The sequence below is a fragment of the Streptomyces sp. NPDC059455 genome (genome assembly GCF_042750115.1).
GTDB lineage: Bacteria > Actinomycetota > Actinomycetes > Streptomycetales > Streptomycetaceae > Streptomyces > Streptomyces endocoffeicus.
Genome location: NZ_JBHYVB010000058.1, coordinates 1 through 43,776 on the forward strand (window position 1 = coordinate 1; position 43,776 = coordinate 43,776).

Genomic DNA, 43,776 nt, shown 5'->3' on the forward strand with positions numbered 1-43,776 from the left:
CGCCCCAACCCCGGCCCCCCACCCCGCAACACACCACTCAACGACCAGTCGACGAACGCCGACAGCGCCACCTCACACTCCGCCAACCGACCTGCGAACACCGGCGACGAATCCAACAACTCCACCGCCATACCCACCCACTGCGACCCCTGCCCCGGAAACACGAACACCGGACGGGCCTCCGGCACCGCCGCGCCCTCGCCGCGCACCACGCCTGTGGACACCCCACCGGAGGCCAACGCCTCCAGGTGGCCGAGGAGTTGGGTGCGGTCCGCGCCCACCGCCGCGGCGCGGTATTCGAAGGCGGACCGTCCGGTGGCGAGCGAGTGGCCGACATCGGTCGGGGACGCCTCGGGGCGCTCGTGCAGATGCGCCAGCAGCCGCTCCGCCTGCGCCCGCAGGGCCGCTTCACTCCTGCCGGAGAGCACCCAGGGCACGGCGACGCCGCCGAGCGCGGTCCCGTCGAGGGCGGCGGCGCCTTCTTCGTCGTCCTCCCCCTCGGCCGGGGCCTGTTCGAGGATGACATGGGCGTTGGTGCCGCTCACGCCGAACGCGGACACCCCGGCGCGGCGCGGACGGCCGCGCTCGGGCCACTCCCGGGCCTCGGTCAGCAGCTCGACCGCGCCGGAGGACCAGTTGACGGCCGCGGACGCCTGCTCGACGTGGAGTGTCCTCGGCAGCGTCCCGTTGCGCAGCGCCATCACCGTCTTGATGACCCCGCCGACCCCGGCCGCCGCCTGGGTGTGGCCGATGTTGGACTTGAGCGAGCCGAGCCACAGCGGATGGCCGGTGGTGCGGCCCTTGCCGTACGTGGCGAGCAGCGCGCCCGCCTCGATGGGATCGCCGAGCGCGGTGCCCGTGCCGTGGGCCTCGACGGCGTCGACGTCGTCCACCGTGAGCCCGGCGGCGGTCAGTGCCGCCTCGATGACCCGGCGCTGGGCGGGGCCGTTGGGCGCGGCGAGGCCGTTGCTGGCGCCGTCCTGGTTCATGGCGCTGGAGCGCAGCACGGCGAGGACGGGGTGGCCGTTGCGGCGGGCGTCGGACAGCCGTTCCAGCAGCACCATTCCCGCGCCCTCGCCCCAGCCGGTGCCGTCGGCGCCCGCGGCGAAGGACTTGCAGCGGCCGTTGGCGGCCAGTCCGCGCTGATGGCTGAACTCGACGAAGACACCGGGAGTGGCCATGACCGCCACCCCTCCGGCCAGCGCCAGCGAGCATTCGCCGCGGCGCAGCGCCTGGGCCGCCAGATGCATGGTCACCAGTGAGGACGAGCAGGCGGTGTCCAGGGTGATGGCCGGTCCCTCGAGGCCGAGGGTGTAGGAGATCCGGCCGGAGGCCACGCTGGAGACGTTGCCGATGAGCAGATGGCCCTCGACGCTCTGCGGGGCGTGCTGCGGGTCCCCGCCGTACTGGAACGAGGCGAGCCCCACATAGACCCCGGCCCGGGTGCCCTTCAGCGAGAGCGGGTCGATGCCCGCGCGTTCGATCGCCTCCCAGGACACCTCCAGCAGCAGCCGCTGCTGCGGGTCCATGGCCAGCGCCTCGCGCGGGGAGATGCCGAAGAAGGCCGGGTCGAACTGGTCGGCGTCGTGGACGAAGCCGCCTTCGCGGGTGTTGCAGGTGCCGGACCGGCCCGGGTCGGGGTCGTAGAGTCCCTCGACGTCCCAGCCCCGGTTGGCGGGGAACTCCGAGATCGCGTCGCGGCCCTCGGCCACCAGCCGCCACAGGTCCTCCGGCGAGCGGACGCCGCCGGGGAAGCGGCAGCCCATCGAGACGATGGCGATCGGCTCCCGCTCATCGGCCTCGATCCGCTCCAGCCGGTCACGGGCCTGCTTGAGGTCGGAGGAGACCCGCTTGAGGTAGGTGAGGAGTTTCTCTTCGTTCTCGTTCGCCATCAGGAAGCCCCGAATTCGTTGTCGATGAAGTCGAAGACCTCGTCGGCGGTAGCGGAGAGGAGGCCGGTGTCGGGGGACGGCCCGCTGGTGTGGTCCCCGGGCGTGCCGCCCAACTTCGCCATGAGGTCGTTCAGTCGCCCCGTCAGCCGCTCCCGCACCTGGTCGTCTGCCATCAGCTCCGGCAGTGCGGACTCCCACCGGTCCAGGTCGTCGAGGAGGGTGAGCGCGTTCACGGGGCGGGCCGACGGCAGCTCGCCGCGGAGGTACTCGGCCAGTGGCGCGGGCGCCGGATAGTCGAAGACGAGGGTGGCGGGCAGGTCGAGTCCGGTGACCGCGGCCAGCCGGTTGCGCAGTTCGACGGCGGTGAGCGAGTCGAAGCCCAGCTCCTTGAACGGGCGGCCGCCGGCGACCGCGTCGGACGAGGAGTGGCCGAGCACGGCCGCCGCCTGGGCGTGCACCAGGTCCCGCAGCGCCCGGTCCAGGTCTTCGCCCGTCAGGTCCGCGAGGCTCGCCAGGAAGGTGCCCGCCACGTCGTCCGGCCCGGTGGTGTCGGGGGCCGAGGTGGTGGCGAGGGCGTCGCGCACCTCCGGCAGCTCGCCGATCAGCGGCCGGGGGCGCGCGGCGGTGAAGCCTGGGACGAAGCGGTCCCAGCGCACATCGGCGAGGACGAGGGAGGTCTCGCCGGTGTGCAGCGCCTCGCTCAGCGCGGCCACCGCCAACTCCGGTGCCATCGCGGGCAGTCCACGGCGGCTGAGGTGCTCCGCCACCTCGCCGTATTCGATCATGCCGTGGTCGGCCCAGGGGCCCCAGGCCACCGAGGTGGCGGGGAGACCGCGTGCCTCGCGGTGCTCGGCAAGGGCGTCCAGGTAGGCGTTGGCGGCCGCGTAGGCGCTCTGCCCGCCGCTCCCCCAGGTGGCGGCGACGGACGAGAAGAGCACGAACGCCTCGAGGTGGTCCGGGTCCAGCGACGCGTCCAGATGGGCGGCGCCCAGCACCTTGCCGTCGGCCATCTCCGCGAAGTCGGCCACCGTACTGTCGGCGAGCTGGGAGAACTCCACGACGCCCGCGGCGTGGAAGACGGCGTGCACCGGGTCGCCCCCGGTGGTGATCCGGCGCAGCAGCGCCGCCACCTCGTCGCGGTCGCGGACGTCGCACGCCGCCACCGTCACCCGGACACCGCCCTCGCCCAGCGCGACCAGCTCGTCGCGCAGTTCGGCGGCGCCGGGCGCGGCGATGCCACGGCGGCTGGTCAGCACGAGGTGTTCGGCGCCGGAGCGGGCCAGCCAGCGGGCCACCTGGGCGCCGAGCCCGCCGGTGCCCCCGGTGATCAGCACGGTGCCGTGCGGCTTCCAGCTCTCCCGGCCCCGTGTGCGCAGCGGCGCCCGGACGAGCCGTCGGACGAACACCCCGGCGTCGCGGAGGGCGAGTTGGTCCTCCGGGCCGCTGTCGCCGGGGATACCGGGGATGCCGGAGATGCCGGAGATGCCGGAGAGCGCGGCGCACAGCCGGTCCGCCGTCCGTTCGTCGAGGTCCCCGGGGAGGTCGACCAGACCGCCCCACCGCTGGGGGTGCTCCAGGGCAACGACCCGGCCCAGGCCCCAGGTGGCGGCCTGTGCGGGGCTGTCGAGCGGATCCGATCCGCTCACCGAGACAGCGCCGGTGGTGGCGAGCCACAGCGGGGCGGCGATACCGGCGTCGCCCAGTGCCTGGATCAGCCCGACGTTGAGGGCCAGACCGGTGGTGAGCGCGGTGTGTTCGGGGTGCGGATCGTCGTCAAGGGCGAGCAGCGAGAGCACACCGGCCGGTGTGCCACCGGTGTCCGCCTCGTGGCGCAGCCGCGCGGCGAGCGCGTCACGGCTCGCCGTGGCCACGGTGAGGGGCACGACGCGCGCCCCGCGCCGGTCGAGGGCGGCCCCCACGGCGGCGACCTGCGCGCCGTCCGCCCGGCCCTCGGGCACGGCCACCCACCAGGTGCCGGACAGCGGCGCCGTACGCTCCTCGACGGCCACCGGGGACCAGGTGATCCGGTAGCGCCAGGAGTCCACGGTGGCACGGTCGCTCTGGCCCCGGCGCCAGGAGGAGAGCGCGGGCAGCAGTTCACCGAGCCGCGCCTGCTGGTCGATCTCCAGAGTGGTGGTCAGCGCCTCCAGGTCCTCGCGCTCGACGGCCTCCCAGAAGCGGGCCTCCACTGAGGCCGCGTCCGTGGTGGCGGCGACGGTCGGCGTTCCCGGCGTGGCGGGGTCGAACCAGTAGCGCTGCCGCTGGAAGGCGTACGTGGGCAGCTCCACCCGACGCGCACCGCGCCCGGCGAACACCGCTTCCCAGTCGACGTCTCCGCCATGCACGTGTACGTGGGCGACGCCGGAGAGCAGTGCCTCGGTCTCGTCGCGGTCCTTGCGCAGAAGGGGGACGAACGCCGCCGGGCCGGAGACGCATTCCTGGCCCATGGCGGAGAGCACACCGGCCGGGCCGAGCTCCACAAAGCGGGTGACGCCCTGGGCCTCGAGGAACCGTATGCCGTCCCCGAAACGCACCGCCTGACGCACATGGCGCACCCAGTACTCCGGCGAGCACACGTCCTCGCCCGCCAACTCGCCCGTGACGTTCGAGACGATCGCGATGCGCGGCATGGCGTAGGTGATCCGGCCCGCCACCTCGGCGAACTCGTCCAGCATCCCCTCCATCAGCGGCGAGTGGAACGCATGCGAGACGCTCAGCCGCTTGCTCTTGCCCCCCACCGCCTCCGCGACCGCGAGCACCGCCGACTCCTCACCGGAGATCACCGTGGCCGACGGGCCATTGACCGCGGCCACGCTCACCCGGTCCTCATAACCGGCCAGCCGCGGCAGCACCTCGGCCTCCGGGGCCTTCAGCGACACCATCACACCGCTTACGGGCAGCGCCTGCATCAGCCGACCACGCGCCGCGACGAGAGCGGCGGCGTCCCTCAGGGAGAACACCCCCGCCACATGGGCGGCGGCAAGCTCGCCCACCGAGTGCCCCACCAGGAAGTCCGGCGTCAGACCCCAGGACTCGACCAGCCGGAACAGCGCCACTTCCAGGGCGAACAGCCCGGTCTGGGTGAACACCGTCCGGTCCAGCGCCTCGGCGTCCGCACCGAAGACCACCTCCCGAACCGAACCATCGAGGTGACGGTCCAGCTCGGCGCAGACCTCGTCGAACGCCCCCGCGAACACCGGGAACGCGGCGTACAGCTGACGGCCCATGCCGAGCCGTTGAGCGCCCTGCCCGGTGAAGAGGAACGCCGTCCTGCCGTCGTCGTCGGCCACCGTGTCCGGGGTGACGCCCGTGGCGAGTTGTTGCAGGCCGTTCAGCAACTCCTCACGGTCGCGGCCGATGACCGCCGCCCGGTGGCCGAAGGCGGACCGGGTCAGCGCCAGCGAATAGCCCACATCCACCGGATCCAGCCCCGGCCGCGCCGCCACATACGACCGCAGCCGCTCCGCCTGGGCGCGCAACGCGCCCTCGGTACGTCCGGACACCACCCACGGCACCACATCGGCACGCACCGACGGCTCCGGCTCCGCTTCGGTGGCCGGGGCGGCGGGCGGCTCCTCCAGGATGAGGTGGGCGTTGGTGCCGCTGATGCCGAAGGCGGATACCCCGGCGCGCCGCACCCGCTCGCCCGCGGGCCACTCCCTGGCCTCGGTCAGCAGCTCGACCCTCCCGGCCGTCCAGTCCACATGCGGGGTGGGCTCCTTGACGTGGAGCGTCCTGGGCAGCAGGCCGTGGCGCATCGCCATGACCATCTTGATGACACCGGCGCCGCCGGCCGCGCCCTGGGTGTGGCCGATGTTGGACTTCAACGCGCCCAGCCTCAGCGGCTGTTCGGCCTCCCGGCCCTGGCCGTAGGTGGCGAGGATGGCCTGGGCCTCGATCGGGTCGCCGAGCGTGGTGCCGGTGCCATGGGCCTCGACGGCGTCCACCTCGGCGGCCGACAGCCCGGCGTTCGCCAGCGCCTGCCGGATCACCCGCTGCTGGGAGGGGCCGTTGGGGGCGGTGAGGCCGTTGCTGGCACCGTCCTGGTTGACGGCCGAACCGCGCACCAGCGCCAGCACCTCATGGCCGTTGGCCCTGGCGTCGGACAGCCGCTCCAGGAGCACCATGCTGACGCCCTCGCCCCAGCTGGTGCCGTCGGTGTCGGAGGAGAACGCCTTCGACCTGCCGTCGGGGGCGAGCCCGCGCTGCCTGCTGAACTCGATGAACAGGCTCGGCGTCGACATCATCGTCGTGCCACCCGCCAGCGCCATCGAGCATTCGCCCTGGCGCAGCGCCTGCGCCGCCTGGTGGATGGCGACCAGGGAGGAGGAGCACGCGGTGTCGATGGTGAGCGCCGGGCCCTCCCAGCCGAGGGAGTAGGCGATGCGGCCGGAGACCACACTGGCGGCCTTGCCGGTCAGCAGGTAACCCTCCATGTCCTCGGGGATCTCGCCGAGCCGCGAGGCGTAGTCCTGGCCGGTGGAGCCGATGAACACGCCCGCCGTGCTGCCCTTCGTGGAGTGCGGGTCGATCCCGGCGCGCTCCAGCGCCTCCCAGGAGGTCTCCAGCAGCAGCCGCTGCTGGGGGTCCATGGCGAGCGCCTCACGCGGGGAGATCCCGAAGAACTCGGGATCGAAGTCGTAGGCGTCGTAGAGGAAGCCGCCTTCCTTGGCGTAACTCCTCCCCGGCGTATCGGGGTTGGGGTCGTAGAGCTCCTCGACGTTCCAGCCGCGGTCGGTCGGGAAGGTCGAGATCACATCGCGGCCGTCCGCCACCAGCTCCCACAGATCCTCGGGGCCGCGGACCCCGCCGGGCAGTCGGCAGCTCATGGCCACGATGGCGATCGGATCGTCGTCGGCGGGGCGGACGGCGGCCACCACGGCCGCCACTTCCGCCTGCTCGCCCAGTGCCTCGCGCCGCAAGTGGTCCACCAGCACGGCGGGGGTCGGGTAGTCGAAGAGGAGGGTGGTCGGCAGCCGCAGCCCGGTGGCGGCGCCCAGCCGGTTGCGCAACTCCACGGCGGTCAGGGAGTCGAAGCCGACCTCCCGGAAGGCGCGGGTGGCCTCGATGTCCTCCGGGGCGGCGAGCCCCAGCACGCCCGCCGCGTGTTCCCGCACCAAGTCCAGCAGGAACGGGTCCCGGTCGGCCGCCGGCAGGGCGGCCAGCCGCCGCCCGAACGAGCTCTCGTCGCTCTCCGCGGCCCCGCCTCCGCCACCGGCCCGTACGACGCGCCGGACCGGCGTCCGGACCAGGCCGCGCAGATAGGCCGGAACGGCGTCCTGGCCGGGAGTGGCGGCGGCGCTCGCGGCGCGCTTGCGCAGTTCGGCGAGGTCGAGCCGGACGGGTACGAGCGTGGCATCGCCCGCCGCCCGCGCGGCGTCGAAGAGTTCCATGCCCTCCGCGCTGGGCAGCGGACGGATGCCGGAGCGCGCCATGCGCCGCACATCGGCGTCGTCCAGATGCCCGCTCATGCCGCTGCGCTGCTCCCACAGGCCCCAGGCGAGGGACTGGGCGGTCAGGCCGCGGGCCGTGCGGTGCTGGGCGAGGGAGTCCAGGAAGGCGTTGGCGGCGGCGTAGTTGGCCTGTCCGGCGTTGCCGATGGTGGCGACGACGGAGGAGTAGAGCACGAACGCGGCCAGGTCGTGGTCCGCGGTCAGCTCATGCAGATTCCACGCGGCGTCCACCTTGGGCCGCAGCACCCGGTCGAGCCGCTCGGGGTTCAGCGCGTCCACGACGCCGTCGTCGAGCACACCCGCCGCGTGGATCACGGCCGTCAGTGGATGTGCGGCGGGTATCGCACCGAGAAGCCCGGCGAGCGCTTCCCGGTCGGCGGCATCGCAGGCGGCGACGGTGACGGTGGCCCCCAACCCGGCGAGCTCGGAGCGGAGTTCGCCCATACCGTCGGCCGCGGGCCCACGCCGACTGACCAGCAGCAGATGCCGTACGCCGTGCTCGCCCACCAGATGGCGGGCGACGAGCCCACCGAGGGTCCCGGTGGCGCCGGTGATGAGAACGGTGCCTTCGGGGTCCAGCGGTCGGCGGCCATCGGCGGGTCCGGTGGCCCGGGTGGCGACGGCCTCGGCGGCCTTGTTTGCGGCGGCCCTGGTGGCCTCGGTGGCGGCCGCAGTGCCAGTGGCGCCGATCCCCTTGGTGGCGGCAGCCCCGGCGGCCCGGGTGGCGGCGACCTCGGCAGCGCCGGGGCCAGTGGCCCCGGCAGCTCCGGTGGCGGCAACCTCAGCAACCCCAGTGGCGGCGACCCGGGTAAGCCCGCTGGCGTGGGCCCCGGTAAGCCTGGTGGCTGTGCTCTCGGTAGCCGTGGCAAACCTGGTGGCGGCCCCGGCAGCTCCGGTGGCGGGGGCCTCGGCGGTCGCCGTCCCCCTCGCCACCCGCCCCAGCCGGGGCACCCTCACCCGGCCCTCGCGGATCGCGCACTGGGGTTCGCCGGAGGCCATCGCGGCCGGGAGAGCGGTCGCCGACTCCGGTTCGGCGTCGAGGTCGACGAGGACGAAGCGGCCGGGGTGTTCCGACTGGGCCGAGCGCACCAATCCCCATACGGCGCCGTGGGCCACGTCCGGGACCTCTTCGCCGGGGGCGGCCGCGACCGCGCCGCGGGTGACGAACACCAGCCGGGAGGAGGCGAGGCGTTCATCGGAGATCCAGCGCTGGATCAGCGCCAGCGTTCGGTGGGTGGCCGCGTGGGCCGCCTCCGCCACGTCGCCGTCGCCCTCGGCGACGCACGGCACCAGCACCGCGTCCGGCGCATCCGCCGTCTCGTCGTAGGGCACCGCCTCCACGGCCGCGGAGAGCCCGAGCGGGTCGTCGCCGAGCGCCGCCCAGCTCGTCGGAGTCCCGGTCGCGGTGGTGTCCGCGGCGGACACCGCGGGCCACTCCAGGCAGAACAGCGACGGGTGGAGGGCGGAGTGACCGCCGATCGGTTCGGGTGTGGCCACCGCGCGCAGCACGAGCCGCTCCACCGAGGCCACCGGGGCGCCGCTCGGGTCGGCCGCGACGACCGCGTACGTATCGGGACCAGTCGGCGTCAGCCGTACCCGCAGCGCCGTGGCGCCCGTGGCGTGCAGGGCGACACCGCTCCATGCGGCGGCCAGCCGCACCCCGCCGCCGTCACCGCCGTCACCGCCATCGCCACCGTCACCGCCGTCACCGCCGTCACCGCCATCGCCATCGTCGCCGCCGCCCGGGGTTTCCACCGCGTCCAGCGCCGACTCCAGCAGCACCGGGTGCAGTCCGTAGCGTCCGGCGTCGGCCTCCTCGGCCTCGGTCAGCCCGACCTCGACGTAGCGGTCCTCACCGAGTCGCCAGGCGGCTACGGCGCCTCCCGCCACTTCCACCGGGACGGCGTCGGCCGGGGGCCACGCGGCGAGGCCGATGTCGGCTGCCGGGGCACCCGTGCCCAGGACCGCCGTGGCGTACCGCGTCCACGGCTCATCGGAGTCGGCACCCTCGGCGCGCGCGTGGACGCTGAGGGCGCGCGAGCCCCCGCCGTCCGGGGCGCCGACGCGCACCTGGATCACCGCGGCGCCCTTCTCGGGCAGCACCAGCGGCGCGTCCAGGGACAGTTCCTCGATCCGGTCGCAGCCGACCTGGTCGCCCGCGCGGATCGCCAGTTCGGCGAGGGCGCTGCCGGGGAGCACGGCGGCGTCGGGGCCGGTGCGCTCGGTCAGCCAGGGGTGGTCCTGGGCGGAGATCCGGCCGGTGAACAGGTGGTCGTCCGCACCCGCCAGCGGTACCGCCGCGCCGAGCAGCGGATGCCCGGCGGCGTCGAGCCCGGCCGCCGCCACATCGCTCGCCGCGACCGGCTTGTCCAGCCAGTACCGCTGCCGCTGGAACGGATACGTCGGCAGCTCCAGGGCACGCTCACCGCGCCCCGGCGCGCCCCCGAACACCACGTCCCACGACGGTTCGACACCCTGCACGTACGCCTCGGCGAACGAGCCCGCGAAGCGCTCCGGGTCGCCCTCGTCCCGGCGCAGCGTGCCGACGACGACGGCGGTGTTCCCGCCCGCGTCCTCGATGGTCTGCTGGAGCGACATGGCGAGCATGGGGTGCGGGGCGCATTCGACGAACGCCGTGTGGCCGTCGGCCAGCAGCGCCCGGGTGGCCCGCTCGAAGTCCACCGGCTCGCGCATGTTCCGGTACCAGTAGTCGGTGTCCAGCTCGGTGGTGTCCAGCGGCCCGCCGGTCACCGTGGAGTAGTACGCGATCCGCGAGGCGCGCGGCCGCACCCCCGCCACCTCGCGCAGCAGCCGCTCGCGCAACCCGTCGACCTGCGGGGAGTGTCCGGCGGTGTCCACGCCCGGCACCCGGCGGGACTTCACCCCGTCGGCGGCGAGCTCGGCCATGAAGGCGTCCAGGGCCTCCGGGTCGCCGGAGACGGTCACGGTGGCGGGACTGTTGACGGCGGCGATGCCGAGCCGTTCGCTCCACGGCCGCAGCCGCTCCGCGACCGTCCCGGCCGACGCGAGCACCGAGAGCATGCCGCCCTTGCCGCTCAGCTCGGCCCATGCCTGACTGCGCCGGGCCACCACCTTGGCGGCGTCCTGGAGCGAGAGCCCTCCGGCCACGTACGCGGCGGCGATCTCGCCCTGCGAATGCCCCACCACCGCGGCCGGTTCGACGCCGTGACTGCGCCACAGCGCCGCCAGCGACACCATCACCGCGAACAGCGCGGGCTGCACCACGTCGATGCGGGACAGCGACGGCGCGCCCGGCTCACCGCGCAGCACCTCGCGCAACGACCAGTCCAGGAACGGCTCCAGGGCGTCGGCGCACTCCTCCAGCCGCTCCGCGAAGACCGGCGAGGCGTCCCACAGCGGAAGCGCCATCCCGATCCACTGCGAGCCCTGTCCGGGGAAGACGAACACGGTCTTCCGCCGGCCGTCCGCCGTGCCCTGGACCAGATGGGGCGCCGGGGTGCCCTGCGCGAGCGCGCCGAGGCCGTCCAGGAGCCGCTCCCGGTCCCGGCCGAGGATCACCGCCCGGTGACCGAAGGCCGTGCGGGTGGTGGCGAGGGCGTGGCCGAGTGCCGCGAGGTCGGTGCCGGGGTGGTCGGCCAGGTGGTTCCGCAGCTGCTCGGCCCGGGTGCGCAGGGCCTGTTCGGTGCGCCCGGACAGCACCCAGGGCAGCACGGGCAGCCCCGGGGCCGCCGGGCGCGGCTCGTCGTGGCCGGCGGCCGGCTCGGCCGGGGCCTGCTCCAGGATGGCGTGTGCGTTGGTGCCGCTGATGCCGAAGGACGACACGCCCGCGCGCCGCGGCCGCTCGGCCTCCGGCTCCGGCCACGGCCGGGCCTCGGTCAGCAGCTCCACGGCCCCGGACGACCAGTCCACATGCGCCGAGGGCTCGTGTACGTGCAGGGTCTGGGGCAGCACGCCGTGGCGCAGCGCCATCACCATCTTGATGACCCCGGCCACGCCCGCCGCCGCCTGGGGGTGGCCGACGTTGGACTTCAGCGAGCCCAGCCACAGCGGCCGGTCCGCGGCGCGGTCCTGGCCGTACGTGGCCAGCAGCGCGCCCGCCTCGATGGGATCGCCGAGCGCGGTGCCGGTGCCGTGTGCCTCGACCGCGTCCACATCGGCCGTGCTCAGCCCCGCGTCGGCCAGCGCCTGCCGGATGACCCGCTGCTGGGCCGGGCCGCTCGGCGCGGTGAGGCCGTTGCTCGCGCCGTCCTGGTTGGTGGCGGAGCCACGGACCAGCGCCAGCACCTGGTGGCCGTTGCGCCGCGCGTCCGACAGCCGTTCCAGCAGCACCATGCCCACGCCCTCGCCCCAGCCGGTGCCGTTGGCGTCGGACGAGAACGCCTTGCAGCGGCCGTCGGGCGACAGCGCCTTCTGGCGGCTCAGCTCCACGAAGATCCCGGGGCTGGACATCACGGTGGCACCGCCGGCCAGCGCCAGCGAGCACTCGCCCTGGCGCAGCGACCGTACGGCCATGTGCAGGGCCACCAGCGAGGACGAGCAGGCCGTGTCGACGGTGACCGCCGGGCCCTCGAGACCCCAGGTGTAGGCGATCCGGCCGGAGGCGACGCTGGTGGTGCCACCGGTCAGCAGATAGCCCTCGAACCCTTCCGACGCCTCGTCCATCCGCGGCCCGTAGTCCTGCGGCATGGCGCCGACGAACACACCGGCGTCGCTGCCCTTGAGCGTGGTGGGGTCGACCCCGGCGCGCTCGAACGCCTCCCACGCGGTCTCCATCAGCAGCCGCTGCTGGGGGTCCATCGCCTGGGCCTCGCGGGGGCTGATGCCGAAGAAGGCCGGGTCGAACTGGTCGGCCTCGTAGAGGAATCCGCCCTCGCGCACATAGCTGGTGCCGTGGCGGGCCGGGTCCGGGTCGTAGAGCCCCTCCAGATCCCAGCCCCGGTTGGCGGGGAAGCCCGCGATGGCGTCCCGGCCCTCGCTGACCAGCTGCCACAGCTGCTCGGGGGTGCGCACCCCGCCGGGGAGGCGGCAGCTCATCGCCACGATGGCGATCGGGTCGTCGTCGCCCGTGGTGGTCCGGGTGGCGGCCGGGCGCGGGGCCGCGGCCGCCGGGGAGCCCGCCACCACGTCCCGGAGGTGGTGGGAGAGGGCCAGGGGGGTGGGGTGGTCGAAGAGGACGGCCCCGGCGAGCCGCGTTCCGGTGGCGGTGCTGAGGAGGTTGCACAGCTCGACGGACATCAGCGAGTCGAAGCCGAGGTCCTTGAAGATCTTCTCGGGGTCGACGGCGTCGGGTCCCGGGGAGCCCAGGACCCAGGCGGTGTGCGTACGGACCAGCTCCAGCGCCACGCGCTCGCGCTCGGCGGCGTCGGTCAGGGCCGCGAACTCCTCACGCCACGAGAGGGGTTCATCGGTGACGGCGTCCTCGGTGCCGGGGAGGTCGGTCTCCAGCCAGTAGCGCTGCCGCTGGAAGGCGTACGTGGGCAGCTCCACCCGACGCGCACCGCGCCCGGCGAACACCCGCTCCCAGTCGACCTCGCCACCGTGAGCGTGCACCTGGGCGACGCCGGACAGCAGCGCCTCGGTCTCGTCGCGGTCCTTGCGCAGCAGCGGTACGAACGCGGCCGGACCGGAGACACACTCGCGGCCCATGGCGGCGAGCACACCGGCCGGGCCGAGCTCCACAAAGCGGGTGACGCCCTGGGCCTCGAGGAACCGTATGCCGTCCCCGAAACGCACCGCCTGACGCACATGGCGCACCCAGTACTCCGGCGAGCACACCTCCTCGCCCGCCAACTCACCCGTGACGTTCGAAACGATCGCCAGACGCGGCACGGAGTAGCCGATCCGGCCCGCCACCTCGGCGAACTCGTCCAGCATCCCCTCCATCAGCGGCGAGTGGAACGCATGCGAGACACTCAGCCGCTTGCTCTTGCCCCCCACCGCCTCCGCCACCGCGAGCACCGCCGACTCCTCACCGGAGATCACCGTGGCCGACGGGCCATTGACCGCGGCCACGCTCACCCGGTCCTCATAACCGGCCAGCCGCGGCAGCACCTCGGCCTCCGGGGCCTGGAGGGAGACCATCGCACCGCCGCCGGGCAGCGCCTGCATCAGCCGGCCCCGGGCCGCCACCAGCACACAGGCGTCCTCCAGCGAGAACACCCCCGCCACATGCGCCGCCGCCAACTCCCCCACCGAATGGCCCACCAGGAAGTCCGGCGCCAGACCCCAGGACTCGACCAGCCGGAACAGCGCCACTTCCAGGGCGAACAGCCCGGTCTGGGTGAACACCGTCCGGTCCAGCGCCTCGGCGTCCGCACCGAAGACCACCTCCCGAACCGAACCATCGAGGTGACGGTCCAGCTCGGCGCAGACCTCGTCGAACGCCCCCGCGAACACCGGGAACGCGGCGTACAACTCCCGCCCCATGCCGAGCCGTTGAGCACCCTGCCCGGTGAACAGGAACGCCGTCCCACCGTCGCCCGCCACCGCCCCCGGGACCACGCCCGTGGCGAGCTGGTCAAGGCCGTTCAGCAACTCCTCACGGTCGCGGCCGACGAGCGCCGCGCGGTGGCCGAAGGCGGACCGGGTCAGCGCCAGCGAGTAGCCCACATCCACCGGATCCAGCCCCGGCCGCGCCGCCACATACGACCGCAGCCGCTCCGCCTGGGCCCGCAGCGCCGCCGCACCGCGGGCCGACAGCACCCACGGCACGGTGTCGAGGGCCGTCGGGCGCTCCGCGGCCGGGTCGTCGGCGGGCGCCTCCTCCAGCACCATGTGCACATTGGTGCCGCCCATGCCGAACGAGCTGACGCCCGCGAGCCGTGGGGCGTCCGCCTCCGCGGCCCAGGCGTCGAGGGCGGTCTGGACCGTGAGGCCCAGGGTGTCCAGGGGGATCGCGGGGTTCGGCGTCTCGTGGTTGAGGCTCGGGAACAGCTCGCGGTGGGCGAGTGAGAGCACCGTCTTGATGAGGCCGGTGATGCCGGCCGCGCCTTCGAGGTGGCCCACGTTCGTCTTGGCGGAGCCGACCCGCAGGGGCGCGCCGTCCGCCCGGCCGGCGCCGAGGACCGCGCCCAGCGCCGCGGCCTCGACCGGGTCGCCGACCTTGGTGCCGGTGCCGTGCAGTTCGACGTACTGGACCCGTGCGGGGTCGACCCCGGCGCGCTCGTAGGCGGCGCGCAGCATGGCCTCCTGCCCGTGGGCCGCGGGGGTGGTGAGGCTGTCGCCGCCGCCGTCGTTGTTGGCGTCGGAACCGCGGATCACACACAGCACGGGGTCGCCGTCGCGCAGCGCGTCCGGGAGCCGCTTGAGCACGACGAGGCCGCCGCCCTCGCCGCGCACATAGCCGTTGGCGCGGGCGTCGAAGGTGAAGGAGCGGCCATCCGGGGAGAGCGCGCCGAACCGGGAGGCGGCGATGAAGCCGTCGGGGGCGAGATTGAGCTGGACGCCGCCCGCGACGGCGGTCTCGGTCTCGCCGCGCCGCAGGCTCTCGCAGGCCAGGTGCACGGCGGCCAGGGAGGAGGACTGCCCGGTGTCCACGGCCACGCTCGGGCCGCGCAGCCCGAGGGCGTAGGAGACCCGGTTGGCGATGATGCCGCGGTTCAGCCCGGTGAGGGTGTGCTGGGTGATGGCGGCCGGTTCGCCGCGGTGGACCAGGGCCGCGTAGTCGTCGGCGATGGCGCCGATGAAGACGCCGGTGCGGCTGCCCTCGAGTTGCGCGGGGACGAGTCCGGCGTTTTCCAGCGCCTCCCAGCACAGTTCCAGCGCGAGCCGCTGCTGGGGGTCCATCGCCCGTGCCTCTCGGGGTGAAATCCCGAAGAACTCCGGATCGAACTCGGCCGCCCTTTCGACGAACCCGCCGAATCGAATACCGGCGTCCCGGAGCTCATCGGCACACCGGTCCGCCGGGATCTCCGTGATGGCGCTCTCTCCATTGCGCAGCAACTGCCGGAACTCATCCGGGGTCGATGCGCCCGGCACGCGACATGCCATACCGACGACCGCGATGTACCCGTCACGCATCAAGGAGTTCTCCGACATCACGACCTCAGACTCTTCTCTCAGTTGAGATTCCGACGCGACTGGACTGACCATGATCCGGAAGTCGACGGTATGGGGCGCGAGTCGACTCAACCACCCCTAACCGCATCCACCCCTAACCCCGGGTGTAGGGGTGGTCACATCTTCTTGAGCGGTCCCCACCAACCGCGGTGTGTCATGTACCACTTGGCGGTTTCCGCGAGGCCGTGTCCGAACGACACCTCGGGTCGGTAGCCGAGTTCCGCGGAGATTTTCGCGATGTCCACCGAGTAACGGCGGTCATGGCCCTTGCGGTCGGGCACCCGCTCGATCAGGGACCGGTCGACGCCGAGCAGTTCGAGCAGCCGTTCCGTGAGTTCCAGATTGGTCAGTTCGGTGCCGCCGCCGATGTTGTAGACCTCTCCCGGGCGGCCGTTCTCGGCGACCAGGGCGATACCGCGGCAGTGGTCGTCCACGTGCAGCCAGTCCCGGACATTCCCGCCGTCGCCGTAGAGCGGCACCGGTTTGCCGTCCATGAGGTTGGTGACGAAGAGCGGAATGACCTTCTCGGGGTGCTGGTACGGGCCGTAGTTGTTGGAGCAGCGGGTCACACAGACGGGCAGTCCATGGGTACGGTGGAAGGCCCGGGCCAGCAGATCGGAGGACGCCTTGGAGGCGGAATACGGCGAGTTGGGTTCGAGTGGTTGCTCCTCGCTCCAGGAGCCGCTTTCGATGGATCCGTAGACCTCGTCCGTGGAGATGTGGACGAACTTTCCGACCTCCGCGTTCGCGGCCGCGTTGAGGAGGGTGTGGGTGCCCAGGACATTGGTGCGCACGAATTCCTCGGCGCCGGATATCGAGCGGTCGACATGCGATTCCGCGGCGAAGTGGACCACCAGATCGGTGTCCCGCAGCAGCTCGCCGACGAGCTCGCCGTCGCAGATGTCGCCGCGCACGAAGCGCAGCCGGGGGCTGTCGGCGACCTCGGCCAGGTTGGCCTCGTTGCCCGCGTAGGTGAGCTTGTCGACCACCACGACCTGGGCGTCCACCCAGGCCGCGTACGCCCCTGTCAAGGTCTGCCGGACGAAGTGGGAGCCGATGAAGCCCGCGCCGCCGGTCACAACTATGCGCACTGGAGACAACCCTTCAGCGGTTATTGGCCGCGATATCCATCAGATATTGTCCGTAGTCCGTCTTGCTGAGCTCCGCACCGAGCTCATAACAGGCGGCGGCGTCGATGAACCCCATGCGGAAGGCTATCTCCTCGAGACAGGCGATCCGCACGCCCTGGCGCTGTTCCAGAAGCTGCACATACTGGCCCGCCTGGAGCAGGGAGTCATGGGTTCCGGTGTCCAGCCAGGCGAATCCGCGGCCGAGCCCCACCAGTCTGGCCTTTCCGCGCTCCAGATAGACGCCGTTGACGTCGGTGATCTCCAGTTCGCCGCGCGCGGAGGGCCGTACGTTCTTGGCGATGTCCACGACGTCGTTGTCGTAGAGATACAGACCGGTGATGGCCAGATTGGATTTGGGGGCGGCCGGCTTCTCCTCGAGGGAGATCAGCCGACCCTGCTCATCCATTTCCCCGACACCGTAGCGCTCGGGGTCCTTGACTCCATAGCCGAAGAGCACACAGCCGTCGACATGGCTTGCCTCATGGTGCAGCATCTTCGAAAACCCGGGCCCGTGGAAGATATTGTCGCCGAGGACCAGCGCCACCTGGTCATCGCCGATGAACTCGGCTCCGATGATGAATGCCTCGGCGATTCCATTGGCCTCGGGCTGCTCGGCGTACTCGATCGAAAGACCCAGCCGGCCGCCGTCGCCGAGAAGCGCGCGGAACAGCTCCACATGGAGCGGGGTCGAGATGATCTGGATTTCCCTGACGCCGCCGAGCATGAGCACCGACAGCGGGTAATAGATCATCGGTTTGTTGTAGACGGGAAGGATCTGCTTCGACACCGCATGTGTCAAAGGATGCAGTCGGGTACCGCTTCCTCCGGCGAGGACTATGCCCTTCATGCGGCCAGAAGCTATCAACGCGGTCAGCCCGCGCTCCAGGTCTGCCGCCGCGATAGGGGGGTAATCAGGGGTGGGCATGGAACAGGGGTGGCCGCGTGTGGCCACCCCTTCCGCGGGACATCGCCCCCGTCATCACTCAGGCGATTTCGTCCACCTGGGCCCGGAGCGCGGTCGGCAGCTGCTGCCGGCTCCTGATATTCAGCTTGCGGTACACCCGTGTCAAATGCTGTTCCACCGTGCTGATGGTGATGAACAGGCTGGCGGCTATTTCCCGGTTCGTATAACCGTCCACCGCCAGGGCGGCGACCCGGGCCTCGGATTCGCTGAGCTTGGTGCCCAGGGACGGCGGCACCGCCCGTTTCGGGCCGAGCGGTCCGGACACCGGCCGCACCACCGGCCGTGGATCGCGGGCCTCCAGACCGGAGTCGAGGCGGATCCGGGCGCACAGCTCCTCGGCGCCGCACTCCTTGGCCATCCGCCAGGCCCGGCCCATGATGGCGTCGGCCCGCCCCAGTTCCCCGGATCCGCGCAGCGTACGTCCCAGATCGTCCAGGGCCCGAGCCAGTTCCAGGCGGTCGCCGGAGCACTGCAGCTCCTCGACGGCCTGGCCGAGCAGCCGGGACCGGTTCTCGAGGTCGCCCGCCGCGGCCAGTAACCGCAGGGAGACGCCGCGGACCCGGGAGTCCCCGGCGCCGTTCCTGGTCAGTTGCTCGGAGACCAGGTTGGCGGCCTTCTCCCGGTCACCGAGCTCCAGCCATGCCTCGGCGGCGTCCGACCGCCAGGGCAGCAGCGCCGGCTGGTCGAGCTCCCACAGCTGGGCGAGCCGGCCGGCCATGAGGAATTCGCCGAGCGCCGCGTTGATGCGGTTGGTGGCCAGGTAGTAGCGGCCTCGGGCGCGGGTGTAGCCCAGTCCGTAGATGCTCTTGAACAGCGCCTCGGGGACCGGGCGGCTCAGATGCCGCGCCGCCGCGTCGTGCTTGCCCATCTCCGTGTACGCCAGGATCTGGCTGGCCAGAGGGCCGCCGATGAAGACGCTTCCGTCGCGGCCGGGCACGATCTCCAGTGCGGTGGTCGCATAGGCCGCCGACTCCACGAGATTGCCCTGCCGCAGGGCGATCTCGGCGCGGATCGAGGCGAAGATGGCCCGCCAGCCCGGCGCCCGGCGCCGCTCGGCCTCCTCCATCAGCGCGTCGCACCACGGCGCCGCCTTGTCCGGGCGGCCCGCGTACACCAGCGCGTTCACCGAGTTGACGATGGGCTCGAAGGTGGCGTCGGTGAGCGGCGAGACCTCGAGCACCTTCTCCGCCGCGGCCACCGGCGACTCCTCGCTCCCCCCGCGGCCGAAGAAGCCGCTGAACGCCGCGGTGATCGTCGACAGCGCGGAGGGTCTGCGGGATCTGAGCTGCGTACGGGAGGCGCCGCCGTCCTCGCCCTGGCGCGCCGCGGCTCCGGGGGCCCGGTCCTGCGCACCGGACTCCTGGGCCCAGCGGGCGGTCAGCCGGAACTGGGACATCGAGGTCGGTCCCGCGTTGCTCATGACGGCGTTGAGCCGGCCGATGGCGCCGCGCGCCTCCTCGATCCGGCCGTGGGCGAGCAACAGCTCGATCAGCCGCCCGATATGGGAGGCGGGCAGCCGGTCCGCGCACAGCGCGGCCAGCGGCTCCTCCAGCATCCGCTCGGACGCCGAGGGGTTGAGCCGCCACATGATCCCGGCGGTGCCGATCCTGATGCCGGCCCGCAGCTCCTCGTCCGCGCAGGCCGCGTACGCCAGCTCCAGGCAGGCCACCGCCAGCTTGGCGTCGTCCTCGGCGAGCGCCTGCTGCGCGGCGTCCCGCAGCAGCGGCACCGCCCAGGGCTCGTCGGCGGCCTGGGCGGCGAGCAGATGGCGGGCCACGGCGAGGGTCGCCCCGCCGCCCTGGTGGAGCAGGACGGCGGCGCGCCGGTTCATGTCCAGCCGGACCTCGGGGTCCATGTCCTCCAGCACCGCGGCCTCGACATAGGGGTGGCGGAAGGCGAGACCGTCGACGAGGCCCGCCGCGTCCAGCGCGGCGACTCCGCGGTGGGTTCCGGCGGGGCCGATGCGCAGCAGCCGGCCGAGGAGTTCGAGGGAGGCGGACGCCCCGAGCACCGCGATGCCCTCGGCCAGCCGGGAGACGGTGCGGCCGCTGCGGTAGACGCAGGTGAGTACGGCTTGCACAAACATGTCGCCCACTACGGGCTCCACTGCGCGACTGCTCCGTGGGGGCGCCCCCGCGGTGCGGTAATCGTCTATCACCGCGCGTAGCAACAACGGATTACCGCCGCTCACCTCATACCAGGTGTAGGCCGCATCGGTGGAATCCGGAAGCCCCAGACGAGTGGTGAGCAGATGTTCCGTCTCATCCCAGGACAACCGTTCCAGCCGCAGCCGCTGGAAATTGGGCTGGCGCAGCAGTTCGGTATTGAAGACGGCGTCTTTCTGTTCGCTGTCCGTCGCCTGCGCGAACACCATGAGGAGTTTGGCGGAGCGCGAACGGGTCGCCAGGTACAGCAGATACTGAAGTGACTCCGTGTCGACGAGCTGGAGTTCGTCGACGCAGATCACCACCGGTTCGCGGGAGGCGAGTTCATGGAGGGCGGCGCGGAACTCCCGGGCTCCCTGGACATGGGTCGAGTTCGCGCTCACGGGGTCGCCACCTGGGGTTTCCCGGGGCGGTGCGGCGTCGAGAGCGCCGTGGTCGAGTGCCCGGCGCAGCTGGTCGGCGGTCGCCTTGGGCAGCCGGGGCGAGTCCAGGAGCTGGCGCAGTGTGCCGAGCGGAGCCCGGTCGGCCGAGGTTCCGTATGCCTTGAGGACGAGGGCTCCGGCCTTCGCCGCATGGGCCGTGACGGCTTCGAGCGTATGGGTCTTGCCACAACCGACCGCGCCCTCGACGAGCACGATGCCCGCCTCCCCGGACAGGCATCTGGAAAACGCCCGCCGAAGTCTCTCGAATTGCGCGTCGAATTGTCTGGCTCTGGTCGATGAAAACACCATTGCTCGCAACCCCCGAATGCGACGCGAAGCACTGCTACGGCAGTCCGAACGCCTCCCAGTAAGCTATACGCCCACCGGTCACGCCACCATCGCCGCACGTAAAATCATCGTTAACGAATTACCAATTCTGAGCGGACTGCCTGACGATCGACAAAGCGATACGAGCGGGACACCCATACCTGGGGCAACACGTTGCAGCCAAAGCGCACCGACACCCTGACAACCTGCGCCACCCCCGTTCACGTGGGCATTTGTTCGGAAGGGCCAGCATACACGAGACCCCCTAGCCGCACCCGGGAAAGCTCTCGACGTCCTTGACTCCGACACGAAGTGGTCATACACAGAGGGTTTCGAAGATCCGTTTCGAACATTTATTTGCCCGTTTTGATCGCCAATGCGGTTCTTATGTCTGTTGCCACTGGCAACCGCAAGTGATTCGCCGGGAATTCTCATGCCATAAAGCAGACAGAGGGTGGGCATGCCTATTCCCGCGCCGATGAATTCCGGAGCCACACACCTCGCCGTTGGACTGTTCCAATGGCATCTTCGTGCCCCCTGTCATCGCCGCGGGCATACGGATGCCGGGGCCGGGGAGGTGTGTCCCCGGCCCCGGCATCCCCCCGTGGCCCGCCGCTATCGCTCGTGGAGGTGCAGCCCCCTGCCGCCCTTGCGGCCCAGGTGACCCGCCTCGACCAGCCGCCGGAGGTGACGGGCCGGGGTCAGGGCCGGATCCCGGAAGGTGCCGTGCAGAGTGCGCTGGATGGCGAGGGACACATCCAGGCCGATCACATCCAGCAGCCGCAGCGGGCCCATCGGATAGCCCTGCCCGGCCGCCATCACCGTGTCGATGTCATCGGCGGTGGCCCAGCCCTCCTCGAGCATCGCCACCGCGCTGTTCAGATAGGGGAAGAGCAGGGCGTTGACGATGAAGCCCGCCCGGTCCGGGCAGTCCACCGCCCGCTTGCCGAGCGCCGCGGCCACCGCGTGCGCCGTGCCGAGCGCCTCCTTGGAGGTCAGCACGGTGTGCACCACCTCGACCAGCCGCATCACCGGGGCGGGGTTGAAGAAGTGCATCCCGATGACGTCCTCGGGCCGCCGCGTCGCCATCGCGCACTCGATCACGGGCAGGCTGGAGGTGGAGGTGGCGAGCACCGCGCCCGGTGCGCACACCCGGTCCAGATCGGCGAAGACGGCCCGCTTGACGCCGATGTCCTCCGCCACGGCCTCGACCACCAGATCGCAGGCGCCGAGCGCCTGGAGTTCACAGCCCGCGGTCAGCCGGCCCATCGCCTCGGTGAGCAGTTCGGGCGCCAGCTTGCCGCGCCGCACTCCGCGCTCCAGCGAGCGCTCCACCGCGGCCGTGGCCTCCTTCGCGCGTATCTCGCTCCGGGCCACCAGCACCGTCGGATAGCCGGAGCGCGCGCACACCTCCGCGATCCCGACGGCCATCGTGCCCGAGCCCACCACCCCGATCCGCCGCACCGCACGGGCCGGTACGGGCTCGCCCAGGCCGTCCATCACCCCGCCCCGCGCCGCGCCGCCCGCCCCGTACTCGTAGAAGCCGCGGCCCGCCTTCACCCCGAGCAGACCGGCGGTCACCATATGGGCCAGGGTGGGGGCGGGCGCGTACCGCGGATCGCCGGTGCGCTCGTACAGCGCCTCCAGGGAGTCCCGCGCGGTGTCCAGGCCCATGGCGTCCAGCTGGGCCAGCGGCCCCATCGGCAGTCCGCAGCCCAGGGTCATGGCGGTGTCGATGCTGTCGCGCGAGGCGTAGCGCCGCTCGTACATGGCCACCGCGTTGTTGAGGTACGCCATGGTGAGCGCGCCCCCGACGAAGCCCGGCCGGTCGGCCACCCGCACCGGGATCCGGCCCAGGTCGCGGACCAGTTCCCGGACGTCGGCCAGGACCGCGTCCGCGGTGAGCGGGGTGCCCACCACCTCCACCGCCGACCGCTCGCGGTCGGGGCCCAGCGGGAAGAGGTGCAGCCCCACCGTACGGTCGGTCCGCCCGGAGCCGACGGCGATCTCGGTCACCGCGAGCCCGGTGGTCGTGGTGGCGAACACCGTCTCCGGCGGGCAGTCGGCGTGGGCGCGGGCGAGCAGCCGACGCTTGGTCTCCAGCCGTTCGGGGACCGCCTCGACCACCAGATCGGCCCGGGCGGCGGCAGCCGGGTCGGTGGTGAACTCGACGGCGGACTCCGGCGCGGCCACCCCCGCCCGGCCGCGCCGCAGGGCCGGTTCGTCCCGCTCCACGGCGATCACCCGCCGGCCACCGCGGACCAGGGCGTCCACGAGGTGGCGGCCGGTGGTGCCGAGCCCGAACACCGCGACGGTGGGGAAGCGCTGTGCCATGCCGATGAGTCCTTTCGCTGGCTGGGACCTTGGGTTGGTCACGGACCGCGGTGGCCGTCCTGCCACGTGATCTGGGTTGGTCACGGACCGCGGTGGCCGTCCTGCCATGTGAGGAGCGCGGCGCCGAGCGACATCCCGCCGCCGAAACCGGCCAGCAGCAGCAACTCCCCGTCGCCGAACACGCCCTGCCGCCGGGCGTCGTCGAGCGCCAGCGGGATGGAGGCGGCGCTGGTGTTGCCGTGCTCGGCCACCGTCAGATGGGTGCGCGCCCGCGGCAGTCCGAGGTCCGGAAGCGCCTTGGCCAGCAGCACGCCATTGGCCTGATGGGGAATGAAGTGGTCCACGCTCGCGGGGTCCGTGCGGTGCGCGGCCAGCAGGCGCCCTATCGCGCGCGGCAGCTCGGCCAGGACGTATTCGCTGACCGCGCGGCCCCGCATCCGGAAGAAGTGGCCCCCGTCGGCGAGGGTCTTCTCCGACGCCGGGGCGCGGCTGCCGCCCGCCGTCACCTCGATCAGCTCGTGAAGCGCGCCGTCGCTGGTGAGCAGCGACCCGGTGAGGCCGTAGCCGGGGCGCACGGGCCCCAGCACCACCGCCCCGGCCCCGTCGCCGAAGAGCACGGCGGTGCGCCGGTCGGTGCGGTCGATGATGCGGGAGTAGACATCGGCGCCGATCACCAGGGCGTACGGGGCCGGGGCGGCGGACCCGGCGGACAGCAGCCCGGCCGCCGTCACCAGGGCGAAGACGAAGCCGCTGCAGACCGCGTTGAGGTCGAAGGCGGCGGCGCCGGTCGCGCCGATCCGGTGCTGCACCAGACAGGCGGTGGCGGGCTGGGGGTGATCGGGGGTCGAGGTGGCCACCACGATCCAGCCGAGCTGATCGGCGCGGATCCCGGCGTCCGCGAGGGCGGCGCGGGCCGCCTCCACGGCCAGATCGGAGGTGGCCTCGTGGTCGGCGGCGTAGCGGCGGCAGCGGATGCCGGTCTTCGCCGAGATCCAGTCGGGAGTCACCCCCGCCCGCTCGGCCACCAGCTCGTTGGACACGGTCTCGGCGGGCAGATACGAGCCGGTGCCGAGGATCCCGATGGGCCGCCCGCCGGATGTCCGGACCGGCTGCCCGGTCATCTGGATCTCCCGGCCCGCGCGGCCACCGCCGCCGTCGCCGGTGCCATCGCCGTCGTCGCTGTTCGCGGGGTGCGGCAGTGCTCGAGAAGAAGCATTGGGTGGTTCCCTCCGGATCCATGCCGGGCTTCGACGCTACGGACCGGGCACGGCACGGATAACCCCTAACCCATCACCCCCCTAGGCCCCCTACCGAATGAACCCGGTCCTCCGTATGACCCGGCGCATGACGGGCACCCGTCTGAGGTGGTACCGGATATACGCAGGCCGAAGGCGCACCGGCCCAGGGAGCGGTCCCATGGAGTGGTTCACCTCATCCGACTACTGGCTGAGCCGGCTGGTCTTCCAACGGGGGCTGGCCGCCGTCTATCTGATCGCCTTTCTGGTGGCGGCCCGGCAGGGGCGGGCGCTGCTCGGCGAGCGGGGGCTGACACCGGTGCCGCGCTTCCTGGACCGGGTGCCGTTCCGCCGTTCGCCCAGCCTGTTCCATCTGCACTACTCCGACCGGTTCTTCGCCTGCTGCGCCTGGCTGGGGGCCGCGCTGTCGGCCGCGCTGCTGATGGGGGCCGCGGACCGGGCACCGCTCGCGGTCGCGATGGTGGCGTGGCTGGCGCTGTGGCTGCTGTATCTGTCGATCGTCAACGTGGGACAGGTGTGGTACGGCTTCGGCTGGGAGTCCCTGCTGCTGGAGTCCGGGTTCCTCGCCGTCTTCCTGGGCAATGAGCACACCGCGCCGCCCGTGCTCATCCTGTGGCTGACGCGCTGGCTGCTGTTCCGGGTGGAGTTCGGCGCCGGGCTGATCAAGATCCGTGGGGACCGCTGCTGGCGGGACCTGACCTGTCTGTACTACCACCATGAGACCCAGCCGATGCCGGGGCCGCTGAGCTGGTACTTCCACCATCTGCCGAAGCCGCTGCACCGGGTGGAGGTGGCGGCCAACCATGTGGCGCAGCTGATCGTGCCCGTGGTGCTGTTCACCCCGCAGCCGGTCGCGAGCGTGGCAGCGGGGATCGTCGTGGTCACCCAGCTGTGGCTGGTGGCCTCGGGGAACTTCTCCTGGCTCAACTGGCTGACCATCCTGCTGGCGCTCCCGGCGGTCGACGGGCGCCGGGCCGCCGAGGTGCTGGGGCTGCCCGGACCGCCGGGCCTCGCCGCTCCCCCGGTCTGGTACGAGGTGGTCGTGCTGGCCGCCACCGCTCTGGTGCTGGTGCTCAGCTACTGGCCGGCCCGCAATCTGCTGTCGGGCCGTCAGCTGATGAACTTCTCGTTCAATCCGGTCCACCTGGTCAACACCTACGGGGCGTTCGGCAGCGTCAACCGCAGCCGGCAGGAGGTGGTGATCCAGGGCACCGACGACGCGGTCCTGACCCCGGACACGGTCTGGCAGGACTACGAGTTCCGGGGCAAGCCGGGCGATGTGCGCCGGTTGCCGCGCCAGTACGCCCCGTACCATCTGCGGCTGGACTGGATGATGTGGTTCGCGGGGCTCTCACCGGGCTACGCCGGGTCCTGGTTCGCCCCGCTGATCGGCAAGCTGCTGGTCAACGACCGGGCGACGGTGAAGCTGCTGCGGGCCAATCCGTTCCCGGGGACGCCGCCCACCCATCTGCGGGCGCGGCTGTATCTCTACCGCTTCACCACCCGGGCGGAGCGGCGGGCCACCGGGGCCTGGTGGCACCGCACCCTGCTGAGCGAGTTCCTGCCGCCGGTCAGGCTGGAGGATCACGGCTCGTCACGGGCGTGACACCAGACCGGGATGAGGCACGGGCCTGACACCAGACCGGGATGAGGCCGGTCAGCTGCCGGGCCAAGGCCCACTCGGCTCAGGCGGTGGCGCCCTTGACGTTCGGAGTCTCGGCGCCGGGCGGGGGGTTGCGCAGCACGGCGTAGCCGACGCCGACGCCCACCGCGATCGGCCATTCGAGCACTCCGGCGAGGCCCATCGCGCCGAGGCCGAGGTAGAGCGGCAGCCCGCCCTTGGCGGGCAGGACCCGCCGAGCGGTCCTGATCGGCACCTTGGCGACGTTCGCCGTGGCCACGGCGGCGCGGGGGACGGTGAAGGTGACCGTGCGGTCGCCCTTCTTCCTCGAAGTCGCGCCCGTCTTCCGGGTATCGGTCGTCTTGGACGTCGTCGCTGCGCTCACGCCTTCCTCCTACCGGATGTCCCTTTGATTACTTTACGAGGGAATTAGGTAAGCATAGGCCGATTTAAAGATCCCGGCACATCAGGACCGAGGGGAGAGCAGCCTGTGCTGCCCATCACGACGCTCACGGGCCTCGTCTCCGCACCGTCCCGCGGCATGAACGGTCTGCGGCTGCGGCTCGCGGACATCACCGACGTCCTGGCGGACATCACCGACGTCCTGCGGGACACCGGCGACCGGCGCGGCGGCCGGAGGGTGTGGGCACGGGCGGGCCGGGCTCATGTGGAGGTACGCGGGCTGACCGGCCACGGCGAGGGCCATGAGCGGCTGGTCCGGGAGCTGGAGGACGCGCTGCGGCGGGTGGCGGGCGTCAACTGGGCCGGGGTGAACGCGGCGCTGGGCCAGGTCCTGGTCGACTTCGACGAGGACCGGCTCGGTCCCGACGACGTGCTGGAGGTGATCGAGCGCGTCGAGGAGGCCCATGGGACGGACGCGGACACCTTCCCGGCGGGCCGTCCGCAACCACCGTTCGCCTCCGCTCCGGCGACGCTGGCCGCGACCGCGCTCGCCGCCGACTGTCTGGGGCTGATGACGGCCACGATCCGGCGAGTGGCGATGCGGCCCGCCCTCTCCCCCGCGCTGCGGATCCCGACCGTGATGGCGGAGCTCCAGCCGCGGGTGCGCGGTCTGCTGGAGTCCCGGCTCGGCCGTGCCCACGCCGACACCCTGATCGGCGTGTCGAACGCCGTGGTGCACGCCCTGACCAGGGGTGAGGCCCCGCTGGCCCTGGACGCGCTGCAGCGTGTGCTGCAACTCGCCGAGATCCGCGGCCGGCAGGCCGTATGGCAGCGCCGGGAACCCGAGTTGGTGGCGGACGGCGATGGGCTCCCGGCGTACTCGCACCCGCCCACCCCCCGGCCCACGCCGCTGCCTTCCGGGCCGGTGGAGACCTGTGTCGACCGCACCTCGCTGGCCTCGCTGTCCGGTGCGGGCGGGCTGCTGGCGTGGACCCACGACCTCGAGCAGTCCGCCAAGGCGCTGCTGGCCACGGCGCCGAAGGCGGCCGCCATGGGCCGGGAGGCGTTCGCCGCCCGGCTGGGCGATGTGCTGGCGCGCGACGGCGTGGTGCCCATGGACGGCACCGCGCTGCGGCTGCTGGACCGCGTGTCGGCGGTGCTGATCGACGCGCGGGTGCTGTGCGCCGGCCGACCGCGGCTGCTGTCGGTCACCACCGTGGGCGACCTGGGGGAGGCCGAGGCGTGGAGCGCCGCGCAGTCCGTCCTGGACCGCCGCACACTGCGCGAGCTGTCCGGTGCGGGGCCCTGGACGCGCGGCCCGTGGCGGCTGGAGCGGCCCGCCGATCTCCCCGCGGCGCTCCCGGCGAGCCCGCTGGCCCTGACCGCGGATCTGCACGGCGAGGACGGCCGGCGACAGGCCCGGGTCCGGATCGGCTGCGAACTCGACCCGCTGGCTGACGCCCTGGTGGCGGCGGCCCGCTCCGGTGCGCGGCGCCTGGTGCTCACCAGCCACGCCAGCACGGACGAGATCGCTCCGTGGGCCGATGAGCTGCTCCCCCTCGGCGTGTCGCTCCCCGACACGGTGCGCCGGCTGCAGATCGAGGACCACGGCGTGTTGGTGATCAGCGGCGAGGACGACGAGGCGCTGGGCGTGGCGGATCTCGGCGTGGCCGTCACGGCGCGCGGTGCGGGCCGGGTGTGCTGGTCGGCCGATCTGCTCTGCGGCCCGGGGCTGGTCCACCCCTGGCGTGTCCTGCGGGCCCTGGAGGACGCGCGCTCGGTCAGCCGGCGGTCGGCCCGGCTGTCGATGGGCGGATCCGCGCTCGGCGCGCTGATCGCCGCGGCGGGGACCCGGCCCGCGGTGGCCGGGCTGGCCACCTCCCCGGTGTACAGCGCGGTGTTCCTGGCCATGCTCGGCGGGATCGGCGCGGCGCGCCGGGTGGAGCGCCGCCCGGCGCCGGCGCCCCGCGTCCGCGGCAACTGGCATGCCCTGGGGGCGCGGGAGACCCTGAGTGTGCTGTGCGCGTTCCGGGAGAACGGGACGGAGCCGCCCGACGGCTCGGGCGCGTCGCGCGGCGCGGGCCCCGGGGACCCGGGCGCGTCGCGGACTTCCCTGGCGCTGTGGGCCGCCGGGGTGCGGCCCGTGCGCAAGGCCGCCGGGACGGTCGTACGGGCCGGGGCGCCCGGTGCGGCGGGGCCCGGCTCGGCCCGGTTCGCGGCCCTGACCCGGAACGCCGTCTCGCTGGTGCACGCGGTGCGCGAGGAGCTGCACGATCCGCTCACCCCGGTGCTGGCCCTCGGCGCGGCGGCCTCCGCGGCGGTGGGATCCGGGGTGGACTCCTTCCTCGTCATCAGCGTGATGGCGGGCAACGCGGTGATCAGCGGCGCACAGCGGCTCCGGGCCGAGCGCTCACTGCGCGGCCTGCTGCTGAGCGAGCGGATGAACGGCCGGCTGGTCGACTGGGCGCCCGCGATGTCCCTGGCGGACGGGGTGACGGCGGACCGTGAGGTGTTCTTCGCGGGGCTGACCACCGCCCCGGTGCGTACGGTGGCCGCCGAGGAGCTCCGGGTCGGGGACATCATCGCGCTGCGGCCCTCGGACGTCGTACCGGCCGATGCACGGCTGCTGGTGAGCGACCGGCTTGAGCTGGACGAGGCCGGGCTGACCGGCGAGTCCGGACCCGTCGCCAAGGACCCGGCCGCCACGCCGGGCGCCGACCTGGCGGACCGGTTCTGCATGCTCTACCAGGGCTGCACGGTGCTCGCCGGAACCGGATACGCCGTGGTCGTGGCCGCCGGGGCGCAGACCGAGGCCGGGCGCGCCGCCGAACTGGCCGGACGCGCCACCGCACCCATCGGGATCGAGGGCCGGCTGGCCGCGCTGACCAAGGTCTCGCTGCCCGCCACCGGCCTCGGCGGGGCCGCCGTCACCCTGCTGGGGCTGGTGCACGGGGTGCCGGTGCGCGAGGCGCTGTCCACCGGAGTGGCCATCGCGGTGGCCGCCGTGCCCGAGGGGCTGCCGCTGGTGGCCACGGTGGCGCAGTCCGCCGCGGCGCGCCGGCTTTCGCACCGCGGGGTGCTGACGCGCTCGCCGCGGGTGCTGGAGGCCCTGGGCCGGGTGGACGTCGTCTGCTTCGACAAGACCGGCACCCTGACCGAGGGCCGGCTGGCCGTGGCCCGGGTCGCCGGGTACGACCAGGAGCTGCCGACCCGCGGTGCGCTGGGCAAGCGGCTGCTGCGCACCGCGGCCCGGGCGTGTCCCGAGCCGGAAGGCGGGCGGGCGTTGGCCCACGCCACCGACCAGGCCGTCATCGACGCGGCTGCGGCGCACTGCGACGGGGACGGCGCCTGGCGCGCGGTGTCCGAGCTGCCCTTCGAGGCCAGTCGGGGCTTCTCGGCGTGTCTGGGCACCCAGTCCGGGCGCCCGCATCTGGCCGTCAAGGGCGCGCCCGAGGTCGTGCTCGCCCGGTGCGCCTACGCCCTGAGCCCGGGGGCGGCGGACGACACCGTGCCGCTGACCCCGGAGCGGCGGCGCGCCACCGAGCGCCTGCTGTACTCGCTGGCCTCGGACGGGCTGCGGGTGCTGGCAGTGGCCGAGACCCGGCCCGCCGCGTCCGACACGCCGACGGCGGAGGTGGCCGAGATCGCCCGGGAGCTGACGCTGCTGGGCTTCATCGCCATCGCCGACACCACGCGGCCGGGCGCCGCCGAGACCGTCAAGCGGCTGACGGACGCCGGGGTGCGCGTCGCCATGGTCACCGGCGACCATCCGACCACGGCGGTCGCCATCGCCCGGGAGCTGGGCATCCCGGACGCCGAGCCGGTGCTCACCGGGGCGAAGCTGGACACCCTGCCCGAAGGCGAGCGGGTCGAGCGGATCGCCCGTGCCACCGTCTTCGCCCGGGTCTCCCCCGAGCACAAGGTCCGTATCGTCCAGGCGCTGCGGCAGGCCGGGCAGGTGGTGGCCATGACCGGGGACGGGGTGAACGACGCGGCCGCCATCCGCCTCGCGGACATCGGCATCGGGCTGTCCGCCCACGGCTCGGCCTCGGCCCGCGCCGCGGCGGACCTGGTGCTCACCGACCCGGACCCGACCCGGATCCTCGACGCGCTGCGGGAGGGCAGGGCGCTGTGGCGCAGTGTGCGGGACGCGGTGGCGATCCTGGTCGGCGGGAACGCGGGCGAGGTCGCGTTCACCCTCCTGGGCGCGGCGGTGGCCGGGCGGGCGCCGCTGGGCACCCGTCAACTGCTGCTGGTGAATCTGCTGACCGACATGCTGCCCGCCCTCGCGGTGGCCCTGGCCCGGGCCCGGGAGCACAAGTCCGGTGAGGACCCGCTGGTCGGCGGCCCGTCATCGGCGCTGTTCGGCTCCGATCTGGGCCGTATCCTCGCGGTGCGCGGCAGTGCCACCGCGCTGGGTGCCGCGGCGGCCTGGCAGTGCGGGCGGATGACGGGCCGGGCCCGGCGGGCGAGCACCATGGGGCTCGCGGCCCTGGTCGGCACCCAGCTGGGCCAGACGTATCTGACCGACTGGCACAGCCCCCTGGTGCTGATCACCAGCGTCGCCTCGGCTGCCACGCTGTTCGCCATCGTGGAGACGCCGGTGGTCAGCCACTTCTTCGGCTGTACGCCGCTGGGCCCGATGGCCTGGTCGATCGTCGGCGGCTGCGCGGCCGCCGCCACCGTGGGGGCGGCCGTAGCGCCGCGGCTGCTCTTCCCCCGGCGAGTGCCGCTCGCGGTCTGAGGATGGAGCCCGGGAACGGGACATCTCCGGCGTTTCTCACCCAGATCTTTCCATCCGTTAACCCGACGCTCACCCGATGTGCGCCGCCCGCTTTCCGGCCCCGGTCAGGCTATGGAACTGGAAGCGGATGCCTCGCTTCCGTTCGTGTTCCATCCAGTGAGGTACTCATGGCCGACATTCTCACGACCGTCCTGGTCAAGCTGGCCCAGCTCGCGCTCGAGGCGTTGGTCGCCAAGCTCGCGAAGACGCTTCTGACCGCCGCCTTCAGGCCGACCGCCGCCCCGGCCGCGGCCTGACCCGGCCGACCCGCCGGCCGTTCCCGGACCCCTGCTCAGTGGCCGTACGACGCGGCCCGGTGCACCGGGCCGTGGGCGGTCGGACAGTGCTCCCCGTCGAGACGTCCCCGCTCGGCGGGCTCGTCCAGATGGTCCACCTGCAGCGTGGTGTGGGTGATCCCGTACTCACCGCTCAACACCGCCTCCAGATCCTCCCGGACGGCGTGGCAGTCGCCGCCCGCCGCCACCAGGACATGGGCGGAGAGCGAGACCTCGCCCGAGGTGATCTGCCAGACATGCAGATCGTGCACCTCGGCCACCTGCCCATGGGCGACCAGCCGGCCGCCCACCTCATCGGGCTCGACGCCGGTGGGGGCGGCCTCCAGCAGCACCCGGCCGGAGGCCCGCAGCAGTTCCACGCCCGCCTTGATCATGAGGAGCACCACCAGCAGACCGGCGATCGCGTCGGCCCGGGCGAAGCCCGTCACCACCACCACCAGCCCAGCGACGGCGGTGGCGATGAAGGCGTAGAGATCGTTGAGCACATGCTGGAAGGCGCCCTCGACATTGAGCGAGGAGCGGTTCGCCTTCGACATGCACCACGCGGCCGCGAGATTCACCACCACACCGACCAGCGCGGTGGTCAGCACCAGACCACCGGTCACCTCGGGCGGATCGATCAGCCGTCCCACACTCTCATAGCCGAGATAGGCGCCGAGCAGCAGCAGGGAAAGCCCATTGGCCTGGGCGGAAAGGATTTCCGACCGCTTGAGCCCATAGGTGTATCCGCCACGTGCGGGGCGCGCCGAGAGCCGGATCGCGATGAGGGCGAGAACGATCGAGGCGGCGTCGGTGAGCATATGGGCCGCGTCGGACAGCAGCGCCACGGAGCGGGCGACGATCCCGACGACGACCTCCACCGCCATGAAGCCGCTGATCAGCGCGAGGGCGAGGGTCAGCCACCGGCGGTCGGCGTTCTCCGCCACCCCGTGGCTGTGGCCGCCGTGGCCAGCCCCACCGTGCCCCTCGTCGGGTCCGTGCGTATGAGCTCCCACCGGCTCCTCCTCGGATCGTCTTCGGGACAGCGCAATTGAAACAGGCCCGAGGGGAATTCGCCAAAGGCTGCAATGGACACGGTTATCAATAAACACTTGCCCCGGCACCGAATGAGCTTTATGAATGCGGCAATGCTTTTCATTTCGCCGTGCGAAAAGGGGGCCGGCGGGCCGGTCGTCCGGGCGGGTCACGGTGGAGCCGCCGGGTCAGGCCACCAGGCAGTCGCTGACATGTGCGACACCACGCCGATGCGGGTGAGACCGGCGTGCGGAAGGTGACCCGGCGGGGCACGGCGCGTTGTCCGAATATGACGACGACGATGCGACGCCGTTCTCTCTCGCAGCCGAGCAGAGCGCTGGACCGGAGCACCGAAGGCGACGGAACGGTTCATCAGACCGTTCACACATCCACATCCGTACCGATCTACGCGGCGCTGGTCGAGCGCTGGGCCTCCGCGGGGCGCGCGGTGCCCGGGCGCTACGACCGCGAGTGGACCGAACTGGTCAACTGTCCCCCCTGGCCGGACCGGATCCGGGCGGCGACCCGCCCGGCGACACGCTCGCCCGCCGACTGAGCCACCGCCGGACGCGCGGGGATGCGGCGGACGCGCCTACTCGTCGTCCCCGCCCTCCAGGCCGCCCTCCGTCTCCAGGTACAGCTCCCGCACCCGCTCCAGCACCTCCGGGTCGGGCTCGTCCCACAGCCCGCGGCTCTCGGCCTCCAGCAGCCGCTCGGCCATGCCGTGCAGCGCCCAGGGGTTGGCCTCCTCCAGGAAGGCGCGGTTCTCCGGGTCGAGCAGATAGGTCTGGGCGAGCTTGTCGTACATCCAGTCGGCGACCACGCCCGTGGTCGCGTCGTAGCCGAAGAGGTAGTCGACCGTCGCGGCGAGCTCGAAGGCGCCCTTGTAGCCGTGGCGGCGCATCGCCTCGATCCAGCGCGGGTTGACCACCCGGGCGCGGAAGACCCTTGAGGTCTCCTCGTGGAGGGTGCGGGTGCGCACCGTCTCGGGGCGGGTGGAGTCGCCGATGTACGCGGCGGGCGCGGTGCCCTTCAGGGCGCGCACGGTGGCCACCATGCCGCCGTGGTACTGGAAGTAGTCGTCGGAGTCGGCGATGTCGTGCTCGCGGGTGTCGGTGTTCTTGGCCGCGACCGCGATCCGGCGGTAGGCGCTCTCCATCTCCGCCCGCGCCGGGCGCCCCTCGAGCCCGCGGCCGTAGGCGTAGCCGCCCCAGACCGTGTAGACCTCCGCGAGGTCGGCGTCGGTGCGCCAGTCGCGGCTGTCGATGAGCTGGAGCAATCCGGCGCCGTAGGTGCCGGGTCGGGAGCCGAAGATCCGGGTGGTGGCGCGGCGCTCGTCACCGTGTGCGGCGAGGTCGGCGCGGGTGTGTGCCCGTACGTAGTTGTCGTCGTCGCTCTCGTCGAGGGAGGCGGCGAGCCGTACGGCGTCGTCCAGCAGCCCGACGACATGCGGGAAGGCGTCCCGGAAGAACCCGCTGATGCGCAGGGTGACATCGACACGCGGGCGGCCCAGCTGGTCGAGAGGTACGGGTTCGAGCCCCGTCACCCGCCGCGAGGCGTCGTCCCACACCGGTCGGATGCCCAGCAGCGCCAGCGCCTCGGCCACATCGTCGCCGGAGGTGCGCATCGCGCTCGTCCCCCACAGCGAGAGGCCGACGGACTTCGGCCACTGACCGTCGTTGTCCGCGCGGTAGCGCTCCAGGAGCGAATCGGCGAGGGCCTGACCGGTCTCCCAGGCCAGCCTGCTGGGCACGGCCTTGGGGTCGACGGAGTAGAAGTTGCGACCGGTCGGCAGGACGTTGACCAGTCCGCGCAGCGGCGAGCCGGACGGCCCGGCCGGAACGAAGCCGCCGTTCAGCGCGTGCACGGCGTGGTCGATCTCGTCCGTCGTGGCGGCCAGCCGGGGTACCACCTCGCGGGCGGCGAAGTCGAGGACCGCGGAGACCGCGGGGCGCTGCTCATCGGGCAGGGTGAGGACGGCCTTCTCGACGGCCTCCGGGGCCCATGCGGCGTCCTCCATCGCCTGGACCAGCGCGCGGGCCCGCTCCTCGGCCTCGTCGGCGCCGGTGCGGGTGGCGGCCGACTCGTCCAGGCCGAGCGCCTCGCGCAGACCGGGGAGTGCGGACGTACCGCCCCAGATCTGGCGGGCGCGGAGGATGGCCAGCACGAGGTTGACCCGCTCGGGTCCGGTCGGCGCGCCGCCCAGGACATGCAGTCCGTCGCGGATCTGGGCGTCCTTGATCTCGCACAGCCAGCCGTCGACGTGCAGCAGGAAGTCGTCGAAGCCGTCGTCGTCCGGCCGCTGCTCCAGGCCCAGGTCGTGGTCGAGCTGGGCGGCCTGGATGAGGGTCCAGATCTGGGCGCGGATGGCGGGGAGCTTGGCCGGGTCCATCGCGGAGATGGCCGCGTACTCGTCCAGCAGCTGCTCCAGCCGCGCGATGTCGCCGTAGGAGTCGGCGCGGGCCATCGGCGGCACGAGGTGATCGACCAGGGTGGCGTGGACGCGGCGCTTGGCCTGGGTGCCCTCGCCCGGGTCGTTGACCAGGAAGGGGTAGATCAGCGGCAGATCGCCGAGCGCGGCGTCGGGGCCGCAGGCGGCGGACAGTCCGGCGTTCTTGCCCGGCAGCCACTCCAGGTTGCCGTGCTTGCCCAGGTGGACCATGGCGTCGGCGCCGAAGCCGCCGTCCGTCCGCGCGGTGGCCATCCAGCGGTAGGCGGCCAGGTAGTGGTGCGAGGGCGGCAGATCGGGGTCGTGGTAGATGGCGATGGGGTTCTCGCCGAAGCCGCGCGGCGGCTGGATGACCACCAGGAGATTGCCGCGGCGCAGCGCGGCCAGCACGATCTCGCCCTCGGGGTCGCGGCTGGTGTCCACGAACATCTCGCCGGGCGGCGGGCCCCAGTGCTCCTCGACCGCGTCCCGGAGCTCCCGCGGCAGCGTGGCGTACCAGCGGCGGTAGTCGGCGGCCGGGATGCGGACGGGGTTGCGGGCGAGTTGCTCCTCGGTGAGCCACTCCTGGTCGTGGCCGCCCGCCTCGATGAGGGCGTAGATCAGCTCGTCGCCCTCGCCGGAGACCAGGCCCGGGAGCGCGTCCGGCCCTTCCTCGGGACCGAGGTCGTAGCCTTCGGCGCGCAGCCGGCGCAGCAGGGCGACGGCGCTCGCGGGCGTGTCGAGGCCGACGGCGTTGCCGATCCGGGAGTGCTTGGTGGGGTAGGCGGAGAGGACGAGCGCGAGGCGCTTGTCGGCGGCGGGGATATGGCGGAGCCGGGCGTGTCGTACCGCGATTCCGGCGACACGCGCGGCGCGCTCGGCGTCGGCGGCATAGACCGGCAGACCGTCCTCGTCCACCTCCTTGAACGAGAACGGCACGGTGATGAGCCGCCCGTCGAACTCGGGGACGGCGACCTGGGTCGCGGCGTCCAGCGGCGACAGCCCCTCGTCGCTCTCCTCCCACGTGGCGCGCGACGAGGTCAGGCACAGCGCCTGGAGTACGGGCACGTCGAGCGCGGTGAGCGCGCCCGCGTCCCACGCCTCGTCGTCGCCGCCCGCGGAGGCCTCGGCGGGGCGGGTGCCACCGGCCGCGAGAACGGTGGTGACAATGGCGTCGGCCGCGCCGAGGGCCTCGATCAGCTCGGGTTCGGGGGCGCGCAGCGAGGCGACGAACAGCGGCAGCGGGCGGCCCCCGGCGTCCTCCACGGCGCGGCACAGGGCCTCCACGAAGGCGGTGTTGCCGCTCATGTGGTGGGCGCGGTAGTAGAGCACCGCGATGCTCGGGGCGGCGGCGTCGCCCGGGGCCGCCGGGTGGCCGGTGCGCTCCAGCGGACCCCAGGTGGGCGCGGGCGCGGGCGGTTCGAAGCCATGGCCGGTGAGCAGCACGGTGTCGGAGAGGAACCGGGCCAGCTGGTCCAGGTTGCCGGGCCCGCCGTGGGCGAGGTAGGCGTGGGCCTCGGCGGCGATACCGACCGGGACCGTGGACGCCTCCATGAGCTGGGCGTCCGGCGCCTGTTCACCGCTGAGGACCACGACGGGCAGGTCGCCCGCGAGCAGCGTGTCGAGCCCCTCCTGCCAGGCGCGGATGCCGCCGAGGAGCCGTACGACGACGAGTTCGACGCCGTCGAGCAGACCGGGGAGGTCCTCGAGGGCGAGGCGGGCCGGGTTGGCGAGGCGGTACGGCACCGGGCCCGTGGCGGCACGGGCGCTGAGCAGGTCGGTGTCGGACGTCGACAGCAGCAGAATCATGCGGCGCATGCCTTCCTCGGGGTCCGCGCCCCGGGCGGGTTGAAGACGGCGGCAGTTCCTGGCTCGCGCGTCCGCTGCCGTTCGGCAGCCGCCGCGCTCACAGTGGCGGGACCGCGCCGGATTTCCACCGGCTTCCTACCGTGAGTGCCGTCTTGTGCGTTCGGCGGGCCGGGATCGACCCGCCGCTGAGCATAGTAAGCGTTGCCGACCTGCCACGGGGTGGTGAGTTCCGGCCTGGTCGGGGCGGTGGGCCGGACCGGATCGTCGGTATGCTCGCCGCCATGCCCCTCCCCCCGACAACCACCCCATCCGGGGATGAAACCCCCGTGCGCGGGCGCGATGACGCCTGTCCGGGCGCACTGCGACTGCACCCGGCGGACGACGGTTCGCTGGCCCGGATCCGGGTGCCGGCCGGGCTGCTGACGGCCCGTCAGGCGCAGGCGCTGGGACGGGTGGCCGAGGAGCTGGGCGACGGGCGGCTGGACATCACCTCACGGGGCAATGCGCAGGTGCGCGGCCTGGCGGCGGGGTGCGACGCGGAGCTGGCGGCCCGGCTGCGGGCGGCCGGACTGCTTCCCTCGGACCGTCATGACCGGGTGCGCAACATCGTGGCATCGCCGCTGTCCGGCCTGGACGGCGCGGGGCACGCCGATGTGGTGGCGTGGGTGCGGGAATTGGACGCCGTGCTGTGCGACGAGGCATCCGTCGACACGTTGGCGGCACGCGGGGAATTGTCGGGCTTGTCGGGCAGGTTTCTGTTCGCGCTGGACGATGGGCGTGGCGATGTGGCCGCGTTGGGTGCGGATGTGACATTGATCGCAACGCCTGGTGGTGGAGCGGTACTGCGGGTCGGGGGGCCGGCGGCGGGTGTGGGCGTGGCGAGCGCCGCCACGGGCGAGGCGACCGCGGGGGGTGATCTGTGGGTGCGGAGCGAGGACGCGGCGCGGGCCGCCGCGCTGGCCGCGGTGGAGTTCTTGGCGAGGGCGCGGGAGAGCGGCACCCGGGCGTGGCGGGTACGCGAACTGCCCGCGCAACACTCCGTGACCGCCGATCGCTTGGCGGCCCGACTCGCCGACGCGGGCATCGACACCGAGCCGCACCCGGGCGCGCCGGGCCACCCGGACGCGCCGGGCCCGCGCCCGCCGCACCCGCCACCCGCCCCCGGCCTGGTCCCCGGCCTGGTCCCCGGCCCGGACGGGCGCCACGCGCTGTCCGTCGCCCTCCCCCTGGGCCGGGTGAGCGCCGCGCAGTGGCGGCTGCTCACCGGGCTCGCCTCCCGGAGCGGGGCGGATGAGCTGCGTATGACACCCTGGCGCGGCGTGGTGCTCCCCGGGTTCGCCCCGGACGACGCGCGCGACGCTTTGTCGGAACTGTCCGACGCTGGACTGGTGACCACGCCGGACTCGCCGTGGCTCGGGGTCGGCGCGTGCACGGGACGGCCCGGCTGCGCCAAGTCCCTGGCGGATGTGCGGTCCCACGCGACACGCATGGTCGCGGACACGGCGCGCGGGGTCGCGGACGCCGCGCCCGATCCGCTGCCGGTGTACGTCTCCGGCTGTGAACGGCGCTGCGGTCACCCCGGGGGCCGCTGGGTGGACGCGCTGGCGACCGGCGACACGGACTACCGGGTCACCGTGCGGGGCGGCGCGAAGGGCGACACGCCGGAGGCGGAGGACGGCGTGGAAGTGACAGCAGAGCAGTTGGCCGACGCCGTTGCGGCGGCCCGTGGAACGACATGATCGAGGACACCGTGTTCGACTACGAGAAGGACGGGGCGGCCATCTACCGCGCGTCCTTTGCCACCATCCGCGCCGAGGCCGACCTCGGCGGGCTCCCCGCCGAGGTCAGCCAGGTGGCGGTGCGGATGATCCACGCCTGCGGCATGGTCGACCTGGTCAAGGACCTCGCGTACACCCCCGAGGTGGTCTCCCGCGCCCGCGCCGCGCTGCGGTCCGGCGCGCCCGTGCTCTGCGACGCGCGCATGGTGGCCAGCGGGGTCACCCGCAAGCGGCTGCCCGCCGACAACGAGGTGATCTGCACCCTCACGGACCCCGCCGTACCGGAGTTGGCCCGGCGCATGGGCACCACGCGCAGCGCCGCCGCGCTGGAGCTGTGGCGGGACCGGCTCGAGGGAGCGGTGGTGGCCGTCGGCAACGCGCCCACGGCGCTGTTCCGGCTGCTGGAGATGATCGAAGAAGGAGGGGCGGGCGCGCCGCGCCCGGCCGCCGTGATCGGTGTGCCGGTGGGCTTCATCGGCGCGGCCGAGTCCAAGGAGGCGCTGGCCGGGCATCCGGCGGCGCTCGACCACCTGGTGGTGCACGGCCGGCGCGGCGGCAGCGCCATCGCCGCGGCCGCGATCAACGCGATAGCGAGCGAGGCAGAGTGAGCGAGCAGCAGACGGGCCGGCTCTACGGTGTGGGGCTCGGCCCCGGCGACCCCTCCCTGATGACCGTACGCGCCGTGGAGGTCATCGCCGCGGCCGATGTCATCGCGTACCACAGCGCCCGGCACGGGCGCAGCATCGCGCGCTCCATCGCCGAGCGCCATCTGCGGCCCGACCACCTCGAGGAGCGGCTGGTCTACCCGGTCACCACGGAGACCACCGACCACCCGGGCGGCTATCGCGGCGCGATGGAGGAGTTCTACGCGGACGCGGCCGCCCGGCTCGCCGCGCATCTGGACGCGGGGCGCACGGTCGCGGTGCTCGCGGAGGGCGATCCGCTCTTCTACGGCTCGTACATGCACATGCACAAGCGGCTCGCCGACCGCTACCCCACCGAGGTCATCCCCGGTGTCACCTCGGTCAGCGCCGCGGCCGCCCGGCTCGGCACACCGCTGGTGGAGGGCGAGGAGGTGCTGACGGTCCTCCCCGGCACCCTGCCGGAGGAGGAGTTGACGGCCCGGCTGGCCACGGCGGACGCGGCGGCCGTGATGAAGCTCGGCCGGACCTTCCCGACGGTGCGCCGGGCGCTGGAGCGGTCGGGACGGCTCGCGGACGCGCGCTATGTGGAGCGCGCCACGATGACCGCGGAGCGGACCGCCCCGCTGGCCGAGGTCGACCCGGAGTCGGTGCCGTACTTCTCGCTGGCGGTGCTGCCGAGCCGCGTGGACGCGCCGCGCGGTGACGGCGGGGAGACACCGCACGGCGACGGCGGGGACGCGCGACACGGCGACCGTGCGAACGCGCCGAGCGGTGACCATGTAGACGCGCCGAGCGGTGCGTCCGGCCGCCCGGGCGAGGTCGTGGTCGTCGGCCTCGGCCCGGCCGGTCCGCTGTGGCTCACCCCCGAGGCGCGCGGCGAGCTGGCCGCCGCCGAGGACCTCGTCGGCTACACCACCTACCTGGACCGGGTGCCCGTGCGGCCGGGCCAGCGGCGTCACGCCTCCGACAACAAGGTCGAGGCCGTACGCGCCGAGTTCGCCCTCGACCTCGCCCGGCGGGGTCGGCGTGTCGCCGTGGTGTCCTCGGGCGATCCCGGCGTGTTCGCCATGGCCACCGCCGTCCTGGAAGCCGCCTGCGAGGACCCCTACCGCGAGGTCCCGGTGCGGATCGTCCCCGGTATGACGGCGGCCCACGCCGCCGCCGCCCGGGTCGGCGCCCCGCTCGGCCACGACTACGCGGTGATCTCCCTCTCCGACCGGCTCAAGCCCTGGGAGGTCATCGCCGAGCGGCTGCGCGCCGCCACGGCGGCCGACCTGGTGCTCGCCCTCTACAACCCCGGCTCCCGCAGCCGTGTCTGGCAGGTGGGCAAGGCCCGCGAACTCCTGCTGGAGCACCGCGCCCCCGACACGCCCGTGGTGCTGGGCCGCGACATCGGCGGCCCCGGGGAACGCGTGCGGATCGTCCGGCTGGCCGACCTCGACCCGGCCCAGGTCGACATGCGCACGATCCTCCTGGTGGGCTCCTCCCAGACCCGTACGGTCCGGCGCGGCGACGGCACCGACATCGTCTGGACGCCGCGCCGGTACCCGGAGGCGTAGCACCCGGAGGGCTCCTGGCGCGGAGCGCCCCGGCTCAGGCCAGGGCCGTCCGCAGCCAGGCGGCGGCTTCGGCCGGGGTTTCGGCCACCGGGATGCCCTGGGGGGCGGGCGGGCGGCGGATGATGACGACCGGGATGGCGGCGGCGCGGGCCGCGGCGAGTTTGGGGGCCGTGGCATGGGCGCCGCTGTCCTTGGTGACCAGCACCTCGATGCGATGGCGGCGCAGCAGCTCCGCCTCGCCCTCGAGGGTGAACGGGCCGCGGTCGAGGATCACCTCCATCCGGGGCGGGACCGGCGGCTCGGGCGCGTCGACCGAGCGGACCAGGAACCACTGCCCGGTCAGCTGGGCGAAGGCGGCCAGGCCCATCCGCCCCGTGGTGAGGAAGATCCGCTCCCCCAGGCCCGGCAGCAGCCGCGCGGCCTCGGCCAGCGAGCCGGTCGAGTGCCAGCGGTCGCCCGGACCGGGTACCCAGCCGGGGCGGCGCAGGGCGAGCAGGGGAACATGGACGTCTGCGGCCGCCCGGGCCGCGTGGGAACTGATCGTGTCGGCGAAAGGATGGGTGGCGTCGATGAGCGCGTCCACCTGGTGCTCGCGGAGCCAGCGGGCCATGCCCTCGGCGCCGCCGAACCCGCCGATCCGCACCTGCCCCACCGGCAGTCGCGGCGCGGCGACCCGGCCCGCGAGGGAGCTGGTGACGCGCAGCGCGGGCGCGTCGGCGAGCTCTTCGGCGAGGCGGCGCGCCTCGGTGGTGCCGCCGAGGATGAGCACATGGCGCGCCGGTGCGCTGTTCATCGGGATCGGGTGCCTTTCGTCGTCCGTGCGCCCGTCATCGTATGCGCGGCGGCCCGCCCATGGCTGAGGCGGAGACCGAGGCGGAGACGACGGCCAAGGCGACCGGGGGGCGGGGCGCGCAGCTGGAGCGGTCGGGGCTGCGGCACGGCTGGACCACCGGGGCGTGTGCCACCGCCGCGACCACGGCCGCGTACACCGCGCTGCTGGGCGCGGAGTTCCCCGATCCGGTGACCATCGAACTGCCCAAGGGGCAGCGGCCCGCGTTCGCGCTCGCCGCCGAGGAGCTGACGGCGGACCGGGCCATGGCCGCGGTCGTCAAGGACGCCGGGGACGATCCGGATGTGACCCACGGCGCGCTGGTCAGGGCCACGGTACGGGTTCTGCCGCCCGGCAGCGGAGTGGTCTTCCGGGCCGGTCCGGGCGTCGGCACGGTCACCCGGCCCGGGCTGCCGCTCGACGTGGGCGAACCGGCCATCAACCCCGTCCCCCGCCAGATGATGCGCGACCACATCGCCTCGGTCGCGGCCCGGCACGGCGGAACCGGCGACGTCGAGATCGAGATCTCCGTGGACCACGGCGAGGAGATCGCCCGCTCCACCTGGAATCCGCGTCTGGGCATCCTCGGCGGGCTGTCCATCCTCGGCACGACGGGCATCGTGGTGCCCTACTCCTGCTCGGCCTGGATCGACAGCATCCGGCGCGGGGTGGACGTCGCCCGCGCGGCGGGGCGCACGCATGTCGCGGGCTGTACGGGCTCGACGTCCGAGAAGGTGGCGGTGGCCGTGCACGGGCTACCGCAGGACGCGCTCCTGGACATGGGCGACTTCGCGGGCGCGGTCCTGAAGTATCTGCGCCGCCACCCGGTGGACCGGCTGACGGTCGCCGGCGGCTTCGCCAAGCTCTCCAAGCTGGCCGCGGGCCATCTGGACCTGCACTCCTCCCGGTCCCAGGTGGACAAGGGCTTCCTCGCGGAACTGGCCCGCCGTGGAGGAGCGGACGAGGAGCTGGCGGAGGCGGTGGCCACGGCCAACACCGGCCTGGAGACGGTACAGCTGTGCACCGCCCGCGGCGTCCCCCTGGGCGACCTGGTCGCGGCGGCGGCCCGCGACACGGCCCTAGGGGTGCTACGCGGGGCCCCGGTGGCGGTGGACGTCATCTGCATCGACCGCGCCGGCACGATCGTGGGCCGCGCGGAACCCCGCGGCCCACGGAACCGCTGACCGACTCCGCCGCCACGAGGGCGCGACGCGGCCACGCACGCGGGTAGCCAACGCGTTCGGCGCTGGGCGAGACGCGCCGGGAGCGGGCGCGGCCCACCGCGAGCACGCCGCGCGCGGCACCGATACCGACGCCACGGCGGGCGCGCCACGCGCCGCCACGCACAGACCACCGCGCGGACCACCGCTCGCGGACCTGCACGCGCCATCGGGGCGAGCACCCGTAACCGCCCGTCGCGGCCACCACAGGTGTACGGGCCACCACGCCCATTACGCGGGCCCCTCGCGCACGGAGCCGACGCCGACGCCACGGCGGACACTACGCACCACGCCCGCCGCGCCATCGGGGCGAGCGCCCGTCAACGCCCGGCGCGGCACGCCGGGATGCGGGTCGCCGCGCACCCTCGCCACGGCGCACACGGCGCACCGCACGTACACCGCGCGCCACCGCGTCAGGCGTTTCGGCGCGCGCACGACGGGTGGTGGTTCCCGGTCGCGCAGGGAGGGAGCGGCGCTGCCGGAGGGCGGAAGCGGTGGCCCCCGCCACCCCGGGTGGCGGGGTGCAGGCGAGACAGCGGCGGGCGCGCCAGGGGGGTGCCCCGGGGGACGGGGCTCAGGTGCCAGGTGTGTCGCAGGGCTCGTGGGGGCGTTCGCGGTGTGGGGAGTAGAGGTGGCTGTCGGGGAACTGGGCGGCGGCCAGGGTTCGGCCGACGATGATGACCGCTGTGCGGACCACGCCTGCCGCCTTCACCTGGGGCGCGATGTCGTCCAGGGTGCCGCGCAGGACCAGTTCGTCGGGGCGGCTGGCCATGGCGACCACGGCGGCCGGGCAGTCGGCGCCGTAGTGCGGGAGGAGTTCGGCGACGACGCGGTCCACGTAGCGGGTGGCGAGGTGCAGGACGAGCAGGGCGCCGCCGCGGCCCAGGGTGGCCAGGTCCTCGCCGTCCGGCATGGGGGTGGCCTGCTGGGCGATGCGGGTGAGGATGACGGTCTGGCCGACGGTCGGGATCGTCAGTTCGCGCTTCAGCGCGGCGGCCGCGGCGGCGAAGGCGGGGACGCCCGGGACCACGTCGTACGGAACGCCGGCCGCGTCGAGGCGGCGCATCTGCTCGGCGACGGCGCTGAAGACCGACGGATCGCCGGAGTGGAGGCGGGCCACGTCGTGGCCCGCCTCGTGCGCGGCGACGAGCTCGGCGGTGATCTGGTCCAGGTCGAGCTGGGCGGTGTCGACGAGCCGGGCGTCCGGCGGGCATTCGGCGAGGAGTTCACGGGGCACCAGGCTGCCCGCGTACAGGCACACCCGGCAGCGGGCCAGGGTCCGGGCGCCGCGCACCGTGATCAGGTCGGCGGCGCCGGGGCCCGCCGCGTTCAAGTAGACCGAGTACGGGGTTCTCGGTGAGCGGCGTGAGCGGCTTGAGCGGCTTCGTCCGATCCCCCGGGGTCGGCGGC

The 43,776-nt window shown here is 73.3% G+C and carries 20 protein-coding genes and 1 riboswitch; of the genes, 8 read left to right on the top strand and 12 right to left on the bottom strand.

All coding sequences use genetic code 11. The features are described from left to right. The 7 genes from ACFXB5_RS21750 to ACFXB5_RS21780 all read right to left on the bottom strand — a co-directional run. Positions 1–1,892 (bottom strand): type I polyketide synthase (locus tag ACFXB5_RS21750; RefSeq protein ID WP_385210321.1); only part of this gene is annotated, 1,892 nt, incomplete at its 3' end. Then, positions 1,892–15,304 carry a type I polyketide synthase gene (locus ACFXB5_RS21755; protein WP_385210323.1) on the bottom strand — a complete coding sequence of 4,471 codons (13,413 nt, stop codon included), beginning with the start codon at positions 15,302–15,304 and terminating at the stop codon, positions 1,892–1,894. The genes ACFXB5_RS21755 and ACFXB5_RS21750, both read right to left, overlap by 1 nt. A gap of 197 nt (positions 15,305–15,501) precedes the next feature. Further along, on the bottom strand, positions 15,502–16,476 hold the full coding sequence (gene rfbB, locus ACFXB5_RS21760) for a dTDP-glucose 4,6-dehydratase (protein WP_385210326.1): 975 nt from the start codon (positions 16,474–16,476) through the stop codon (positions 15,502–15,504). Positions 16,477–16,489: 13 nt separating this feature from the next. Further along, complete coding sequence (gene rfbA / locus ACFXB5_RS21765; RefSeq protein ID WP_385210395.1) at positions 16,490–17,362, bottom strand: glucose-1-phosphate thymidylyltransferase RfbA; 873 nt, start codon at positions 17,360–17,362, stop codon at positions 16,490–16,492. A gap of 136 nt (positions 17,363–17,498) precedes the next feature. Next, positions 17,499–20,375 carry an AAA family ATPase gene (locus ACFXB5_RS21770; RefSeq protein WP_385210329.1) on the bottom strand — a complete coding sequence of 959 codons (2,877 nt, stop codon included), beginning with the start codon at positions 20,373–20,375 and terminating at the stop codon, positions 17,499–17,501. Positions 20,376–21,008: 633 nt separating this feature from the next. Continuing rightward, complete coding sequence (locus ACFXB5_RS21775; RefSeq protein ID WP_385210332.1) at positions 21,009–22,727, bottom strand: 3-hydroxyacyl-CoA dehydrogenase family protein; 1,719 nt, start codon at positions 22,725–22,727, stop codon at positions 21,009–21,011. A gap of 80 nt (positions 22,728–22,807) precedes the next feature. Further along, complete coding sequence (locus tag ACFXB5_RS21780; protein WP_385210335.1) at positions 22,808–23,848, bottom strand: 3-oxoacyl-ACP synthase III family protein; 1,041 nt, start codon at positions 23,846–23,848, stop codon at positions 22,808–22,810. Positions 23,849–24,143: 295 nt separating this feature from the next. On the opposite strand from ACFXB5_RS21780, the gene ACFXB5_RS21785 reads away from it, so the two are divergent. After that, entirely contained in the window at positions 24,144–25,589 is a 1,446-nt protein-coding gene (locus ACFXB5_RS21785) for a lipase maturation factor family protein (protein WP_385210338.1), read from the top strand. A 79-nt stretch (positions 25,590–25,668) separates the two neighbouring features. On the opposite strand, the gene ACFXB5_RS21790 is transcribed toward ACFXB5_RS21785, so the two are convergent. Further along, entirely contained in the window at positions 25,669–25,989 is a 321-nt protein-coding gene (locus ACFXB5_RS21790) for a hypothetical protein (protein WP_385210341.1), read from the bottom strand. 105 nt (positions 25,990–26,094) lie between these two features. Between ACFXB5_RS21790 and ACFXB5_RS21795 the strand changes: the two genes are divergently transcribed. Both ACFXB5_RS21795 and ACFXB5_RS21800 read left to right on the top strand, forming a co-directional pair. After that, positions 26,095–30,750 carry an HAD-IC family P-type ATPase gene (locus ACFXB5_RS21795; RefSeq protein WP_385210344.1) on the top strand — a complete coding sequence of 1,552 codons (4,656 nt, stop codon included), beginning with the start codon at positions 26,095–26,097 and terminating at the stop codon, positions 30,748–30,750. Between the two features lie 167 nt (positions 30,751–30,917). After that, complete coding sequence (locus ACFXB5_RS21800; RefSeq protein ID WP_385210347.1) at positions 30,918–31,046, top strand: hypothetical protein; 129 nt, start codon at positions 30,918–30,920, stop codon at positions 31,044–31,046. Between the two features lie 35 nt (positions 31,047–31,081). Here ACFXB5_RS21800 and ACFXB5_RS21805 read toward each other — a convergent pair whose 3' ends face one another. After that, positions 31,082–32,080 carry a cation diffusion facilitator family transporter gene (locus tag ACFXB5_RS21805; protein ID WP_385210350.1) on the bottom strand — a complete coding sequence of 333 codons (999 nt, stop codon included), beginning with the start codon at positions 32,078–32,080 and terminating at the stop codon, positions 31,082–31,084. A gap of 320 nt (positions 32,081–32,400) precedes the next feature. Between ACFXB5_RS21805 and ACFXB5_RS21810 the strand changes: the two genes are divergently transcribed. Beyond that, the gene (locus ACFXB5_RS21810) at positions 32,401–32,655 is read left to right on the top strand and encodes a hypothetical protein (RefSeq protein ID WP_385210353.1); all 255 of its coding nucleotides are present in this window, start codon (positions 32,401–32,403) and stop codon (positions 32,653–32,655) included. 36 nt (positions 32,656–32,691) lie between these two features. Here the strand turns inward: ACFXB5_RS21810 and cobN are convergent, their stop codons facing one another. Continuing rightward, positions 32,692–36,336: a cobaltochelatase subunit CobN gene (cobN, locus tag ACFXB5_RS21815; RefSeq protein ID WP_385210398.1), complete on the bottom strand. Its 3,645-nt coding sequence runs from the start codon at positions 36,334–36,336 to the stop codon at positions 32,692–32,694. 53 nt (positions 36,337–36,389) lie between these two features. Beyond that, a riboswitch (cobalamin riboswitch) is annotated at positions 36,390–36,473 on the bottom strand. Between the two features lie 132 nt (positions 36,474–36,605). Between cobN and cobG the strand changes: the two genes are divergently transcribed. The 3 genes from cobG to ACFXB5_RS21830 are packed head-to-tail and all read left to right on the top strand — an operon-like array spanning position 36,606 to position 40,317. Next, on the top strand, positions 36,606–38,075 hold the full coding sequence (gene cobG, locus ACFXB5_RS21820) for a precorrin-3B synthase (protein ID WP_385210355.1): 1,470 nt from the start codon (positions 36,606–36,608) through the stop codon (positions 38,073–38,075). After that, entirely contained in the window at positions 38,072–38,722 is a 651-nt protein-coding gene (locus ACFXB5_RS21825; RefSeq protein ID WP_385210358.1) for a precorrin-8X methylmutase, read from the top strand. Before cobG ends, ACFXB5_RS21825 begins: the two co-directional genes overlap by 4 nt. Then, positions 38,719–40,317 (top strand): precorrin-2 C(20)-methyltransferase, encoded by a 1,599-nt coding sequence (locus ACFXB5_RS21830; RefSeq protein WP_385210361.1) that lies wholly within the window; start codon positions 38,719–38,721, stop codon positions 40,315–40,317. Before ACFXB5_RS21825 ends, ACFXB5_RS21830 begins: the two co-directional genes overlap by 4 nt. Positions 40,318–40,351: 34 nt before the next feature. On the opposite strand, the gene ACFXB5_RS21835 is transcribed toward ACFXB5_RS21830, so the two are convergent. Next, entirely contained in the window at positions 40,352–41,110 is a 759-nt protein-coding gene (locus tag ACFXB5_RS21835) for a cobalt-precorrin-6A reductase (protein ID WP_385210364.1), read from the bottom strand. A gap of 59 nt (positions 41,111–41,169) precedes the next feature. Here ACFXB5_RS21835 and ACFXB5_RS21840 point away from each other — a divergent pair, with 59 nt between their 5' ends. Continuing rightward, on the top strand, positions 41,170–42,330 hold the full coding sequence (locus ACFXB5_RS21840) for a cobalt-precorrin-5B (C(1))-methyltransferase (protein ID WP_385210367.1): 1,161 nt from the start codon (positions 41,170–41,172) through the stop codon (positions 42,328–42,330). Positions 42,331–42,940: 610 nt separating this feature from the next. Here the strand turns inward: ACFXB5_RS21840 and cobM are convergent. Then, positions 42,941–43,699, bottom strand: a complete 759-nt coding sequence (gene cobM / locus ACFXB5_RS21845) for a precorrin-4 C(11)-methyltransferase (protein ID WP_385210370.1) — start codon at positions 43,697–43,699, stop codon at positions 42,941–42,943. Between the last annotated feature and the right edge of the window lie 77 nt (positions 43,700–43,776).

Bases quoted from the DNA above. Each gene is read 5' to 3' on its own strand.
- rfbA (WP_385210395.1), bottom strand. From the start codon at position 17,362: ATGAAGGGCATAGTCCTCGCCGGAGGAAGCGGTACCCGACTGCATCCT.
- ACFXB5_RS21785 (WP_385210338.1), top strand. From the start codon at position 24,144: ATGGAGTGGTTCACCTCATCCGACTACTGGCTGAGCCGGCTGGTCTTC.
- ACFXB5_RS21810 (WP_385210353.1), top strand. From the start codon at position 32,401: ATGCGACGCCGTTCTCTCTCGCAGCCGAGCAGAGCGCTGGACCGGAGC.
- ACFXB5_RS21775 (WP_385210332.1), bottom strand. From the start codon at position 22,727: ATGGCACAGCGCTTCCCCACCGTCGCGGTGTTCGGGCTCGGCACCACC.
- cobG (WP_385210355.1), top strand. From the start codon at position 36,606: ATGCTCGCCGCCATGCCCCTCCCCCCGACAACCACCCCATCCGGGGAT.
- ACFXB5_RS21800 (WP_385210347.1), top strand. From the start codon at position 30,918: ATGGCCGACATTCTCACGACCGTCCTGGTCAAGCTGGCCCAGCTCGCG.
- ACFXB5_RS21825 (WP_385210358.1), top strand. From the start codon at position 38,072: ATGATCGAGGACACCGTGTTCGACTACGAGAAGGACGGGGCGGCCATC.
- ACFXB5_RS21840 (WP_385210367.1), top strand. From the start codon at position 41,170: ATGGCTGAGGCGGAGACCGAGGCGGAGACGACGGCCAAGGCGACCGGG.
- ACFXB5_RS21780 (WP_385210335.1), bottom strand. From the start codon at position 23,848: ATGACCGGGCAGCCGGTCCGGACATCCGGCGGGCGGCCCATCGGGATC.
- ACFXB5_RS21835 (WP_385210364.1), bottom strand. From the start codon at position 41,110: ATGAACAGCGCACCGGCGCGCCATGTGCTCATCCTCGGCGGCACCACC.
- ACFXB5_RS21770 (WP_385210329.1), bottom strand. From the start codon at position 20,375: ATGGTGTTTTCATCGACCAGAGCCAGACAATTCGACGCGCAATTCGAG.
- cobN (WP_385210398.1), bottom strand. From the start codon at position 36,336: ATGATTCTGCTGCTGTCGACGTCCGACACCGACCTGCTCAGCGCCCGT.